Source organism: Sphingomonas sp. NIC1, from assembly GCF_001638925.1.
In the GTDB taxonomy this organism is placed as follows: domain Bacteria; phylum Pseudomonadota; class Alphaproteobacteria; order Sphingomonadales; family Sphingomonadaceae; genus Sphingomonas; species Sphingomonas aquatilis.
In genome coordinates this window covers 229,018-284,065 of sequence record NZ_CP015521.1, presented here as the reverse complement: position 1 = coordinate 284,065, position 55,048 = coordinate 229,018, and the positions used below count along the sequence as shown (strand labels likewise).

56 protein-coding genes and 3 tRNA genes are annotated in these 55,048 nt (G+C 68.1%); 40 read left to right on the top strand and 19 right to left on the bottom strand.

From position 1 onward, the window contains the following. Nucleotides 1–11 precede the first annotated feature (11 nt). The 20 genes from A7E77_RS01485 to A7E77_RS01390 all read left to right on the top strand — a co-directional run bounded on the left by A7E77_RS01485 (nucleotide 12) and on the right by A7E77_RS01390 (nucleotide 17,657). Nucleotides 12–854 (top strand): type II secretion system protein N, encoded by an 843-nt coding sequence (locus A7E77_RS01485; protein WP_063685400.1) that lies wholly within the window; start codon nucleotides 12–14, stop codon nucleotides 852–854. Further along, nucleotides 851–3,058, top strand: coding sequence for a type II secretion system secretin GspD (gene gspD / locus A7E77_RS01480; RefSeq protein WP_078462193.1), 2,208 nt, complete (start codon nucleotides 851–853; stop codon nucleotides 3,056–3,058). The genes A7E77_RS01485 and gspD overlap by 4 nt, the downstream gene beginning before the upstream one ends. A 306-nt stretch (nucleotides 3,059–3,364) precedes the next feature. Then, nucleotides 3,365–4,849, top strand: coding sequence for a GspE/PulE family protein (locus A7E77_RS01475; RefSeq protein ID WP_264177023.1), 1,485 nt, complete (start codon nucleotides 3,365–3,367; stop codon nucleotides 4,847–4,849). Between the two features lie 95 nt (nucleotides 4,850–4,944). Then, nucleotides 4,945–6,168, top strand: a complete 1,224-nt coding sequence (gene gspF, locus A7E77_RS01470) for a type II secretion system inner membrane protein GspF (RefSeq protein ID WP_063685396.1) — start codon at nucleotides 4,945–4,947, stop codon at nucleotides 6,166–6,168. An 8-nt stretch (nucleotides 6,169–6,176) separates the two neighbouring features. Then, a complete protein-coding gene (gene gspG, locus A7E77_RS01465; RefSeq protein ID WP_078462192.1) occupies nucleotides 6,177–6,617 on the top strand; it encodes a type II secretion system major pseudopilin GspG in 441 nt (146 codons plus the stop codon). Between the two features lie 31 nt (nucleotides 6,618–6,648). After that, on the top strand, nucleotides 6,649–7,110 hold the full coding sequence (locus tag A7E77_RS01460; RefSeq protein WP_318842601.1) for a GspH/FimT family pseudopilin: 462 nt from the start codon (nucleotides 6,649–6,651) through the stop codon (nucleotides 7,108–7,110). Further along, nucleotides 7,110–7,490, top strand: coding sequence for a type II secretion system minor pseudopilin GspI (gene gspI / locus A7E77_RS01455; RefSeq protein ID WP_063685394.1), 381 nt, complete (start codon nucleotides 7,110–7,112; stop codon nucleotides 7,488–7,490). Before A7E77_RS01460 ends, gspI begins: the two co-directional genes overlap by 1 nt. Nucleotides 7,491–7,621: 131 nt before the next feature. Next, nucleotides 7,622–8,284 (top strand): type II secretion system minor pseudopilin GspJ, encoded by a 663-nt coding sequence (gspJ, locus tag A7E77_RS01450; RefSeq protein WP_078462190.1) that lies wholly within the window; start codon nucleotides 7,622–7,624, stop codon nucleotides 8,282–8,284. Continuing rightward, nucleotides 8,274–9,254: a type II secretion system minor pseudopilin GspK gene (gene gspK / locus A7E77_RS01445; protein ID WP_063685392.1), complete on the top strand. Its 981-nt coding sequence runs from the start codon at nucleotides 8,274–8,276 to the stop codon at nucleotides 9,252–9,254. Before gspJ ends, gspK begins: the two co-directional genes overlap by 11 nt. After that, nucleotides 9,251–10,333 (top strand): type II secretion system protein GspL, encoded by a 1,083-nt coding sequence (gene gspL, locus A7E77_RS01440; protein ID WP_063685390.1) that lies wholly within the window; start codon nucleotides 9,251–9,253, stop codon nucleotides 10,331–10,333. Before gspK ends, gspL begins: the two co-directional genes overlap by 4 nt. Beyond that, complete coding sequence (gene gspM, locus A7E77_RS01435) at nucleotides 10,330–10,800, top strand: type II secretion system protein GspM (RefSeq protein ID WP_063685388.1); 471 nt, start codon at nucleotides 10,330–10,332, stop codon at nucleotides 10,798–10,800. The genes gspL and gspM overlap by 4 nt, the downstream gene beginning before the upstream one ends. After that, nucleotides 10,797–11,510 carry a type II secretion system protein N gene (gene gspN, locus A7E77_RS01430; RefSeq protein ID WP_063685386.1) on the top strand — a complete coding sequence of 238 codons (714 nt, stop codon included), beginning with the start codon at nucleotides 10,797–10,799 and terminating at the stop codon, nucleotides 11,508–11,510. The genes gspM and gspN overlap by 4 nt, the downstream gene beginning before the upstream one ends. Nucleotides 11,511–11,558: 48 nt before the next feature. Next, a tRNA-His gene (locus A7E77_RS01425) sits at nucleotides 11,559–11,635 on the top strand. Nucleotides 11,636–11,729: 94 nt separating this feature from the next. Continuing rightward, on the top strand, nucleotides 11,730–12,782 hold the full coding sequence (locus tag A7E77_RS01420) for a Glu/Leu/Phe/Val dehydrogenase family protein (protein WP_063689615.1): 1,053 nt from the start codon (nucleotides 11,730–11,732) through the stop codon (nucleotides 12,780–12,782). A gap of 138 nt (nucleotides 12,783–12,920) precedes the next feature. After that, on the top strand, nucleotides 12,921–13,646 hold the full coding sequence (ccmC, locus tag A7E77_RS01415; protein WP_063685383.1) for a heme ABC transporter permease CcmC: 726 nt from the start codon (nucleotides 12,921–12,923) through the stop codon (nucleotides 13,644–13,646). A gap of 97 nt (nucleotides 13,647–13,743) precedes the next feature. Then, a complete protein-coding gene (gene ccmE / locus A7E77_RS01410) occupies nucleotides 13,744–14,190 on the top strand; it encodes a cytochrome c maturation protein CcmE (RefSeq protein ID WP_017979230.1) in 447 nt (148 codons plus the stop codon). Next, complete coding sequence (locus tag A7E77_RS01405; protein ID WP_063685382.1) at nucleotides 14,187–16,103, top strand: heme lyase CcmF/NrfE family subunit; 1,917 nt, start codon at nucleotides 14,187–14,189, stop codon at nucleotides 16,101–16,103. Before ccmE ends, A7E77_RS01405 begins: the two co-directional genes overlap by 4 nt. Beyond that, the gene (locus A7E77_RS01400; RefSeq protein WP_063685380.1) at nucleotides 16,100–16,618 is read left to right on the top strand and encodes a redoxin family protein; all 519 of its coding nucleotides are present in this window, start codon (nucleotides 16,100–16,102) and stop codon (nucleotides 16,616–16,618) included. Before A7E77_RS01405 ends, A7E77_RS01400 begins: the two co-directional genes overlap by 4 nt. After that, entirely contained in the window at nucleotides 16,615–17,025 is a 411-nt protein-coding gene (locus A7E77_RS01395) for a cytochrome c-type biogenesis protein CcmH (protein WP_063685378.1), read from the top strand. The genes A7E77_RS01400 and A7E77_RS01395 overlap by 4 nt, the downstream gene beginning before the upstream one ends. After that, on the top strand, nucleotides 17,025–17,657 hold the full coding sequence (locus tag A7E77_RS01390; RefSeq protein ID WP_063685376.1) for a tetratricopeptide repeat protein: 633 nt from the start codon (nucleotides 17,025–17,027) through the stop codon (nucleotides 17,655–17,657). The genes A7E77_RS01395 and A7E77_RS01390 overlap by 1 nt, the downstream gene beginning before the upstream one ends. Here A7E77_RS01390 and A7E77_RS01385 read toward each other — a convergent pair. After that, complete coding sequence (locus A7E77_RS01385; protein ID WP_063685374.1) at nucleotides 17,654–19,093, bottom strand: phospholipase D-like domain-containing protein; 1,440 nt, start codon at nucleotides 19,091–19,093, stop codon at nucleotides 17,654–17,656. The two genes, A7E77_RS01390 and A7E77_RS01385, sit on opposite strands and share 4 nt — an antisense overlap. Nucleotides 19,094–19,260: 167 nt before the next feature. Between A7E77_RS01385 and A7E77_RS01380 the strand changes: the two genes are divergently transcribed. Next, a complete protein-coding gene (locus A7E77_RS01380; RefSeq protein WP_063685372.1) occupies nucleotides 19,261–20,055 on the top strand; it encodes a Crp/Fnr family transcriptional regulator in 795 nt (264 codons plus the stop codon). Nucleotides 20,056–20,062: 7 nt separating this feature from the next. Here the strand turns inward: A7E77_RS01380 and A7E77_RS01375 are convergent, their stop codons facing one another. The 6 genes from A7E77_RS01375 to A7E77_RS01350 form a co-directional block, all read right to left on the bottom strand. Then, nucleotides 20,063–21,460, bottom strand: coding sequence for a sensor histidine kinase (locus A7E77_RS01375; RefSeq protein WP_063685370.1), 1,398 nt, complete (start codon nucleotides 21,458–21,460; stop codon nucleotides 20,063–20,065). Continuing rightward, entirely contained in the window at nucleotides 21,457–22,176 is a 720-nt protein-coding gene (locus A7E77_RS01370; RefSeq protein WP_020486532.1) for a response regulator, read from the bottom strand. The genes A7E77_RS01375 and A7E77_RS01370 overlap by 4 nt, the downstream gene beginning before the upstream one ends. 85 nt (nucleotides 22,177–22,261) lie before the next feature. Continuing rightward, nucleotides 22,262–22,780, bottom strand: a complete 519-nt coding sequence (locus A7E77_RS01365; protein ID WP_226341800.1) for a hypothetical protein — start codon at nucleotides 22,778–22,780, stop codon at nucleotides 22,262–22,264. Between the two features lie 116 nt (nucleotides 22,781–22,896). Continuing rightward, the gene (locus A7E77_RS01360) at nucleotides 22,897–23,124 is read right to left on the bottom strand and encodes a hypothetical protein (protein ID WP_017979220.1); all 228 of its coding nucleotides are present in this window, start codon (nucleotides 23,122–23,124) and stop codon (nucleotides 22,897–22,899) included. A 205-nt stretch (nucleotides 23,125–23,329) separates the two neighbouring features. Continuing rightward, entirely contained in the window at nucleotides 23,330–24,124 is a 795-nt protein-coding gene (locus tag A7E77_RS01355; protein ID WP_063685366.1) for a thioesterase family protein, read from the bottom strand. A 64-nt stretch (nucleotides 24,125–24,188) separates the two neighbouring features. After that, entirely contained in the window at nucleotides 24,189–25,385 is a 1,197-nt protein-coding gene (locus A7E77_RS01350) for an MFS transporter (RefSeq protein ID WP_192930002.1), read from the bottom strand. A gap of 140 nt (nucleotides 25,386–25,525) precedes the next feature. Here A7E77_RS01350 and A7E77_RS01345 point away from each other — a divergent pair, with 140 nt between their 5' ends. Together A7E77_RS01345 and A7E77_RS01340 are read left to right on the top strand one after the other, a co-directional pair. Beyond that, nucleotides 25,526–26,746, top strand: coding sequence for an acyl-CoA dehydrogenase family protein (locus A7E77_RS01345; RefSeq protein WP_063689610.1), 1,221 nt, complete (start codon nucleotides 25,526–25,528; stop codon nucleotides 26,744–26,746). Nucleotides 26,747–26,801: 55 nt separating this feature from the next. Then, nucleotides 26,802–27,866 carry an acyl-CoA dehydrogenase family protein gene (locus A7E77_RS01340; RefSeq protein WP_063685364.1) on the top strand — a complete coding sequence of 355 codons (1,065 nt, stop codon included), beginning with the start codon at nucleotides 26,802–26,804 and terminating at the stop codon, nucleotides 27,864–27,866. Between the two features lie 99 nt (nucleotides 27,867–27,965). Here the strand turns inward: A7E77_RS01340 and A7E77_RS01335 are convergent, their stop codons facing one another. Next, entirely contained in the window at nucleotides 27,966–29,225 is a 1,260-nt protein-coding gene (locus A7E77_RS01335; protein ID WP_063685362.1) for a TetR/AcrR family transcriptional regulator, read from the bottom strand. Nucleotides 29,226–29,381: 156 nt separating this feature from the next. On the opposite strand from A7E77_RS01335, the gene A7E77_RS01330 reads away from it, so the two are divergent. The 6 genes from A7E77_RS01330 (at nucleotide 29,382) to A7E77_RS01305 (ending at nucleotide 35,968) form a co-directional block, all read left to right on the top strand. Beyond that, nucleotides 29,382–30,644 (top strand): acyl-CoA dehydrogenase family protein, encoded by a 1,263-nt coding sequence (locus A7E77_RS01330; RefSeq protein WP_063685360.1) that lies wholly within the window; start codon nucleotides 29,382–29,384, stop codon nucleotides 30,642–30,644. A gap of 142 nt (nucleotides 30,645–30,786) precedes the next feature. Continuing rightward, the gene (locus tag A7E77_RS01325; protein ID WP_063685358.1) at nucleotides 30,787–31,869 is read left to right on the top strand and encodes a Zn-dependent alcohol dehydrogenase; all 1,083 of its coding nucleotides are present in this window, start codon (nucleotides 30,787–30,789) and stop codon (nucleotides 31,867–31,869) included. Nucleotides 31,870–32,038: 169 nt separating this feature from the next. Beyond that, nucleotides 32,039–33,091 (top strand): phosphotransferase family protein, encoded by a 1,053-nt coding sequence (locus A7E77_RS01320; protein ID WP_063685356.1) that lies wholly within the window; start codon nucleotides 32,039–32,041, stop codon nucleotides 33,089–33,091. 88 nt (nucleotides 33,092–33,179) lie between these two features. Beyond that, a complete protein-coding gene (locus A7E77_RS01315; protein ID WP_063685354.1) occupies nucleotides 33,180–33,944 on the top strand; it encodes an SDR family oxidoreductase in 765 nt (254 codons plus the stop codon). Beyond that, nucleotides 33,944–34,744 (top strand): SDR family NAD(P)-dependent oxidoreductase, encoded by an 801-nt coding sequence (locus tag A7E77_RS01310; protein ID WP_063685352.1) that lies wholly within the window; start codon nucleotides 33,944–33,946, stop codon nucleotides 34,742–34,744. The genes A7E77_RS01315 and A7E77_RS01310 overlap by 1 nt, the downstream gene beginning before the upstream one ends. A gap of 36 nt (nucleotides 34,745–34,780) precedes the next feature. Beyond that, nucleotides 34,781–35,968 (top strand): energy transducer TonB, encoded by a 1,188-nt coding sequence (locus A7E77_RS01305; RefSeq protein ID WP_063685350.1) that lies wholly within the window; start codon nucleotides 34,781–34,783, stop codon nucleotides 35,966–35,968. Here the strand turns inward: A7E77_RS01305 and A7E77_RS01300 are convergent. From A7E77_RS01300 to A7E77_RS01275, 6 genes are all read right to left on the bottom strand, one after another. After that, nucleotides 35,895–36,803, bottom strand: coding sequence for an acyl-CoA thioesterase (locus A7E77_RS01300; protein ID WP_063685348.1), 909 nt, complete (start codon nucleotides 36,801–36,803; stop codon nucleotides 35,895–35,897). The two genes, A7E77_RS01305 and A7E77_RS01300, sit on opposite strands and share 74 nt — an antisense overlap. Continuing rightward, nucleotides 36,803–37,930 carry an acyl-CoA dehydrogenase family protein gene (locus tag A7E77_RS01295; RefSeq protein WP_063685346.1) on the bottom strand — a complete coding sequence of 376 codons (1,128 nt, stop codon included), beginning with the start codon at nucleotides 37,928–37,930 and terminating at the stop codon, nucleotides 36,803–36,805. Before A7E77_RS01295 ends, A7E77_RS01300 begins: the two co-directional genes overlap by 1 nt. Nucleotides 37,931–38,070: 140 nt before the next feature. Next, nucleotides 38,071–39,261: an acyl-CoA dehydrogenase family protein gene (locus A7E77_RS01290; protein WP_063685344.1), complete on the bottom strand. Its 1,191-nt coding sequence runs from the start codon at nucleotides 39,259–39,261 to the stop codon at nucleotides 38,071–38,073. Next, nucleotides 39,258–40,577: an amidase family protein gene (locus tag A7E77_RS01285; protein WP_063685342.1), complete on the bottom strand. Its 1,320-nt coding sequence runs from the start codon at nucleotides 40,575–40,577 to the stop codon at nucleotides 39,258–39,260. The genes A7E77_RS01290 and A7E77_RS01285 overlap by 4 nt, the downstream gene beginning before the upstream one ends. A 151-nt stretch (nucleotides 40,578–40,728) precedes the next feature. Then, nucleotides 40,729–42,756, bottom strand: coding sequence for a 3-hydroxyacyl-CoA dehydrogenase NAD-binding domain-containing protein (locus tag A7E77_RS01280; protein WP_063685340.1), 2,028 nt, complete (start codon nucleotides 42,754–42,756; stop codon nucleotides 40,729–40,731). Between the two features lie 53 nt (nucleotides 42,757–42,809). After that, nucleotides 42,810–44,030: a serine hydrolase domain-containing protein gene (locus tag A7E77_RS01275; RefSeq protein ID WP_063685337.1), complete on the bottom strand. Its 1,221-nt coding sequence runs from the start codon at nucleotides 44,028–44,030 to the stop codon at nucleotides 42,810–42,812. Nucleotides 44,031–44,158: 128 nt separating this feature from the next. On the opposite strand from A7E77_RS01275, the gene A7E77_RS01270 reads away from it, so the two are divergent. The 4 genes from A7E77_RS01270 (at nucleotide 44,159) to A7E77_RS01255 (ending at nucleotide 47,475) form a co-directional block, all read left to right on the top strand. Further along, the gene (locus A7E77_RS01270) at nucleotides 44,159–45,922 is read left to right on the top strand and encodes a class I adenylate-forming enzyme family protein (RefSeq protein WP_063685335.1); all 1,764 of its coding nucleotides are present in this window, start codon (nucleotides 44,159–44,161) and stop codon (nucleotides 45,920–45,922) included. Nucleotides 45,923–45,974: 52 nt separating this feature from the next. Beyond that, entirely contained in the window at nucleotides 45,975–47,213 is a 1,239-nt protein-coding gene (locus A7E77_RS01265; RefSeq protein ID WP_017979201.1) for an AI-2E family transporter, read from the top strand. Nucleotides 47,214–47,257: 44 nt separating this feature from the next. Then, nucleotides 47,258–47,334 (top strand) — tRNA-Asp (locus A7E77_RS01260). A gap of 64 nt (nucleotides 47,335–47,398) precedes the next feature. Beyond that, nucleotides 47,399–47,475, top strand: a tRNA-Asp gene (locus A7E77_RS01255). 147 nt (nucleotides 47,476–47,622) lie between these two features. Here the strand turns inward: A7E77_RS01255 and A7E77_RS01250 are convergent. From A7E77_RS01250 to A7E77_RS01235, 4 genes are all read right to left on the bottom strand, one after another. Next, nucleotides 47,623–47,829: a DUF2842 domain-containing protein gene (locus tag A7E77_RS01250; RefSeq protein ID WP_063685333.1), complete on the bottom strand. Its 207-nt coding sequence runs from the start codon at nucleotides 47,827–47,829 to the stop codon at nucleotides 47,623–47,625. Beyond that, on the bottom strand, nucleotides 47,826–48,362 hold the full coding sequence (locus tag A7E77_RS01245) for a 5-formyltetrahydrofolate cyclo-ligase (protein WP_063685331.1): 537 nt from the start codon (nucleotides 48,360–48,362) through the stop codon (nucleotides 47,826–47,828). Before A7E77_RS01245 ends, A7E77_RS01250 begins: the two co-directional genes overlap by 4 nt. 241 nt (nucleotides 48,363–48,603) lie before the next feature. Further along, nucleotides 48,604–48,912: a cell division protein ZapA gene (locus A7E77_RS01240; protein WP_043059765.1), complete on the bottom strand. Its 309-nt coding sequence runs from the start codon at nucleotides 48,910–48,912 to the stop codon at nucleotides 48,604–48,606. Next, the gene (locus A7E77_RS01235; RefSeq protein WP_017979197.1) at nucleotides 48,912–49,118 is read right to left on the bottom strand and encodes a hypothetical protein; all 207 of its coding nucleotides are present in this window, start codon (nucleotides 49,116–49,118) and stop codon (nucleotides 48,912–48,914) included. Before A7E77_RS01235 ends, A7E77_RS01240 begins: the two co-directional genes overlap by 1 nt. 184 nt (nucleotides 49,119–49,302) lie before the next feature. On the opposite strand from A7E77_RS01235, the gene gap reads away from it, so the two are divergent. The 3 genes from gap to A7E77_RS01220 all read left to right on the top strand — a co-directional run bounded on the left by gap (nucleotide 49,303) and on the right by A7E77_RS01220 (nucleotide 52,103). Further along, nucleotides 49,303–50,313 carry a type I glyceraldehyde-3-phosphate dehydrogenase gene (gene gap, locus A7E77_RS01230; protein ID WP_020486529.1) on the top strand — a complete coding sequence of 337 codons (1,011 nt, stop codon included), beginning with the start codon at nucleotides 49,303–49,305 and terminating at the stop codon, nucleotides 50,311–50,313. A 113-nt stretch (nucleotides 50,314–50,426) separates the two neighbouring features. Next, a complete protein-coding gene (locus tag A7E77_RS01225) occupies nucleotides 50,427–50,894 on the top strand; it encodes an MOSC domain-containing protein (protein ID WP_063685329.1) in 468 nt (155 codons plus the stop codon). Between the two features lie 18 nt (nucleotides 50,895–50,912). Next, nucleotides 50,913–52,103: a phosphoglycerate kinase gene (locus A7E77_RS01220; protein ID WP_063685327.1), complete on the top strand. Its 1,191-nt coding sequence runs from the start codon at nucleotides 50,913–50,915 to the stop codon at nucleotides 52,101–52,103. Between the two features lie 19 nt (nucleotides 52,104–52,122). Here the strand turns inward: A7E77_RS01220 and A7E77_RS01215 are convergent, their stop codons facing one another. Beyond that, complete coding sequence (locus tag A7E77_RS01215; protein ID WP_063685325.1) at nucleotides 52,123–52,632, bottom strand: TlpA family protein disulfide reductase; 510 nt, start codon at nucleotides 52,630–52,632, stop codon at nucleotides 52,123–52,125. Nucleotides 52,633–52,754: 122 nt separating this feature from the next. Here A7E77_RS01215 and A7E77_RS01210 point away from each other — a divergent pair, with 122 nt between their 5' ends. Genes A7E77_RS01210 through thiE form a run of 4 tightly spaced genes read left to right on the top strand, consistent with a single transcriptional unit; the run spans nucleotide 52,755 to nucleotide 54,993 of the window. Further along, entirely contained in the window at nucleotides 52,755–52,979 is a 225-nt protein-coding gene (locus A7E77_RS01210) for a ribbon-helix-helix protein, CopG family (protein WP_183949553.1), read from the top strand. Further along, nucleotides 52,970–53,296 (top strand): type II toxin-antitoxin system PemK/MazF family toxin, encoded by a 327-nt coding sequence (locus tag A7E77_RS01205; RefSeq protein WP_226341799.1) that lies wholly within the window; start codon nucleotides 52,970–52,972, stop codon nucleotides 53,294–53,296. The genes A7E77_RS01210 and A7E77_RS01205 overlap by 10 nt, the downstream gene beginning before the upstream one ends. A gap of 37 nt (nucleotides 53,297–53,333) precedes the next feature. After that, a complete protein-coding gene (locus tag A7E77_RS01200; RefSeq protein WP_063685323.1) occupies nucleotides 53,334–54,254 on the top strand; it encodes a class I fructose-bisphosphate aldolase in 921 nt (306 codons plus the stop codon). A gap of 55 nt (nucleotides 54,255–54,309) precedes the next feature. Further along, the gene (thiE, locus tag A7E77_RS01195) at nucleotides 54,310–54,993 is read left to right on the top strand and encodes a thiamine phosphate synthase (protein ID WP_063685321.1); all 684 of its coding nucleotides are present in this window, start codon (nucleotides 54,310–54,312) and stop codon (nucleotides 54,991–54,993) included. Nucleotides 54,994–55,048 lie beyond the last annotated feature (55 nt).

Sequence of the window (55,048 nt, the reverse complement as noted above, 5' to 3'; positions counted from 1 at the left end):
GGGACGACATCATGCGCTTGAGATTCGACGCGCGCACGCGGCGCATCCTGCGCCGTCTGCCCGTCGTCAACGTCTACTCGCTCGCCGAGCTGGTGCTGATCGGCGGCCTCGCCATTCAGTCGGCACGATTGTTCTGGACGATCGTCACGCCGATCGCGCCGCTGGGCGATTGGCGCCCGGCGGAGGTCGCGGTGCCGGGGCGGCCCTATGACGTGCTGGCCGGCTTCGATCCGTTCTTTCGTCTGGGCACGCGCGCGCCGGCCCAGGCCACCGTCACCTCGCTGCAGCTCAACCTGTTCGGTATTCGCGTCGACGAGGCGTCGGGTCGGGGTTCGGCGATCGTCGCGGGGCCGGACAATGTGCAGAAGAGCGTCGCGGTCGGCGAAGACATCCTGCCCGGCGTCCGGCTGAAGTCGGTGTCGTTCGATCATATCACGATCGATCGCGGCGGCACGGCGGAGGACCTGTATCTGGTCCAGTCGGATGCACCGGGTGCGGGCGCGCCTGCGGCGATGCCTGCCACGCCGACCGGTGCCCCGATCGCCCCGCCCGTCACGGACGCCGCACCGGCGATCAAGGCGAGCCAGATCCGCAACGAGATCGGCTTCATCCCGCGCATCGATGGCGGTCGCATTTCCGGCCTGGTCGTTCGGCCGCAAGGGTCGGGCACGCTGTTCCGCACCGCGGGCCTGCGCGAAGGCGATGTCGTCACCGCGATCGGCGGGCGGCCGGTGAGCGGCCCGCAGGACCTCGATCGCATCGCCGCCGATTTCGCCGGCGGCGGATCGCTTCCCATCACCGTCGAACGCGGCCAGCAGACGCTCGCGCTCGCCCTTACGATCGCTCCGCAATGACCATGAAGACGTTCTACCCCGCGCTGCTGCTGTCGACCGCGGCGCTCGGCCTGCCGATCCAGGCGATGGCGCAGACGACGCTGAACGTGCGCGACGCCGATATCCGCGCATTCATCGCCGATGCCGCGCGGGTGACCGGGCGCACGTTCATCATCGATTCGCGCGTCAACGGCAAGGTGACGGTCGTCACCGACCGGCCGCTGTCGAAATCCGAATATTTTGAGACGTTCCTGTCGACGCTGCGGGCGAACGGGCTGGTCGCGGTGCCGACCGGCAATGGTGCGTTCCGTATCCAGCCGATCGACAATGCCGCGTCCCAGCCGAGCCGCATCGGCCTGGGCGGCGCGGCGCGCAACAGCTTCGTGACCGAGATCGTGCGGCTGCGATCGGTCGATGCGCAGCAGGCGATCGATACGGTACGCCCGCTGGTGAGCGCGCAAGGCTCGGTCAGCGCCAACCGCGGGTCGAACAGCCTCGTCATCGTCGACTTCGCCGACAACATCCGGCGTATCCGCGAAGTGCTGCGCCGGGTGGACAGCGACAATGCCTCGACCCGCGTCGTCGCGCTGAAGAATGCGTCCGCCAAGGAGATTGCGGCGGCGTTGCAGGGTCTCAGCGGCGGGGCGCAGGGCGGTCAGGGCGTTCCGGGCGGCGTCGGGACGAGCGTGACGGCGGTCGACAGCAGCAATTCGGTCATCATCCGCGGCGATCCCTCCAGCGTCGCGCGGCTGGTGTCGGTGGCGCAGGATCTCGACCAGAAGGCAAAGAACGGCACGGAAATCCGCGTCGTGTTCCTGGAGAATGCCGATGCGGCGCAGCTGCTGCCGGTGCTCCAGCAACTGGTCGGGCAGGCCCCCGATGCGGTGCAGGAAACGCCGCTGTCGCGCACGCAGACCGGGTTCGGCACCAACACCGGCAGCGCGGCGGCGGTGCAGCGCCCGCCGGCCGCCAGCGCCCCGGTGCAGCAGAGCAGCGGCGGCGGCGCCACCGGCCAGCCGGCGATCACCACGCAGGGCGGCCGCACCGCCGCGGTCGTCACGCGCTTCCAAGGCGCCAATGCGATCGTCATCGCCGCGCCCGCGGACATCCAGCGCCAGCTGTCCGATGTCGTCCGCCAGCTCGATACGCGGCGCGAGCAGGTGCTCATCGAGGGGATCGTCGCCGAAGTCTCCGACGCGACGGTCAACCGCCTAGGCGCGCAGTTCATCCTCGCCAATCCGTCGGGCGGGGCGTTCGCCGCCTCGACCTTCTCGAACAGCGCGCCCAATATCCTGCAGATCGCCGGCGCGATCGGCGCACGCGAGCTGGGGCGCAACACGACGACGACGATCGCCAATGGCGTGACGACGACCGTGACGACCAACAACGCGTCGGACCAGCTGACGCAGAGCGCGATCAGCTCGATCATCGGATCGTCGGGCGGCTTCGGCGGGTTCGGCGGCAAGGTCGGCGACTTCATCTTCGGCGCGATCATCAATGCGGTGAAGAGCGACACGACGTCGAACCTGTTGCAGGTCCCGCACCTCGTCACGCTCGACAATCAGGAAGCGCACAGCCTGGTCGGGCAGGAAATCCCGATCACCACCGGGCAGGCGCTGTCGAACAATTTCGACAACACCTTCCGCACCACCCAGCGCGAAAACGTCGGCATCGAGCTGACCGCGCGGCCGCAGGTCAATTCCAGCGGCACGGTGAAGCTGAACCTGCGCCTGGAGGTGAGCTCGATCGCCGGGCCCGTCTCGAACGACAATAGCGACCTCATCCTCAACAAGCGCGAGATCGAGACGGTGCTGACCGTCGACGAGGGGCAGATCGCGGTGATGGGCGGGCTGCTGAGCGACGAAGAACGGCGGACGATCGAGAAGATCCCGCTGCTCGGCGATATCCCCGTGCTGGGCAATCTGTTCAAGTCGAAGGCGAAATCGCGCAACAAGACGAACCTGATGATCTTCATCCGGCCGACGATCCTGCGATCCGCGGCGGATGCGCGGAGGATTGCCGAGCAACGCTACGGTTATCTGCGCTTGCAGCAGGGGTTGCAGTCGCCGGGCGAGGAGCCGTCGATCGACCAGCTGGTGCGCGACTATATGGGCGCCGCGCCGCCGATCCCGTCCGCGCCGGTGCCGGGGAATATCGAGGACCCGCGCGTCGCGGTGCCGGTGCAGCACAATACGACCAGGGTCATCCGGCCGAGGGACCGGTGACGGAGCTTTTCGCCTTTCCGTCATCCCGGCGAACGCCGGGATCCATGGTTGCGGTGTCTCCGGCAGTGATGCGCGCCATGAGCGTCGCGCGTCCATGGATCCCGGCGTGCGCCGGGATGACGGAGGAGGGGGCTGAGGGCTTTCCACATCCGTCATTCCCGCGGAGGCGGGAATGACGAGGGAGGGCATGGCATCGTGACGATCATCCGCCCCGGCTCCGAAATCGACGAAGCCGCCGCGCTGGCCGACCCGGACGTTGCGCCCGTCGTCGAGCCGACGCCGCCGTTGCCGCTCGATCCGCTGCCGATGCTCGCCATCCCCTATGCGTTCGCGAGGCGGTTCGGCGTCGTCGTCCAGCATACCGAGGCGGACGCGCACCTGACCGTGGCGCTGCGGACCGGCGCCGACCCGCGTGCCCTGCTGGAGGTCCGCCGCTACCTCGCCCGGCCGTTCGATGTCGTCATCGTCGAGGCGCCCGCGTTCGATCGTTTGCTCTCGGATAGCTACGCCATGGACGGGCAGGCGAATGCGCTTGCCGCGGTCGGCATGGGCGATGAACTCGACAGCCTCGCCGAAGGCCTGCCGACCGCGGAGGACCTGCTCGACACCGCCGACGATGCGCCGGCGATCCGCCTGATCAACGGCATCATCGCCGATGCCGCGCGAAACGGCGTCAGCGACATTCACATCGAGCCATACGAGACCGGGCTGATCGTCCGCATGCGCATCGACGGCGTGCTGCGCGAGACGCTGCGCATGCCGCCGCACGTCGCTCCCGTCGTCGTCAGCCGCGTCAAGGTGATGGCGCGCCTCGATATCGCCGAGCGTCGCGTGCCGCAGGACGGGCGCATGGGGCTGACCTTGGGCGGCAAGCTGCTCGACGTCCGCGTCTCGACATTGCCGAGCCGTGCGGGCGAGCGGGTGGTGCTGCGTATCCTCGATAAGGACAATGCCGGCATCGACCTCGACGCGCTCGGCATGGACGAGCGGATGTATGCGCTGCTCCGCGGGGCGCTCGCCGAGCCCAACGGGATCATCCTCGTCACCGGGCCGACCGGCTCCGGCAAGACGACCTCGCTGTACGGCGCGCTGCGGCTGCTTAACGACGGCAGCCGCAACATCCTGACGGTTGAAGACCCGGTGGAATATGCCGTCGAGGGCGTCGGGCAGACGCAGGTCAATCCGAAGGTCGGGCTGACCTTCGCCGCGGGGCTGCGCGCGATCCTGCGTCAGGATCCGGACGTGGTGATGGTCGGCGAAATCCGCGATCGCGAAACCGCGGAGATCGCGGTGCAAGCCTCGTTGACCGGGCACCTCGTGCTGTCGACCGTCCACACCAATGACGCGATCGGCGCGATTACCCGCATGCGTGACATGAAGGTGGAGCCGTTCCTGCTCGCCTCGACCCTGCGCGCGGTGATCGCGCAGCGGCTGGTGCGGCGGCTGTGCCCGACGTGTCGGCGGCCGGTGCAGGGGAGCAGCGTGGCGGGCCTGCTCGGGATCGAGCCCGAGGCGACGGTGTACGAAGCGGTGGGCTGCCCGGAATGCAACCACAGCGGCTTCAAGGGGCGGATCGGCGTGTTCGAGGCGGTGCGCGTCGACGATACGATCCGCCGCTTCATCAACGACGGCGCGGATGAGACCGCGATCGCCGCGCGTGCCTTTGCACGCAGCCCGACGCTGGCGCAGGCGGCCGAGGCGCTGGTGCGCCGCGGGCTGACGACGCCCGAGGAGGCGATCCGGGTCAGCCGGCGCGATGCGACGGACGTGGTGGATGAGGTGGAGGCGTGACGACCCTCCCCCTTCCGGGGCTGCGCCGCTCCCACCCTCTCCCGCTGGGAGAGGGAAGAGCCGCCGAAGGCGGCGAAGGGTGAGGGCGGCGCGCCATGGCTGACTTCGACTATCTCGCCATCGACACGCGCGGACAGGAGCAGCGCGGGCATGTCGCGGCGGCGGATGCGGACGCGGCGCGGGCGCAGCTCGATCGGCGCAAGCTGTTCGTCGTGCGGCTCGATCCGGGCGCGCCGCCGGTCGCGCAGAGCCGGCCGCTATTCGGCATCCGGCTGGGCGCCAAGAAGATGAGCAACAAGCAGCTGACGCTCTTCACGCGTCAGCTCGCGACCCTGAACCGCGTCTCGCCACTCGAGGAATCGCTGCGTACCATCACGCGCCAGACCGAGCAGGAGAGCGTCCGCGGGATCGTATCGCAGGTCCATGCCGGCGTGGTCGAGGGGCGGCGGCTGGCCGATTCGATGGCGCGCGCGCCCAAAAGCTTTCCGCCGCTGTACCGCGCGATGGTGGCGGCCGGCGAGAGTTCGGGCAGCCTGCCGACGATCCTCGATCGGCTGGCGGCGCTGCTCGAACGGCAGGCGGAAATCCGCGGCAAGCTGATCACCGCACTCGCCTATCCGACGATCCTGGCCGTGGTGGCGCTGGGCGTCGTGACCGCGCTGATGATGTTCGTCGTGCCGCAGGTCGTCGAACAATTCGATACCGTGGGGCAGGAGTTGCCGTTGCTGACGCGCGTCGTCATCGCCCTGTCCGACATACTGGTCGGCTATTGGTGGGTGCTGGCGCTGGTGCTCGGCCTGATCGGGGTCGGCGGCGCCTATGCGTTGCGCGATCCCGCGATTCGGCTGTCGTTCGATACCGGGCTGCTGCGCCTGCCGTTGCTCGGCCGCCTGCTGCGCGACCTGCACGCCGCGCGCATGGCGCGGACGTTGTCGACGATGGTCGCGAGTCGACTGCCGTTGCTGGAGGGGCTGACGCTGACGGCGAGCACGATCCACAACCGCCGTCTGCGCGTCGCGTCGGACGAGATCGTCGAGTCGATCCGCTCGGGCGGCAGCCTGTCGGCGGCGATGCGGCGCGCGAACGTCTTCCCGCCGCTGCTCACCTATCTCGCAGCCAGCGGCGAGGCGGCGGGGCGGCTCGACGAGATGCTGGAGCGCGCCGCCGATTATCTCGAGCGTGAGTTCGATCGCTTCACCGCGACCGCGCTGTCGCTGCTCGAACCCGCGATCATCGTGCTGATGGGCGGCATCGTCGCGACGATCGTGCTATCCATCCTGCTCCCCATCCTTCAGCTCAACACGCTGGCAGGCCAGTAAGGATCATCATGCGTAAACAGCCTCACAAGCGTCACCGTCGGGAGGAGGGCTTCACGCTCGTCGAACTGATGGTCGTCATCGTCATCATCGGCTTGCTCGCCGCGATCGTCACGTTCAACGTCCTGCCCGCGGGCGACAAGGGTAAGATCACCAAGGCGAAGGCCGACATCAGCACGATCGAAGGCGCGCTGGAAATGTATCGCCTGCAGATGAACGGCTATCCGACGACGTCGCAGGGCCTGCAGGCGCTCATCACCGCGCCGAGCGGCGTGAATGCCGCCGAATATCAGAAGGGCGGCTATATCAAGAAGCTGCCCAACGATCCCTGGGGCCGGCCGTATCTCTACGCCTCGCCCGGCCAGCATGGCGAGGCCGACGTCTGGAGCCTGGGTGCGGACGGCAAGGAAGGCGGCGAGGGCGCCAACGCCGACATCACCAGCTGGCAATAACGTGCCGCGCCGTTGCCTCTCGGATAAGGGATTGCGCCTTGCACGGCGTGGCGCCCAACAGGGCTTCACGCTGATCGAGCTGATGGTGGTCGTGACTATCATCGGGCTGGCGGCGGCCGTGGCGGTGTGGAACATGCCCGATCCGCGCGGCCGGGTGGCGGATGAGGCGGCGCGCTTCGCCGTGCGCGCGAGGGCGGCGCATGACGCGGCGATCGTCGAGGCGCGGCCTGTCAGCCTGTGGGTGACGGCGGGTGGCTATGGCTTCGACCGGCGGATCGCGGGGCAATGGGTCGCGGTGGCGGACACGCCGCTGCGGGTCGAGCGCTGGAGCGCGGGCACGGACGCCGCGATCGGCGACGCCAACGGGCGGCTGCGGATCGTCTATGATCCCACCGGCCTTGCCGACCGGCCGGCGCAGGTGACGCTGACCCGCAGCGGGGCGCGCGCGGTGATCGATATGGACGCGGACGGCAGCGTGCGGGTGGCGAGCTGATGCTCGGCCGTGTCGATCACGCAGAGGGGGGCTTCACCCTCATCGAGATCATGGTCGCGCTGGCGGTGTTCAGCCTGGCGGTGCTGGCCTTGCTGCGGCTGGAGACGGCGACGATACGCGGTGCGCGCGTGCTGGACGACAGTCTGGTGGCGGGGATCGTGGCGCGCAACGTCGCCAACGAAGCGGTCAGCGAGGCGCGACCGCCGGTGGTGGGGCGGACGAGCGGTAGCGAGGTGAATGCCGGGCGCACCTGGAATTGGGTGCGGCAGGTCGTGCCGACGGGCAATGCCAGCATCGTGCGGATCGACGTCGCGGTGAGCAATCACGCGGGGCAGGTGGTCGGGCGGACGACGGCGATCCGGCCGCCGGACGTGTCGTGATGCGCTGGCCCGGTCATCTTCGTCACCCCGGACTCGTTCCGGGGTCCACTCCGCGGCGAGGGGGATGGCTGGAGGCGCTTGCCGTCCCCGTGCGGCCCGGTGGACCCCGGACCAAGTCCGGGGTGACGGTGATGGTGGGGCGATGTCACCGTAATCAGCAGGCGGGCTTCACCCTCGTCGAAGTCCTCGTGGCCCTGCTCATCTTCGGCCTGATTGCGGCGGCAGGCGTCGCGATCCTGACGTTCAGTGTCCGCGCGCAGACCGCCACCGGCGCGCGGTTCGACGATATCGCGGCGCTCAACCGCACCGCCGCGCTGATCGCGGGCGATCTGGGTCAGGCGATCGACCGCCCCGCACGCGACGAGGCGGGCACGCCGCGCCCGGCCTTCACCGGCGAGAGCGACGGCCGGCTGGCGTTCGTGCGCGCGGGCTGGACCAATGTCGACGATGCCCCGCGCGCCAGCGCGCAGAAGGTCGCCTATCGCGTCGTCGATGGCACGCTGGAGCGCGTCGCCTATCCGATGATCGATGGCGCGGCGCCGTTGCCTGCGGTTGCGCTGCTCGGCAAGGTCGTCGGGGTCGGCGCGCGCTATCGCTACAAGGGCGCGTGGAGCGATCGCTGGGATGGCACGCAGGGTGCGCCGTTGCCGCAGGCAGCGGAGCTGACGATCCGGCGCACCGACGGCAGTGCGCTGCGGCTGATGCTGCTGGTCGGGTCGGGCTATGCCCCCGCCCAGGCGGGTGCGCACCCCGGGCCCCAGCCAAGTCCGACGGGAACGCCCGGTGCCATCTGAGCGCGAGCGCGGCGCCGCGCTGCTCACTGTCCTGCTGCTCGTCGCGATCATCGCGGTGCTGGCGGGGGCCGCGCTGGAACGGCTGCGGCTGACGACGCGGCTTGCCGGCAATGCGCTGGCGGGCGAGCAGGCGCGCGGCTTTGCGCGCGCGGCCGAGGCGCTGGCGACGTCGCGGATCACGACGATGCTGGGCGATGCGCCCGATCGCGTGACGCTCGCGGGGGGCTGGAGCGGGCGGCCGTTCGGCCTGCCGTTGCCCGGCGGCGGGCTTGCCGTCGCGAGGGTTCGCGATGGCGGCAATTGCTTCAACCTCAATGGTCTGGTCAGCCGGCTTGCGCCCAACCTCTACACCTCGTCGCAGAATTTCGCGCAAAGGTTGCAGTTTGTCCGGCTGATGCAGGCGATCGGCGTGCCCAGTCAGGCCGCCGACCATATCGCCGTCGCCACCGCCGACTGGATCGACAGCGACGGCGACCAGCAGGGCAATGGCGCCGAGGATCCCGTCTATCTCGCCCGCAGCGTGCCCTATCGCACCGCGGGCACGCTGATGGCCGATCCCAGCGAGCTGCGCGCGGTGGATGGCGTGACGCCCGGCATCTACGCGAAGCTTCGGCCCTGGATCTGTACCCTGCCCAAGGCGGAGCCGGCGACGATCAACATCAACACGCTGACCCCCGAACAGGCCCCGCTCATCGCAATGCTCTTCCCCGGCACGCTCTCCGTCGAGGCTGCGCGCGGCATGATTCTGCGCCGGCCGCCGGACGGTTTCCGCGACACCAGCTTGTTCCTGAACCTCGCCGGCAACGGCGCCGGGTTAGAGAATCGGGGCGGGCTGGGGGTGAAAACGACCTGGTTCGCGCTGGCGATCGACGTCAGTACGGGGTCCGCCCGATTGCAGGAAAGGGCGCTGATCGACGCAAGCCGTCTTCCCGCGCGGCTCGTGGCACGGCAATGGGGCGACGAATCATGACGACGCTGCTCTTCCTGCCCGCGGGCGACGCCCCCTATCGCTGGCTGCGCCTGGCCGAAGACGGCGGAATCGCCGAAGGCGAGGGGCTGCCTGCTGTCCCTGAGGAGCGCATCGTCGCGGTCGCACCCGCGCAGGACGTGACGCTGCACTGGGCGGACCTGCCCGCCCGCTCGCCCGCACAAAGCGTCGCTGCCGCACGCCTGCTGGTCGCCGAGGCGAGTGCGACGCCGATCCACGAACTCCACGTCGCGGTCGGCGACGCGGAAGAAGGGAATGGCGAGCGGCCGATCGCCGTGGTGGGCAGCGCGGTGATGGCGGCTTGGCTGGCGGACCTCGCGGCACTCGGGATCGACCCGGCCGCGATGGTGCCGGCGCCGCTGCTATTGCCGCGGCCGGAGGAGGGCTATCTCCGCGCCACGGTCGGCGGGGCGGCGCTCGTGCGCGGCCGCACCTCCGGCTTTGCCGACGAAGCGCGGCTGACCGATCTGGTCGTGGGGGATGCCCCGATCGAGACGCTGCCGCGCAGCGCGCTCGATCCGGTGATCGCCACCGCCGCGGCGGCGACGCCGCTCGACCTGCGGCAGGGGCCGTTCGCGCGCCGGCGCCGGATCGGGATCGACTGGCCGTTGGTGCGGCGCCTAGCCGTCATGGGGGCCGGCATCCTCGCGCTGACGCTGGCGATCGATCTGGTGCGGATCGGCAAATACAGTTTCGGCGCGGATGCGATCGACGCGCGGACCGAGGCGCTGGCGCGAACCGGCCTGCCGCGCGGCGAGACGGTGACCGACGTCGACCGCCAGCTCGCCGAGCGTCTGTCGGCCGTGCGCGGTCCCGGCCTGGGCTTCAGCCGGACGGTGGCCGCGGTCTATGCCGCGGTCCGCGCCACGCCGGGCACGGAGCTGACCAGCCTCGATTTCCAGTCGAACGGCGCCTTGCGCATCGGCGTCGGCGCCGCGCGCGAATCGCTGCCCACCGACCTCAAGCGCGCGCTGGAGGCGGCGGGCTTCACCGTCACCGCCGGCACGTTCCAGTCGGCCAACGGAAGGGTGACGGGCGAGATGACGGTGACGCGGCCATGAGCGGCATCCGCAGCTGGTTCGTCGGCCGATCCTTACGCGAACGTCGGCTGATCCTCGTCATGCTCGCGCTGCTGGTCGTCACCATCCTGTGGGGCGGGATCATCCTGCCCGTCCGTGACGGCCTGTCGAGCGCGCGCGAGCGGTACGCCGATGCGGTCGTACGGCTGGGCAGCACGCAGAATGCGGTCGACCTGATCCGCAGCGCCGGGCGACGCACGCCGATCGAGGGTGGTCTGGCCGACACGGTACGGCGGCGCGCCGAGGCGGCGGGCTTCGCGCTCGCCACCGTCGACGAATCGGGCGCGGGCCGGGTGCATGCGACCATCACCGCGGCCCGGCCGGCGGCGCTGGCCCGCTGGTTCGCAGGGCTGGAGGCGAGTGGCATCCTGATCGAATCGGCGGCGTGGCGCGACAATGCGGATGGCAGCGTCGGCGTCGATTTCGTCGCACGGGCGCGTGCGTCATGAGGCGGCTGAGACTCACCACCGGGCCGGCGGCGCTGTTCGGTGCGATGATGCTGGTGGCGTTGCTCGTCGTCCTCCCGATGCGGCTGGTGCTGGGCGCGGCCGGCGTCGGTGAGCAGGGTTTCAGCGCACGCAGCGTCACCGGCAGCGTGTGGGACGGTCAGCTGATCGATGCACGGTTCGGCGATCTCGCGCTGGGCACGCTGGATGCCAGCCTGTCGCCCTTCGCGCTGCTGATCGGGCGCGCGCGGGTATCGGTCGAGGATCAGGCGGGGACGGTGCATGGCGCCTTCGTGCTGGGCCGCCATCTGCGCGGGATCGAGGGGATGACCGCAACCTTCCCGACCGGCAACGCCTTCGCGCCGCTGCCCGTCACCGCGCTGACGCTGGAAGACGTCAGCATTCGCTTTGCCGACGATGTGTGCGAACAGGCCGAGGGTCGGGTGCGAGCGAGGCTGGTGGGCGAAGCAGCGGGAATCACTTTGCCGACCGAGCTGACGGGCGTCGCTCGCTGCGATGGCAACGCCTTGCTGTTGCCGCTCGCCAGTCAGGCCGGGACCGAGGCGATCGAGCTGCGGCTGACCGGCGACGGCCGTTACTCCGCCGCGCTGCGCCTCGCGCCCAGCGACGACGCCGCGGCACAGCGGCTGGCGGCGACGGGTTTCGTTGCTGGGCCGGGCGGTTACCGACTTTCGGTCGAAGGACGCTTCTGACGGCCTTGACCGCCGCTACAGTGCCCGCTAGGGGCACCCGTCTTCGCGGCGACCGTAGTTCAATTGGTTAGAGCGCCGGCTTGTGATGCCGGAAGTTGCGGGTTCAAGTCCCGTCGGTCGCCCCATTTTCCCGCTCCTTTTCAGGACCGCAGGGACTAGCCAAAACCGCTGGGAAACAATATTGCGGACATTCGCAATATTCGATCCATGGAGCAGGCGATGACCTCGGTGTGGGACCTTCCCGACTTTGACCATCATGAGGGCGTCCACGCCTTCACCGATCGCGAATCGGGCCTGCGCGCGATTATCGCGGTCCATTCGACCCACCTCGGCCCGGCAGCGGGCGGCGCGCGCTTCTGGCATTACGCTTCGGGCGACCTCGCCGTCACCGACGCGCTGCGCCTGTCGCGCGGCATGAGCTTCAAGAACGCCATGGCGGGCCTCGCGCTCGGCGGCGGCAAGGGCGTGATCCTGGCCGACAAGCCCGGTGCGGTCATCCCCGAGGCGCAGCTCAAGGCGTTCGGTCGCGCGGTCGAATCGCTCGGCGGCCGCTACGTCACCGCCGAGGATGTCGGCATGTCCGAAGCGCGCATGAAGGTGATCGCGGGCGAGACCAAGTACGTCAGCGGCCTGCCGGTCGAAAGCGGTGCGGCGGGTGGCGATCCCGGCCCGTACACCGCGCACGGCGTCTACCTGGGCGTGAAGGCGGCGGCGAAGCGCGGCCTCGGCACCGACGACATGAAGGGCGTGCATGTCGCGATCCAGGGCGTTGGCTCGGTCGGTGGCGGCCTTGCCAAGCTGCTGGCGAAGGACGGCGCGCGCCTGACGCTCGCCGACGTCGATGCGGCCCGTGCGGCGGCGCTGGCGGCGGAATTGGGCGGTGAGACGGTCGCCGCCGGCGCGATCCTGGGCGTCGAGGCGGATATCTTCAGCCCGAACGCGCTGGGCGCGATCCTGACCGAAGCGACCATCCCGACGCTGACCGCCAAGGTCGTTGCGGGCGGTGCGAACAATCAGCTTGCGACGCGCGAGGATTACGATCGCCTGCACGATCGCGGCATCCTGTATGCCCCGGATTACGTCATCAACGCCGGCGGCATCATCAACGTCGGCCTCGAATATCTGGGGCAGGGCGACGAAGCCGAAGTGATGGCGCGCATCGCCAAGATCCCGGCACGCCTGAACGAGGTGTGGGACGAAAGCGAACGCACCGGACGCCCCGCTGCCGAGGTCGCCGACACGATCGCCCAGCGCCTGATCGGCCGCGGCTAATCGGCCCCTATTGATCGGCTCGGGCGGTCTGGCCGACACCGGCGGTGCGCTGCCGCCGGTGTTGGTCCAAAGACCGACGGCGCCGCTGCAACCGACGGGATGACGGCGGCTGCAAAGCTGCTATGACGCTGGGCGACCGTGCCGACCCTTCATGCCCTTGCCAATCCCGCCCGCTTCCTGAAGCTCGCCCGCGTGCTGACGCCGGTGCTGCTGTGGGCGGGCGTCGCGCTGATCGCTGTCGGCTGCTGGGCCGGCCTGACGCAGAGCCCGCGCGACTATTTGCAGGGGGACAGCGTCCGCATCCTCTACATCCATGTGCCTGCCGCCTGGCTCGGCATGGGCGGATGGAGCGGCCTCGCGATCAGCAGTATCGCCTTTCTCGTCTGGCGGCATCCGCTGGCCGACGTCGCGGCGCGCGCGATCGCACTGCCGGGGGCGATGTTCGCCGCCGTCTGCCTCGTCACCGGATCGATCTGGGGGCGGCCGACTTGGGGGACGTGGTGGCAATGGGACGGGCGGCTGACGTCGATGCTGCTGCTGTTCTTCGTCTATTGCGGCTATATGGCGCTTGCCCGCGCCGATGCGGAACGCGGCGGCGATGGGCGTATTCCGGCCCTGTACGGCATTGCCGGCACCGTGTTGCTGCCGATCATCCGTTATTCGGTGATCTGGTGGAACACGCTGCACCAGGGGCCGTCGATCGGCCTCACCGGTTCGAGCATTGCGGGCAGCATCCTGTGGCCGCTGGGCTTTACGATGGCAGGCTTCACCGCGCTGTTCGCCGCCATCGTCCTGATGCGGATGCGGACGACGCTTGCGCGAACCAAGGCCGAGGCGCGGATGCGGCGGATGGCACGGGCATGAACCACTGGCCGTTCATCGTCGCGGCGTATGCCGTCACGCTCGGCACGGCGGGTGCGCTGACGCTCGCCAGCTATATCGCGATGAAGCGCGCCGAGAAATGAAGGCGAAGCATCAACGGCTGACGCTCGTGCTGCTGGGCCTTGCCGCAGTGATCGCGGCGGCGCTGCTCGCCATGTCCGCGCTGAAGGATCAGGCGTCGTTCTTCTACGCACCGTCCGACGTCGCGAAGCAGGGGCTGCCGCTCGGCCGGGCGGTGCGCCTCGGCGGTATGGTGCAGGCCGGGTCGATCAAGCGGGCGCCCGACGGGGTCACCATCCACTTCGTCGTCGGCGACGGCATCGCGACCACCCCCGTCACCTTCGCGGGCATCGCGCCTGACCTGTTCCGCGAGCGCTCCGGTGTCGTCGCGGAGGGGCATTTCAACCCCGACGGCAGCTTCACCGCGACCAATTTGCTCGCCAAGCACGACGAAAAGTACATGCCGCCCGAACTCGCCGCAAAGGGCGGCAAGGCGATGCACGAGACGCGGACGCTGGAACCATGATCGCCGAGGTCGGTCTTGCCGCCTTATGGCTCGCGGCCGCGCTGGCGGCGTTGCAGCTGGCCCTGGGCGCGATCGGCCTGTCGCGCGGGGGTGCCGAGACGATCGCTGCGGTCCGCCCCGTCGCGATCGTGCAGGGCGCGCTGGCGCTGCTGGCGATGGCGGCGCTGATCGCGCTGTTCCTCGCGTCCGACATGTCGGTCAAGCTGGTGGTCGAAAACAGCCATTCGGCCAAGCCGTGGATCTACAAATTTGCCGGCGCCTGGGGCAATCACGAAGGGTCGATGCTGCTCTGGGTGACGATCCTGGGCCTCGCCGGTGGCGCGGTCGCGGTGCTGGAGCGGCGCCTGCCCGAACGCACGCTGATCGCGACGCTGGCCGCGCAGGCGGGGATCGCGCTCGGCTTCTACGCCTTCCTGCTGTTCGCCTCCAATCCGTTCGCGCGGCTGCCGATGCCCGCGCGCGACGGCATGGGGCTGAACCCGCTGTTGCAGGACCCCGGTCTCGCCTTCCACCCGCCGACTTTGTACATCGGCTATGTCGGCATTTCGGTCGCTTTCTCCTTCGCGGTCGGCGCGCTGATCACGCGTGACGTCGGGCCGGCGTTCGCGCGGGCGATGCGGCCCTGGGTGCTGGGGGCGTGGGTATTCCTGACGCTCGGCATTACCGCCGGATCCTATTGGGCCTATTACGAGCTGGGCTGGGGCGGCTGGTGGTTCTGGGACCCGGTCGAGAACGCCTCGCTGATGCCGTGGCTGGCGGCGACTGCGTTGCTCCATTCGGTGACGGTGCTGGCGACGCGCGATGGCTTGCGCGCGTGGACGGTGATGCTCGCCGTCGTCGCCTTTTCGATGTCGATGATCGGCACCTTCCTGGTCCGCTCCGGCATCCTGACCAGCGTCCACGCCTTTGCGGTTGATCCGGAGCGCGGCGCCTTCATCCTGGCGTTGCTCGCCATCTACATCGGCGGCGCGCTGGCGCTGTTCGCGGCGCGGATCGGTACGGTGCGTGCAGGCACGACGTTCGAACTGGTCAGCCGCGAAGGGGGATTGGTCCTCAACAATCTGCTGCTGTCGGTCATCCTCGGTATCGTATTGATCGGCACGCTCTACCCGCTCGTCGCCGCCGGCTTCGGCGTCCAGCTGTCGGTGGGGCCGCCGTTCTTCAACAAGGCCGCGGGCCCGGTCGCGTTGGCGCTCGTCGTCGTCATGGCCGCCGGACCGCTGCTGCGCTGGCGGCGGGATAGCGCGAACGCGCTGCTCGAACGGATGATGTGGCCGGTCGCGGCGGCGGGTTTCACCGGCGCCGGGCTGGTCGTGCTGGCACCGCCGGGCCTGCTGCCGCTGTTCGGCCTGTCGCTCGCCGCGGGATTGGCGGTGGCGAGCGTGCTGCCGCTGCTCGGCCGCAATCCGTGGCGCACGCCGCTGTTCACCTGGGGCATGGTCGTCGCGCATCTCGGCATCGCGGTGAGCCTTGCCGGCATGGCATGCGATGCGGCCTATACGTCGGAGACGTTGATCGCGGCGCGGGTCGGCCAGCCCGTCCATGTCGGCCCCTTCACCGTGCGCCTTCAGGGCGTGCGCCCCGTGATCGGCCAGAATTGGTCGGCGCTGGAGGCGCGGCTGAGCGCGACCCGCGACGAGGACACGGTGATCCTGCGTCCGCAATCGCGCTTCTTTTCCGACCCGGTCACCACAACCAGCGAAAGCGCGATCCTGACGCTGTGGGACGGCCAGCTCTATACGGTCCTCGGCCAGCCCGATGCGCAGGGGCGCTGGCAGCTCAGGCTATGGTGGAAGCCGTTCGTGACGCTGATCTGGCTGGGCGGCGCACTGGTCGCCTTGGGTGGTGCCTTGTCGCTGATCGGTCGCTGGCGGCGCGAGCGGCGTAGCGCGCTGCGCGAGGGCGTGGCGTGAAGCGCTGGCTGCTCTGGGCGCCGCTCGCCGCATTCGTCGCGATCGCGGCCGTGGTGGCGTTCGGCCTGTTCCGTCCCGCAGACCGCACCGTCCGCTCGGCGATGATCGGCAAGCCGCTGCCCGACGTCACTTTGCCTGCCATCGTCCCCGGCAAGCCCGGCAGCGGCGCGCTGACGGGCAAGCCACGGCTGATCAACATTTTCGCGAGCTGGTGCATCCCCTGTATCGCAGAGGCACCGCAGCTGATGCGCCTGAAAGCCCTGGGCGTGCCGATCGAAGGCATCGCGATCCGCGACACCGCCCCCGCGCTCGCCACCTTCCTGCGCCAGAACGGCGATCCATATGCCAGTATCGGCGATGACCGGCAGAGCGCGGTGCAGCTGGCGCTCGGCTCGTCCGGCGTGCCGGAAAGCTTCGTGGTCGACGGGCAGGGGCGTATCGTCTTGCAGCATGTCGGCGATATCCGCGCGAGCGATGTGGCGCAGATCGCCGCCGCGGTGAAGGCGGCACGATGAAGGGCTGGGCGATCCTCCTCGCGGCTATGCTCGCCACGCCCGCGCTCGCCGATCCGACGACTCCCCCGGCGGCGCTCGCCGACACGCAACTGCGCGATCCGGCCCAGGAGGCGAAGGCGCGCGCGCTGATGGAGACGCTGCGCTGCGTCGTCTGTCAGGGCCAGTCGATCGCCGACAGCGACGCCAGCATGGCGGGCGACATGCGCGCGCTGGTGCGCGGCCGTATCGCCGCCGGGGAGACGCCGCAGGCGATCCGCGCGTGGCTGATCGAACGCTATGGCGATTACATCAGCTATGATCCGCCGCTGGGCGCGGCGACGGGCCCGTTATGGGCCGCGCCGTTGGTCTTGCTCGCCATCGGCATCGGGATCGCGCGCTCGAGCTTCCGGCGGCGGAGGCGCGACTGATGGGCTGGATCGCGCTTCTGCTGATCGCTGGGGCGAGCTTCGCGGCGCTCGTCGCGCTGCGCGTCGACCGACGGCTATGGTCGATGGTCGGCGCCGCGTTGATGCTCGGCGCGGCAGGCTATGCGTGGCAGGGCAGTCCGATGCGGCCCGGCGCCGCGCCGCGGAGCAATGCGGCGCTGCAAGCCGACGATCCCGAACTCGTCACGCTGCGCGATGCGATGTTCGGCCGCTTCACCGCCGATGGCACCTATCTGATCGCGGCCGATGCGCTCGCCCGCTCCGGCGACCGACGGTCTGCGGTGATCGCGCTTTTGGGCGGGATCAACCGCTATCGCAGCAGCGCGATGCTGTGGACCGCGCTGGGTACGACGATGGCCGCGCATGACCGCGACGTGGTGTCGCCGCCCGCCCTCTTTGCGTTCCAGCAGGCGATGCGCCTCGCGCCCGACCATCCGGGGCCGCGATTCTTCCTGGGGCTCGCCTATATCCGCGCCGGCGAGTTTCAGCTGGCGCGCCGCTATTGGGCGCAGGCGCTCGCCCTGACGCCGGAGCGAGCCTCCTATCGCAAGGACATTGCCGTCCGGCTTGCCTTGATCGACCGCCTGCTCGCCCAGCAGGCCCCCGCGCGCTAGCGTCGTTTCAGCCGTCCGCGGAACAGCCCGCGATGGGTGGTTGCCTCGAACATCTCGCCCGGTCCTTCGGGGTCCAGGATTTCGTTGTCGGCCAGCCATTCCTGTACGCCGTCCAGGTCGGGGACCTCATAAGGCCGCAACGACCGGCCGGGGCCGCGTAACCGCTCGATCGTCTCGATCAGCGACCCCGTTTCGTCGATCGTCGCTGCGACTGTGGCGGGGGATACGCCCAGATGCTCGGCCATCAGGTCGGCGCGCGCGTCCGCGATGGTCTCCTCCAGTCCGCGGCCGGGATGCCGGGTTGCATCCACGACGACGTCGCATTCGGTATCGAGCCGCAACGAGCGGTTGTTGATGTTCGCCGATCCGATCCGCAGCTGCGTGTCGTCGATGATCGTGATCTTGGCATGGCAATAGATCGCCGTGCCGCCTTGCGTGAAGGGATGGTACAGCCGCAGCCGCCCGTGCCGGTCGCGCCGCCGCAGCGTCTCGACCAGCCGGGCGCGCGCGGTGTCCATCGCGATCGGCTCCAGCCAGCCTTGCGCGGTCAGCGGATTGACGATGACGATCTCCGGGCCGTCCTCCTCATCCAGCCGCGCCGCGATCGCCTCCGCAATGCGGCGCGAGGCGAAATACTGGCTCTCGCAATAGATGTGCCGGCGTGCGGCCCGGATCTGGTCGAGGAACAGCGCCTCCACCTCGGTCACCGGCGCCTCGCCCGGCATCTCGGGCTGGCTGCGCGCGATGCCGACATCGACGTCCTCGAACGTCCGCGCGAGCGAATCCGGCCAGCAGGACACCTCGCCCTCGACCGGCGCCAGCCGATGCGTCGTCGCAAGCCGCCAGCGGTTGCGGCACAATTCGGCGAGCGCCGCCGCGGCCGGACCGGTGATCGCGGTCGTCGCATCGTGCCATGGCTTGTAGAGCCCACCGCCCGGCAGCCGCCGTCCGGGGTCGTCGTCGCGATGCGCGCGCGTGTCCCAGCGCTCCGCGGTCATGTCGATCCCGCCGCAAAAGGCAAGGCAGTCGTCGATCGACACGATCTTCTGGTGATGCGACGATCCGGTCGGGTGATGCGCGTCGAGCTTCACATGAATGCGCGGATGCCGTGCCCACTTCCAGACGGTGAACAGCGTCTTGCCGCGAAAGATCGACTTCAGCGCGCCAATGTCCCAGCGCAGCAGATACAGTTCCAGCTCCGGATTGCGCTCGACCAGCCAGTAGAGGAAATCGCCGACCGTCTCCGGCCCGTCGACGTCCACGCCGTCGCCGACCAGCGGGATACGCGCGTCGAAATCCCAGCCGACCAGCATGATGCGCTTCTTCGCCGCGGCGAAGGCTTCGCGGGCGACGCCGAAATAGCGGTCGGCATCGACGATCACCGACAGGCGGTTCGCCCGCTCGATCCGCCAGACATTGCGATCCGGTTCGAGCATTTGGACCTATCCCCCTGTTTTATATGTCACGCACCCCATGCGGCATACGGGCATCGCGGATCAACTGTTCCGCCTTCGCATCGAAACGGGGGGAGGGGGCAAGTGTTCCGAAAACAGCTGCGGTCGATCTGGGAACGTTACGCCCCCGATCCGTGTTTGACAGGGTCATGATCGATGATGCTGTCCGCGCCTTGCCCCGATCTGACGCGCTCGGGCGCTTTCCCCTCACCGGCCGCTTCCTGATGGGGCGGGGGCGCGAGCGCCTGTCGATCGAGGAGCAGCGCATCCTGGAAGATGCCGTCCAGACCGTGAAGGACTTCCCTGCGCGCCAGCATCTGGTGCGCCGGGGCGAGCGGCTCGAACAAAGCATGTTGCTCGTCGACGGCTATATCACCCGCTACATGGACGATCGCGAAGGGTATCGGCAGCTGGTGTCGGTTCACGTGCCCGGTGACTTCGTCGATCTGCACGGCTTCCCGACCGGGCGGCTCGATCACGATATCGGCACACTGGGGCCGGTAAAGGTGGCACTGTACGATCACCAGACGCTGACGGCGATCACCGACCGGCATCCGCACCTCACGCGGGTCCTATGGTTCTCGACGCTGCTCGACGCGGCGATGCACCGGGAATGGATTTTCCGGCTCGGGCGACTGGGGGCCGACGGGCGGCTCGCGCACTTTTTCTGCGAACTGAACGCCCGCCTGACCATGGTGGGGCTGGCACAGGCCGGGCGGTTCGAGCTGCCGCTGACCCAGCCCGATCTGGCGGAGGCGTGCGGCCTGACCGGCGTCCACGTCAACCGCGTGCTGCGTGATCTGCGTGAGCGGAACCTGCTGGTCTTCCGCAACGGTCACGTCGAAATCCTTGACCTGACCGGCCTTGCCGCCGTCGCCGAATTCGAAAGCGATTACCTCTATTCCGACATGGGGAATTGGGCGACCGCCGTGCCGCAGGTCTGACGGCGGATCAGCGCGGCAGCTCGATCGTCGCGCACAGGCCGCCGCCCGCGCGGTTCGTAAGCCGTATCTCGCCGCCGGCTTCTCGCACGATCGTCTGGGCGAGCGCGAGGCCCAGCCCGATGCCGCCGGTATCGCGGTTGCGCGAGCTTTCCAGGCGCGTGAAGGGCGCGAAGACGTCGCCCAGCCGCGCCTCGGGGATGCCCGGTCCGCGGTCGCCCACCTCGATCGCGACGCGCTGCGGCTCGGCGATCAGCCTCACCTCGGCGCCACCCCCATATTTCACCGCATTTTCGATGAGGTTGCGGATCGCGCGGCGAATCAGCGACGGGCGCAGCCGCATGCGCAGCCGCTCGGCCTCGTCGAACGATACGTCCTGACCCAGATCGCGAAAATCCTCGACTACCGCATCGACCAATGCGGCAAGATCGACCTCTGTGACGGGTTCGCTGGGCCGGCCCATGCGTGCCAGCGACAGGATATCGTCGAGCGTCCGGTTCATTTCGGCGATCGTGTCGCTCATCCGGGCGCGATCGGTGTCGTCCTCGACCGATTCGACCCGGACGCGCAGCGCGGCGAGGGGGGTGCGCAGATCGTGGCCGATCGCGCCGAGCATCCGGTCTTTCTCGTCAAGCATCGCGGTTACGCGCGTCTGCAACTGGTTGAACGACTGGACCAGGCCGGTGATGTCGGCCGGCCCGCGCACAGGCACCGGCACCACGCCTTCGCCACTGCGCCCGAACCGCTCGGCCGCGGCGGTCAGCTCGCGCAGCGGCCGCGATATCCGCCGCGCGATCCACAGCACCGGCAACAGCACGACCGCGTACAGGATCAGCGTCTGCGCGAACAGGCGCCAGAACAGTCGGATGCCGCCATTGTCACCCCAGGCGACCGTCAGCGCCAACCAGCCGTGGCCCGGCTGCTCGATCGCGACCAGCAGCGCAGCCTCCGGCCGCTCGACGTGGCGGCGATAGCGGCCCGGCCGCATCGGATTGCGCGCCTGCCATGCATCGTCGATTCCGGCCCAGGGACGCACGCCGGTATCGATTCGCCCGACCTCCATCCCCTGTTCACGCAACTGGTCGCGCAACTCGTCGGCAAAGGCGGGCAGGCGCGGCAGGTCGGTCGGGATCGCGTCGGCATCGGCGCGGCGCACGCGCCCCCGGTCGCGCAGGATCGGCCGCAGGCCTTGCGCCTCGCGTTCGACCGCATCGGCGATGCGGATCGCGACCGGCCGTGCCGCCTGCGCCAACCGGAATTGCGCGCGGTCGCGCAGCGCCAGCCCGAAATTCACCGCCTGTGCCACGAACAGCGCCAGCGCGATCAGCACGGCCATCTGCCCGGCAAGACTGCGCGGCCACAGCCGCCGTTTGGCGCGCGGCGCCGCCGCCGCGGCGTTCTGCGTCACAGCCGCGTCACTTCCGCGGCCAGCGTATAGCCACCGCCCCAGACGGTCTTGATGATATCGGGAGTCTTGGCGTCCGCTTCGATCTTGCGGCGCAGGCGGCTGACCTGATTGTCGATGGCGCGATCGAACGCCGCGGCCTCACGGCCCTGCGTCAGGTCGAGCAGCTGGTCGCGGGTCAGCACCTGCCGCGGCCGCGTCACCAGCGCCAACAGTAGATTATATTCTCCGGTCGACAACGGCACGCTGACGCCTTCGCGATCGACCAGCGAACGCTCGCCCGTCTTCAGCACCCAGCCGGCAAAGGCGTAGGACCCGCTTTCGGGTGCATGCTGCCGCGCGCCGCCCGCGGTCAGCCGGCGCAGCACCACCTTCACCCGCGTCGCGAGTTCGCGGGGCGAGAAGGGCTTGGTGACATAATCGTCCGCGCCCATTTCCAGCCCGACGATACGGTCTGTCTCCTCGGCCTTGGCGGTCAGCAGGATGACGGGCGTGTCGCTGGTCGCGGCGATATGCCGGCACAGCGACAGGCCATCCTCGCCCGGCATCATCACGTCGAGAATGACGAGATCGATCGCATAGGCCGCCAGCCGCATCCGCGCACTTTCCGCATCGGCGGCCTGGGTTACGCGAAAGCCCTGTTTGGTAAGATATTGCGCCAGCGGCTCGCGGATCGAACGCTCGTCATCGACGAGCAGCAGGTGCTGCATGTCTCCCATAAGGTCCGGCTCTGCCACGCGAATCGTCTCCTGCAAAGCCGGACGGTCCGATCGGGACCGCCCGGCGCTTGCCGTCAGAATACGCTTATTGCGCGTCGGGCGTGCCGGCGGGCTGGCTCGCGTCGGGCGCAGCGCCGCCACGCCGACCGTGATGCATCGCAGAGCGGGCCGCCGCCATTTCGGTCGCGTCGAGCTTGCCGTCGTGGTTCGTGTCCATCCGGTCGAAGCGCGCGCCCGCGCGGGCCGTGGCGTCGGCGCGGGTCAGGGTGCGACCACCACCGTTGCCACCGCGGTTCATCGCCGGAGCGTCGCCGGTGCCGCCACCGCGCTTGGCCCGCATCGCAGCGCGCGCCGCGGCGCGTTCGTCGGGCGTGACGGTGCCGTCATGGTTGGTGTCCATGGCGTCGAAGCGCGCCTGCGCCTGCGCGATCACTTCCGCGCGCGTGACGGTGCCGTCACCATTGGTATCGGCGCGCATCATGCCGCCATGCGGACGCGCAGCGGCATTGGGGGCGGGAGCGGGGGCCTGTGGCGCGGTCTGCGCCGTCGCAGCCGTTGCCAGCAGGCCGCCCACCGCCATCATCGAAATCAGAGCTGTACGCATCGTCCTGGTCTCCAGGGGGCGGGGCCAGCCCCCACCCGACGATGCACTTTGTCGATCAGCTCTGTCGCGCGGTCATGTCGGCCGCGCGGATTTGTGTCGCAAACTGTCGCAGCGGCTCAGTGCTGCGCGGCCGCCTTGGCCTGCGCCTTTTGCGCGCGTGCCTGCTTGGCATAATGGTGGTGCATCGCGGCACAGCCCGCCGCGGCGCCAAGCATGGCGTGACCCTTGCCGACGAAATGACCGGCCGCCGCGCCAGCGGCGGCACCGCGCAGGCACCCCTTGGCCAGAGCGGGCTGGGCAGAGGCCATCATCAGCGGAATGGCGATAAAGGCAAGCTTACGCATCGTGCATTCTCCACATCGAAGAGCTGCAATATAGGGGAGCCGCCAAGCCCTGTCCCGTGAACAATAGTTCACCTTTCCGTCAGATAACCGACGCTTAAGACAAGGGGCGTCACCTGCGTCGAACGCTGGGATACGGTAGGTTTAGTAGTAATAGTGGAAACCTACCGGGTGCAGGGCAGGATTGCTTCATCGGCGCAGAGGGCGATCAGGCAAAGACCGCCACGCTCTGCATCTGATCCGCGATCGCCGTGCCGTCGGCGGACCATATCCCCATCCGCTGGCTGGAACTGCCGTCGCGCGCATGGCCCGCCACCGCCTGCAGCAGCCACCAGCCATCCTGCGTCACCGGCGCGTCGGCGAGCAGATTCAGTTGCCATGTCATGGAGCTCACCGGCGCCGGCCCGCCGAGCAGCTTCATCGCGGCGGGCGGCAGGCAATCGGCGACCGCCATCAGCTCGACCATCGGGTGCAGTCCCTCGCGGTCCTTCAGCCGGACCCAGCGCAGCCACTCCGCAGGGCCGGCGTCGGGCGCATCGACCAGCTCAAAATTGCCGGTGAAGGGCACGGCGGGATGGCCGCGCAGGATCCGGTCGTCGGGTCCGGGCGGCGACACCGCCGGGCCGGCCGGCGCGCGCTGATCGAGCCGCGACGGCACCGGCCCCATGAAGACGAAGGTCGCACGCAAGCCCAGGCCCGCCTCGCTCGTCACGTCTGCCTGGACGAAGGCGGCGTTGCGTCCGCGCCGCAGACGCTCGGCACGGATCGTGATGGCGCCGCTCAGTGGGCCGATGAACGCGACCAGCGCCGAGCGCAGCGGGGGCAGATCGCTGTCCGACGCCATGGCGGCATGCAAGGCGAGCGCCGACGACAGGCCGCCGTACGCCGTGCGGCCCTGCAACCAGCTGTCCGGCACGACGCCCGTCCAGCCGCCCGCGCCCGGCTGCAAACCGGCGATGACGTCGCGCAGGGGGACGAGGGCGGGGTCGGTGGTCGGGCTCATCGGCGAAGGCTAGGGCAAGGTCCGCGCCGACGCCATACGCAATGTTCGAAATCGTCTGGCATCATCATCCGGCCGCCCGCACCCGCGTCATCACGATGGCGCCCGCCGCCAGCGCCAGCACGCCCGCGATGACGAAGGATGCGCCGGGAAACCCATGGGCCAGGCCCCAGGCGAGCACCTGCGTCAGCAGCAGCGGCGCGACGATCGCCGACACGCTGCCCATCGCACCCAGTCCGCCCTGCAACTGCCCCTGCCGCGATGCGTCGACCATGCGTGACACCATGGCCTGCATCGCCGGCATGGCGAATCCATCGAAGGCGCTGACGACGAACAGCACATAGACCTGCCACCCCTGGGTCACGCCGCCGAACGCCAGGAACGACGGGCCGGCCGCGGTCAGCCCGATCAGCAGCGCGCGCCGCTCTCCCAGCCGCGCGATGGCCGGCCCGGTCAGTCCGCCCTGCACGATCGTCGCCACCACGCCGACAAAGGCGAGGCTCCAGCCGATCGCCTTGGCATCCCAGCCAAGCTGCGCGGTGGCCCAGAAGCTCCAGGTCGCCGGATAGACCATGTGCGCCAATTGCCACAGGAACATCGCGATCAGCAGCGGCGCGGCATTGCCGGCGTGGAACAGCGGCCGGAACGCGCCGATGACATGTGCGTCGCGCAGGCGGAACGGCCGCCGGTTCTCGGGCGCCAGCGTCTCCGGCATCGCCACCAGCATCACGACCGCATTGAGCAGCGCCAGCAGCGCCGCTGCGACGAACGGCGCCCTTGGGCCCCATAGCGAAAACAGCCCGCCCAGCGCCGGGCCGATGATGAAGCCCAGGCCGAATGCCGCGCCGATCAGCGCAAAGGTGCCGCCGCGTTTTTCGGGCGGCGTCACGTCGGCGATCACCGATCCGGCAGGGCCATAGACCGCGCCTGCGATCCCGGCGATCGCGCGTCCGGCGAACAGCCAGCCGACGCTCGGCGCGATCGCCATCACCGCATAATCCAGCCCGAAACTCACCATCGATGCGATCAGCACCGGCCGCCGCCCGAACCGATCGGACAGATTGCCGAGCACCGGCCCCGCAAAGAATTGCGCGCCGGCATAGACGACGAGCATCCACCCGGCGATCCGCGTCGCCTGTTCGATATCCGTCTCGCCCAGGCTGCGCAGCAGCGCCGGGAAGACGGGCACGACGATGCCGAAGCCGATCGTGTCGATCAGGACGGCCGCCAGCGCGATCGGCACCGCCTTATGCTCGAACCGCATGCCCCACTCCCCACACGTGTCGGCGCTCTTGTGCCGTAAGCCGCGCGCCAAGCCAATGCGGGGCTTTGCACGCCCGATCATTCATGGCATGGCTGTCCCCAGCATACCCGATCTTCAGATTCGGGATCAGGAGAGACATGATGGCGACCGCCCTCACCGCCGACGCCCCCACCGATTCGCTCGACGCCTTCCGCACGGAGGCCCGCGATTGGCTGGCTGCGCATTTCCCCAAGGCCCTGGCGCATAAGGATGGCGGCATGTCCGCCGTCGAAGGCCCGCACGATCCCACGCCGGATGAAGCCGCCTGGACGAAGGCGATGGGCGAGAAGGGGTGGGGCGTCCCCACCTGGCCTGCGCAATATGGCGGCGGTGGCCTCAGCCGGGCCGAGGCGCGCGTGCTGCAAGAGGAAATGGCGCGGATCGGCGCCTGGAATCCGATCGGCGGCATGGGCGTGATGATGTTCGGCCCGACGCTGCTCGAATATGGCACAGAGGCGCAGAAGCAGGAGCATATCCCCGCCATCGCGCGCGGCGAAGTCCGCTGGTGCCAGGGCTATTCCGAACCCGGCGCCGGCTCCGATCTGGCGTCCTTGCAGACCTTCGCCGAGGACAAGGGCGACCATTATGTCGTCAACGGGCAGAAGACCTGGACGTCCGGCGGGCAATGGGCCGACAAATGCTTCGCGCTCGTGCGCACCGACAAGACGAAGAAGCATGAAGGCATCAGCTTCCTGCTGATCGACATGGATGCCCCCGGCGTCGAAGTGAAGCCGATCCGCCTGATCTCAGGTTCGTCGCCCTTCTGCGAAACCTTCTTCACCGACGTGAAGGTGCCGAAGGAAAACCTCGTCGGCCGCGAAGGCGAAGGCTGGACGATCGGCAAGCGCTTGCTCCAGCACGAACGCTCCAGCCTGTCGGGTGGCGGCGGTTCGGCCGGGCGCCTCCTCGCCGGCAAGCCGCTCAGCGAGATCGCCAAGGCCTATCGCGGCACCGACGAACAGGGCCGCATCGCCGATCCCGACCTGCGCACCCGCATCATCCGCCACGAGATGGACGTGCGCGCCTTCGTCCTCACGCTGCGTCGCGCCGCGGCCGAGGCGAAATCGAACCAGGGACCGTCCGCCGCGACCTCGATCATGAAAAACGTCGGCGCGCGGATCACGCAGGACCGCGCCGAACTCGCGATCGAGATCATGGGGATGAATGGCCTCGGCTGGGAAGGCGAGGGGTTCACCGACGACGAACTGGCGCAGACCCGCACCTGGCTGTGGGGCAAGGCGGTGTCGATCTACGGCGGCAGCTCCGAAATCCAGAACAACATCGTCGCCAAGCGCATCCTCGGGATGCTGGATCACCAGTAACTGGCACCAATAACCGCCACCAACACCCGCGCACCCAAACTCAGGAGCTCACGGCATGGCCGTCCTCACCGAAGAACAGACGATGTTGCGCGACATGGCGCGCGAATGGGGCGACAACGAATCCCCGGTCACCGCCTTCCGACGCCTGCGCAATGCCGCGCCCGCGGAGGGGTTCGACGTCAACGCCTGGGGCGACATGGGCCAGATGGGCTGGGGCGGTATCGTCGTGCCCGAAGCGCATGGCGGCTCCGAACTCGGCTATCTGTCGCTCGGCATGGTGATCGAACAGCTCGGCCGCACGCTCGTCGCGCATCCACTCGCTTCCACAGGCCCGGCGGCAACGGCGATCGTGCTCGGCGACAGTGACGCCGCCAAATCCGAATGGCTGCCGCGCATCGCGAGTGGCGAGGCGGTGGCGACGCTCGCCATCGACGAAGGCCCGCTTCACGGCGGCGCCATCGACACCCGCGTCGAGGATGGTCGCCTCAGCGGCACCAAGGCGTTCGTCGCGGAGGGGGACAGCGCCGCGGCCTTCGTCGTCGCCGCCGCCGATGGCCTGTATCTCGTGGCCGGCGACGAGGGCGTCACCCGCTCCACCCGTCGCATGGCCGATGCACGCAGCCATGCCGAGGTCCGCTTCGACAAGGCTCCCGCGACCCGGCTCGGCGGCACGGACCTCACGGCCAAGATCGTCGACCACGCCACTGCTTTGGTCACCGCCGAAATGCTCGGCCTCGCCGAACAGGCGTTCGCCACCACCAACGATTACCTCAAGACGCGCGTCCAGTTCGGCCAGCAGCTCAGCACCTTCCAGGCGCTCCAGCACCGCATGGCCAAGATGCTGACCGAGCTCGAACTCATGCGATCGGTGGTGGAGGGGGCGCTGGAGGCGATCGACGCGCGCCGCGGCGACCTTTCGCAGAGCGTCAGCCTCGCCAAGGCGGTGGCGGGCGATACGTTGCGCCTCGTCAGCCGCGAAATGATCCAGCTGCATGGCGGCATCGGCATGACCGACGAACATGACGCCGGCTTCTACATGAAGCGCGCAGCGGTGCTGGAGGCGATGTGGGGCAATGCCGCCTTCCACCGCGAACGCTTCGCGCAGCTCGCCGGCTATTGACGGATACGGGGCGGCCGATGCGCCGCCCCGCCCGATATCTACGCCTTCGTCTTCCGCGCGTCCGTGCTTGGGTCGTGTAGGCCGCTGCGGGGCTAACGTTCACGCGTCGCGCAGCGCCCGATCGTCGAACAGGCCGAAGAACAAGGTCGAGGCATACATCGCCACCGCGCGTTCGCGCGGCATCGTTCCCGCCCATTTCCGCATATCGAATGCCGCATTCTGCAGGGCCATCAGTGCCTGCGCCGCCACCAGCGCATCGACCGGGCGGATCGATCCTTCGGCGATCCCGTCCATCATCGTGCCGGCGAAGCGCCGCGCGATCCGGTTGGAGCGGTCGACCATCGCGGTCCGCACGATCGCCGGCAGGCCCGACAGCGCCGTCGTCCGCAGCAGCGGTGCGCGCTCGGCGAATTGCACGTCCAGCAGCGTCGCGATCGTGCTGGACAGCCGCTGCCAGTGGCTGCCGCCGGTCTCATCCGCCAGTCGTTGCGCATCGCTGATCGTGTCGAAGCTGCGCCGATAGCAGGCGATGACCAGATCGTCCTTGGCGTCGAGGTGATGGTAGAAGCTGCCCTTGGTGACGTTCAGCTCCGCCGCGATCCGCTGCACCGATGCGCCGCGATAGCCCAGTTCGTTGATCAGCCGCGTCGCCGCCAGCAGAAAGGCCGCGCGCCCCGGCTCTGTCTCTTCATGGCTCAGATCGATCGGCTGCGGCGCCCAGCGCGCGTGCGGCGCAGCGATGCCATGTTCGAACACGTCCATCAGCCGTGCTTCGATCCGATCGTACTGATCCGGTTCGTAGCGCAACACCCAGATCGGCAGCCAGAAGGTGTTTTCCAGCAGCACGTGCGCCCGCGCCCCGAACAGGTCCGTCTCCGCGCGGCTGGCGGCGGGGCCCCATAAGGAGCGCGTGCGCCGGAACACCTCGCGCCAGCGATTCAGCAATCGGGTACGGTTGGGCTCTTCGCTCGCGCGCAGGTCGGACAGGACCGCCATCGCGCGATCCTCGCCGCGCTGCACGCGCGCCAGCCGGTCCATGATAAGGCCGAGGTAGCGGCGCACGCGTGCCTGCGGTGTCGGCTGGGCGAGTGCGTCGTCCAGCATGGCGAGCAGCTGGTCGAGCGTATGTTCGAACGCCGCCGCCGCCAGGTCTTCCTTGCGCTTGAAATAATAGGTGACGCTGGTCGTGTTCAGCCCTACGCGGCGCGCCACGTCGGCGAAGGTCATGCCCTTCGCGCTCTGTTCGTTGATCGCCTCCGCTGCGGCGGACAGGATCGCATCGCGCTTCGCCCGGAAGCGCTTGGTGCCCTGTTCCTCCGCCCCGACGGTTTCGCCGGCATCCGCCCCCGTTTGTTCCATCCGGCCAGTCTATCAATGCCGCTTTCGAAGAAACAGTGTTTTCTTGGGGTGTCCGGCGTCAGGCGTGAAAAAGCCATCGGAAGCGGGCGGATGGGACTTTACCGAATGTACGGTACGGCCTAGACCTCTGCCAAACATACGTTGGAGAGACGCCCCATGGACTTCACCCTGAGCGAGCGGGAAACCTATTTCCGCGACCGCGTCCGCCAGTTCATCGATTCGGAAATCCGCCCCCGCCAGGCCGAACATGACGCGCAGGAACATGAGGGCGATCGCTGGAAGGTGATCCCCGTCATCGAAGAGTGCAAGGCGAAGGCGAAGGCGGCCGGCCTGTGGAATTTCTTCATGCCGCCCAACTCGGGCCAGACCCATGTCGATGACACGTTCGCGTTCGAAGGCACGCAGCTCACCAACCTCGAATATGCCTTGTGCGCCGAGGAAATGGGCAAGATCGGCTGGGCGTCCGAAGTGTTTAACTGCTCGGCGCCCGACACCGGCAACATGGAGGTCTTCCACCGCTACGGCACGCGCGAGCAGAAGGAGCAATGGCTGCGGCCGCTGATGAACGGCGACATCCGCTCCGCTTTCCTGATGACCGAGCCCGCCGTCGCCTCGTCCGACGCGACCAACATCGAAACCTCGATGGTCCGCGACGGCGATCACTACGTCATCAACGGCCGGAAATGGTGGTCGTCGGGCGTCGGCGATCCGCGCTGCAAGGTCGCGATCGTGATGGGCAAGACCGACACCTCTGCCAAGCGGCACCAGCAGCAGAGTATGATCCTGATGCCGATGGACGCGCCCGGCGTCACGATCGAGCGCATGCTCACCGTCTATGGCTACGACCATGCGCCGCACGGCCATGGCGAGGTGGTGATGAAGGACGTGCGCGTGCCGGTCGAGAATGTGCTGCTGGGCGAAGGCCGCGGCTTCGAGATCGCGCAGGGCCGGCTTGGGCCGGGCCGCATCCACCATTGCATGCGCACCATCGGCGTCGCAGAAACGGGGATCGAGGCGATGGCCAAGCGCCTGCTCAGCCGCGTCGCCTTCGGCAAGCGCATCGCCGATCATTCGGTATGGGAACAGCGCATCGCCAAGGCGCGCATCGACATCGAAATGACGCGACTCCTGTGCCTGAAGGCCGCCGACATGATGGACAAGGCGGGCAACAAGGCCGCGCAGCTCGAGATCGCGATGATCAAGGTTGCGGCACCGACGATGGCGCTCCAGATCCTCGACGACGCGATCCAGGCGCATGGCGGCGGCGGCGTCAGCCAAGACTTCCACCTCGCGCATGCCTGGGCGGCGCTGCGCACGCTCCGCTTCGCCGACGGGCCGGACGAGGTTCACAACCGCGCCATCGCCCGCGCCGAATTCGGCAAATACGGCGACCATGCCGCGGAACGCCCGGCGCGCTGATCTGCCCCCGTATCGTCATCCCGGCGAAAGCCGGGATCCATGGACGCGAGGACCTGACGAGGGCGTGCTCCACCAGCGACGCCGAAACCATGGATCCCGGCGTCCGCCGGGATGACGAAGACGAAACAGGAAAGGCCATCCCATGAAAGCCGCCGTCCTCTTCGAACCCAAGACCCCGCTCCGCATCGAGGACGTCGCCGTCGCCGATCCGGCCCCGCACGAAGTCCTGATCCGCACGGTCGCGGTCGGCGTCTGCCGGTCCGACCTGCACTTCGTCGACGGCATCTATCCGCATGCGCTCCCCACCATCCCGGGGCACGAGGCCGCCGGCGTGGTGGAGGCGGTGGGCAGCGAAGTGCGTACCGTGAAGGTCGGCGATCATGTCGTCACCTGCCTCAGCGCCTTCTGCGGCCATTGCGAATTCTGCGTCACGGGGCGCATGTTCCTATGCGTCGACGCGGGCGTCCGCCGCCCTAAGGGCGCCGCGCCGCGCCTCTCCCTCGACGGCCAGCCGGTCGCCCAGATGCTTAACCTGTCGGCTTATGCCGAGATGATGCTCGTCCACGAACATGCCTGCGTCGCGATCGATCCGGAGATGCCGATGGACCGCGCCGCGCTGATCGGCTGCGCGGTGACGACGGGGGCCGGGGCGGTGTTCAACACCACCGATGTCACGCCGGGCGAAACGGTGTGCGTCGTCGGCTGCGGCGGTATCGGCCTCGCCGCGGTGAACGCCGCCAAGATCGCCGGCGCGGGCAAGATCATCGCGCTGGACCCCGTCCCGGAAAAGCGCGCGCTCGCCGAGAAGCTCGGTGCGACGCACAGCATCGACGCGCTGTCCGACACGGCGGCGGACGAGGTGGTCGAGATCACGCGTGGCGGCGTCCACCATGCGATCGAAGCGGTCGGCCGTCCCCAAAGCGCTGCCACCGCGGTCAAGGTGCTCCGCCGCGGCGGCACCGCGACCATCCTCGGCATGCTACCGCCGTCGGAGAAGGTCGGTCTGTCCGCGATCGACCTGCTGTCGGGCAAGAAATTGCAGGGCGGCCTGATGGGCAGCAACCGCTTCCCCGTCGATATCCCGCGCCTGGTGGATTTCTACATGCGCGGGAGCCTCGACCTCGACACGATCATCGCCGAACGCATGCCGCTGGATCGGATCAACGACGCGTTCGACGAACTCCGCAAGGGTGACGCCACCCGCAGCGTGATTACCTTCGCGTGACGATTGCCCACAGTCCTTCGTCACCCCGGACTTGGTCCGGGGTCCACTCCGCGGCGAGGGGGGCGGTTCGAGCCTCCTGCCGTGCCCTTGCGGCCCGGTGGACCCTGGAACGAGTCCGGGGTGACGGAGGAGGCGGGGCAGACCATCGCGCAATCCAAAAGGCAGCCGCATGACCACACCCCCCGGCACCATCGCCGTCACCGACAAGGACCGGCTCGACGAGGCGAACCTCACCCGCTGGATGGAGGCGAACGTCGCCCGCTTCAGCGGCCCGCTGACCTACGCCAAATTCGCCGGCGGCCAGTCCAACCCGACCTATCGCATCGACAGCCCGTCGGGCGCCTACGTCTTGCGCCGCAAGCCGTTCGGGCCGTTGCTCCCCTCCGCCCATGCGGTCGATCGCGAATATCGCCTCATCGCCGGCCTGTACCCGACCGGCTTTCCGGTCGCGAAGCCCTATGGCCTGTGTACCGACGACAGCGTCATCGGCGCGATGTTCTATGTCATGGGCCTCGCCGACGGGCGCAACCTGTGGGACGGCACGTTGCCGGATTATACGCCCGACCAGCGCACCGGCATCTACAACGCAATGGTCGACACGCTCGCCGACCTACACAACACCGATCACGTCGCCGCGGGCCTTGGCGATTACGGCAAGCCCGGCAATTACTTCGCCCGCCAGGTTGAACGCTGGACCAAGCAATATCGCGCCAGCGAAACCGAACACATGCCGGAGGTGGAGAAGCTCATCGACTTCCTGCCGCGCACGGTGCCGGACCAGACGCGCACGTCGATCGTCCACGGTGATTACCGCATCGACAACATGATCTTCCACGCCACTGAGCCGCGCGTCATCGCGGTGCTCGACTGGGAACTGTCGACGCTCGGCGATCCCCTCGCCGATTTCAGCTATTTCCTGATGAGCTGGGTCACCGAGCCCGAAGGCCGATCGGGCGTGAAGGGGCAGACCGGCCCCGACACCGGCATTCCGACGATCGAGCAGATGGTGGCCCGCTATTGCGCCCGAACGGGCCGCGACGGCGTGCCCGACCTCAACTGGTATTTCGCCTACAACCTGTTCCGCCTGACCGGCATCGTTCAGGGCATCAAGAAGCGGATCGTCGATGGCACCGCGTCCAGCGCGCAGGCCGAACGCTCGGCGGCGCAGGTCCACCGCCTCGCCGCGGCAAGCTGGCACTTCGCACAAGCGGCTGGCGCCTAATCAATGGCTTGGGCGGTATAGCTCGCATGAAGTGCGAGGCGAAAAAGATGGTTTCGCGTGACTTTTAGTGACTTTTGAAAGGGCCTCCATGTCGCTGTTCGACCTTACCGGCAAAGTCGCCATCGTCACCGGCTCCAGCCGCGGGATCGGCAAGGCGAGCGCGATCGAACTCGCCCGCGCCGGTGCCCGCGTCGTCATCTCCAGCCGCAAGCAGGACGCCTGCGACGCCGTCGCTGCCGAGATCAACGCCGCGTTCGGGGAGGGTCGGGCGATCGCCATTGCCGCCAGCATCTCCGACAAAGCCGCCTTGCAAGCACTGGTGGATCAGACGCGCGCGGCTTGGGGCCAGATCGACGTGCTGGTCTGCAACGCCGCGTCCAACCCCTATTACGGCCCGCTCGCCGGCATCGCCGACGACCAGTTCCGCAAGATCCTCGACAACAACATCCTGTCGAACCACTGGCTGATCCAGATGGTCGCGCCCGAAATGCGCGAACGGCGCGATGGCTCGATCGTCATCGTCTCGTCGATCGGTGGCCTGAAGGGCTCGGACGTCATCGGCGCGTATAACGTGTCCAAGGCCGCGGACTTCCAGCTCGCCCGCAATTATGCGGTCGAATACGGCCCGGACAATGTCCGCGTGAACTGTATCGCGCCCGGCCTGATCAAGACCGACTTCGCCCGCGCCTTGTGGGACACGCCGGAGGCGGAGACGCGCTCCAGCCGCCACACGCCCTTGCGACGGTTGGGCGATCCCATCGATATCGCCGGCGCGGTCGTCTATCTCGCGTCCGACGCCAGCCGCTACATGACCGGCCAGGCGATGGTCGTCGATGGCGGGGTGACGATCTGATGGCGCGCTTCACCGACAAATCGATCATCGTGACCGGCGCCGGCAGCGGCATCGGTCGTGCCGCCGCCATGGCCTTCGCCGCAGAGGGTGGGCGCGTGCTGGCCGCCGACCTCACCGACGGGGCCGACGCCACGGCAGACGCGATCCGTCAGGCCGGCGGCACGGCCGAAGCGCTGCGCATCGATGCCGGCAGTGAAGCCGATGTCGTCCGCGCGATCGACCTCGCCTGCGAACGCTTCGGCGGCCTCGACATCATGTTCGCCAACGCCGGCATTTCGGGCGGCATGGCCAACATCTTCGACACCGACGTCGCGCTGATCACCGACGTGTTGCGCGTCAATCTGATCGGCCCGTTCCTGGCGATCAAGCATGCGGCGCCGCGGATTGCCGAGCGGGGAGGCGGGGCGATCGTGCTGACCGCCAGCGTCGCCGGCATCCGCTCCGGCGCGGGCTCGCCCGCCTATTCGGCGTCGAAGGCGGGCGTCATCAACCTTGCCGCGGTCGCCGCGCAGCAGCTGTCGGGCAGCAACGTGCGGGTCAACGCCATCTGCCCCGGCCTCACCGAAACCGGCATGACCAAGCCGACGTTCGATTATGCGCGAGAGGCGGGCAAGATGGACCGCGTCGGCCGCCTCAACCCCCTGCGGCGCGGCGCCCAGCCGGAAGAGCTGGCCAAGGTCGCCCTGTTCCTCGCCTCCGACGATGCCAGCTACGTCAACGGGCAGGCGCTGGCGGTCGACGGGGGACTGTCCTCCAGCCATCCCGTCACGCGCCAGGAATATGGCAAGACCGCCGTCTGACTTGATGCCGTCACGCAGCGCGCGCAGGATGCGGCCATGCTGCTGATCCTCGCCGCCGCTCTCGCCGCCCCGCAGGCCGCTCCCCTGCCGATCATTTCGGTGCCCTCCGTCCCGCGCGCGCCGGAGTCGGGGCAATGGCTGCTCCACTGGACGATGAGCCCGGTGCTGTGCCGCGACGGGGGCAGCCAGCCGCCGGTGGTGGCCGCCGAACCGCGCCGCACGGTCCTCTATTGGACCGGCAACGGCCGCGGCTCCGCGACGTTCGACTTCCGGATCGATGCCAGCGGCCGGCCGCTGTCGATCGCGCGCCGCGGCAGTGCCTATCTGCAGGACGGCGAGGATATCGCCCCGGCGCTCGCCGCGACCCGCTTCGCTCCGGGTGCTGCGCGAACGGGGTGCGTCGTCACCTTCACACCCGATGTCAGCTCGGTCGCTGGTGCGCCGCTGCACGATGTCATCGCGACCTTCATGACGCCGCGGACCACGCCGCCGCGCAGCATCTGGGATCGCATCCATGCCGGCGGCGATTGCGGCGATCCGGCCCCGCAAGCGCTGCTACGTGCCTTTCCGGATTTCAAGGCGTTGCCCGATCAGCCGGGCTATGTCAGCTGGACGCTCATCGGCTTCGACCTGTCGGGCGATGGCAAGCCCAAGGCGATCCACACGCTCGACAGCAGCGGCGCAGCGCCGCTCGACCGGGCGGGGCGCGAGGCGGTGGCGCGCTCGCGCTTCGAGAAGGGCGCCCGCAAGGCCTGCACCTTCGGCTATTTCAAGGCGCCGACCCTGCTGCCCGCGCCGCCTGCGCCCGAAGAAGATGCCTGGCGCCCTGCCGCGACAACCTGCCCGCGCGAGCATGTCTGGAACCGGCAACCGCAGCTCGTCTACCCGACCAACTATAATGCGCGCAGCATCGAAGGCTGGGCGATGGTGACGTTCGACGTCGCGCCCTGGGGCGAAATCGGCAACGTCCATGCGCAGGCCGCCGAACCGACCGCCGATTTCGGCGCGGCCGCCGAAAACATGCTGCGCAGCGCGACGTTCAGGCCCGGCCCGGGCTATGTCGGCTGCATCGAACGCGTACGCTACGTGATCCGCAAGCCAGGCGAAAAGCCGGCATACGTGCCGCCGCCCGTCGTCACGCTGACGCCGATCAGCCGCGCGGAGCCCGCTTCCGGATCAACCCCTCCTGCGCGACGCTCGCCACCAGCCGACCCTCCTGCGTGAAGATACTGCCGCGGTTCATACCGCGCGCATGACCCGCCCAGGGACTGTCGGTGACGTACAGCAGCCAGTCGTCCGCGCGGAACGGCTCGTGGATCCACAAAGCATGGTCCAGGCTGGCGGTCTGCATTTCGGGCATCAGCCAGTTCACGCCGTGCGGCATCATGCTTGTCGCCATCAACGCCATATCGGAGGCATAGGCCAGGGCCGCGCGATGCAGGGCCGGATCGTCGCCGATCGGCGCGGCGGTGCGGAACCAGGCGGCGTTGTTCGGTGCGCGCTTCTCCGGCAGGAACCAGCTGCGCGGGTATAGCGGCCGCATCTCGATCGCATTCTGCCGCCGGGTGAAGAAGTCCCGGAACTTCTCCGGCACCTTATCCGCGACGGCGAGGCGCAGCTCGCGCTCCGACTTCAGCGTCTCCGGCGCCGGCACCTCGGGCATCGTGTCCTGATGGTGCAGGCCGTCCTCGGGCGCCTGGAACGAGGCGGTCATCGTCAGGATCGGCTGGCCCTGCTGCATCGCCACCACCCGGCGCGTTGCGAAGCTCTTGCCGTCGAAGTCGCGCGTCACCTGATACACGATCGGGAAATTCTCGTCGCCCGGCCGCATGAAATAGGCGTGGAGCGAATGCGCATCCTTGCCCTCGACCGACCTCTGCGCCGCCTGCAACGCCTGCGCGATCACCTGTCCGCCGAACACCCGACCGCGGCCACCCGGTTGGCGGGGGCCGCGGTACAGATCGGTATCGAGCGTCTCGACGTCGAGCAGCGTGACGAGCATCGCCGCCAGCTCTTCGGGCGTGCGCTCGCGATGCTCGATTACGGCCTCGTCCCCCATCAATAGCCTGCCGCGCGCGCCAGCCGGTCAGCGTGGAAGCCGGTATCGCCGAACATTTCGGCCAGTACCCGGGCGCGCTTCATGAAGAAGCCGATGTCGTATTCGTCGGTCATGCCGATGCCGCCATGCATCTGAACGCCTTCCTGAACGCTGAGCGTCGTCGCCATGCCGGTCATCGCCTTGGCAACCGACACCGCCTCGTCCGCGTCATCCGATCCGGCGTCAAGCAGTTGCTGCGCCTTCAGCACCGCGGCGCGTGCGACCTCCAGCTCGCTGTACAGGTGCGCGGCGCGATGTTGCAGCGCCTGGAAGCTGCCGATCAGCGTGCCGAACTGCTTGCGTTCCTTCAGATAACCGACGGTCATGTCCATCGCGCCACCGGCGACGCCCAGCATCTCGGCCGACGCACCCGTCCGGCCGGCCCGCAGCAGCCGGTCGAGCCCGCCGCGTCCGCCATCGACCTCGCCGATCACCGCGTCGGCATCGACCGTCACGCCGTCGAAGGTCATCCGCGCGGCGAGGCTCGAATCGGCCAGCCGCTCCGGCGACGCCTCGAGACCCGCGGCATCGCGCGGCACTGCGAACAGCGTCACGCCGTCCGCATCCTCCGCCGACCCGGCGGTGCGCGCGGCGACGATCAGCAGGTCTGCGACATGGCCATGCGTGACGAACTGCTTGGCACCGTTCAGGCGAAATCCGTTGCCCGCACGTTCGGCGGTCATCGCGATCCGGTCGCGATGCTTGGGGCCTTCGTCGATCGCTAGCGCGGCGATCGTGTCGCCCGAGACGATGCCGGGGAACCAGCGTTCCGCCTGCGCGCTGCCCTTCAGCGCCTCGACCGCTGCGACCGCGGTGGCGAGGAAGGGGGAGGGGGACAGGTTGCGCCCGATCTCTTCCAGCACCACGCCCGCTTCGACATGGCCGAGGCCCAGGCCGCCCTGCGCTTCGGGCACCAGCACGCCGTTCAGGCCCATCTCGGCAAACTGCTTCCACAGGTCGCGCGAAAAGCCGGTGGGGTCGTTCGCGTCGCGAAGCGCGCGCAGGTGGCTGACGGGCGCATGTTCGGCGACGAAGTCCTTCGCCGTATCGCGCAGCATCGTCTGTTCGTCGTTAAGGTAGAGGGGCATTCGAATGTCTCCAAAGCCCTCTCCCTGTGGGAGAGGGTTGGGTGAGGGTGGGGGAGCCTTTACGCTTCCTTCCGACCCTCACCCTTCCGCCGTGCTGCGCACGGCTCCCTCCCTCTCCCGGTGGGAGAGGGACATGTTGCCTACGCTCCGGGCAGTTCCAGGATGCGCTTGGCGATGATGTTGAGCTGGATTTCACTGGTCCCGCCCTCGATCGAATTGGCCTTGGTGCGCAGCCAGGCGCGGGGCGCAGCGCCGGTGTTCGACCGCTCGCTTTCCCATTCCAGCGCGTCCGAACCGCCCGCCGCCATCATCAGCTCGTGGCGATCCTTGTTCAGCTCGGTGCCGACGTACTTCATCATGCTTGGCTGGGCGGGATGCGCGCGCCCGGCCTTCAGCTCGTCGATGAAGCGCTCGCTCATCGCCGCGAAGGCCTTGGCACGGACCTCGAACAGCGCGATCTGCGTGCGCAGCACCGGGTCGGCGAGACGACCGTCATGGTCCAGCCCGATCGTCGCGATCGCGCCCGCCACCAGCGGGCTTTCGCCCTGACCGCCCAGGCCCATGCCGGAGATCATCTCCCGCTCGTGGCCGAGCAGATATTTGGCGACGTCCCAGCCCTTGTTTTCCTCGTGAATGCGGTTCGCCTTGGGCACCTTCACATTGTCCATGAAAGTTTCGCAGAAGGGCGAATAGCCGCTGATCAGCAGGATCGGCTTGGTCGAGACGCCCGGGCTTTCCATGTCGAACAGCACGAAGCTGATGCCGCCCTGCTTGGACGCCTTGCTGGTGCGGACGAGGCAGAAGATCCAGTCGGCCTTGTCGGCGTAGCTGGTCCACACCTTCTGTCCGTTGACGATGTAGTGATCGCCCGCATCCTCTGCGCTGGTCGCGAGGCCGGCGAGGTCGGACCCGGCATTGGGTTCGGAATAGCCCTGGCACCAGCGGATTTCGCCGCGCGCGATCTTGGGCAGATGGTCCAGCTTCTGCTCCTCGCTGCCGTATTTCAGCAGCGCAGGCCCGAGCATCGAAATGCCGAAGCTGTTCAGCGGGTTGCGCGCCCGCATCGCGCGCATTTCCTCGCGCAGCACCTTGGTTTCCGCCGGCGACAGCCCGCCACCGCCATATTCCTTCGGCCAATCAGGGACGGTCCAGCCGCGTTCGCCCATCACCTTCAGCCATTGCGCCTGCGCCGGATTGGCATTGGGATCATAGTGGCGTCCACCCCAGCAGACGTCCTGATCGCCACGGATCGGCTCGCGCATGTCTGGCGGGCAGTTCGCCTCCAGCCAGGCACGGGTGTCGGCTCTGAATTGATCGAGATCGGTCATCATTGGCTCCAGGCAAGCGCATGCGCCGCGCGGGCGGCGGCAAGCGCGGTGCGGTCTTGATACAAATCGGCGATCACCTGCACGCCGATCGGCAGGCCGTCGCCATCGCGGCCGATCGGCACACTGGTCGCAGGCAGCATCGGCAGCGTGGCGAGGCCGGGAAAGGCGAACTGGTGGAGGAACGGCGTATCCTCGCCGTCGATGTCCAGCCGTCGGTGGGGCAGGGGGGTATCGTCGTGTGGAAAGGCGGTCATGCCGACGGTCGGCGCGATCACGACATCGTACGTCTCGAACAGGCGGCGCCACCGGCGCTGCATCCGCGCCTGCTCGTCATGCAGGTGCAGCCAGGTCGCCAGTGTCGGCGGCTCATGCCCGGGCGGTTGCGGCCCGCGCACCGACATCGCGATGTTGAGCATCTGTTCGTAGGCGGCGTTCTGCCGCTCGAGGTCGGGCAGCAGGTCGCTCGCCGTATCGACCGTCGCACCTTGCGCGCGGAAGCGCTCGGCAAGATCGTCGATCGCATCCCGGATCGCGCGCTGCACCTTCGCCTTGGGCGCATCGACCAGCAGCAGGATGCGCCACTCCTCGCCATGGCGCTTGGCGGGTGCAAGCGGGTGGTCGGCAACGATCTGCAGCGCCGCCTCCAGATCGTCCGCATCGCGGGCCAGGGGCCCGATCACCGACAAGACCGACTTGGCGAAGTCGGTGCCGGGAAAGAAATGCCCGTCGGTCGGCAATACGCCATAGGTCGGCTTGTGCCCCCAGACGCCGTTGAACGCCGCCGGCACGCGGATCGAGCCGCCAATGTCGGACCCGAACTCCAGCGGCACCATGCCGCTCGCCAGCGCGACCGCGGACCCGCCCGACGATCCACCCGCCACGCGCGCCGGATCGAACGCATTGCGGGTGCGGCCATAGATCGGGTTGTTCGATTGGATATCGGCGAGCCGCGGCGGCACGTTGGTCTTGCCGAGCACGATCGCGCCCGCGGCCTTCAGTCGCTGCACGGCCACCGCATCCTCCGCGGCGACGAAGTCGCGGAACTGCTCGACGCCGAACGTCGTCGGCAGGCCGGCGACGTTGAAGCTTTCCTTGATCGTCATCGGCACGCCGAGCAGCGGCGCGTCGAACCCTTCCGCTATTCGTGCATCGAGCGCGCGTGCCGCAGCGCGGGCACGGTCATAGTCTTTCACCACGACCGCGTTGAGGTCAGGATTCGCCGCCTCGATCCGCGCGATCGCGGCTTCGGTTTCGGCGAGGGCGGTGGTGTCACCGGCACGGACGGCCGCGGCAGTGGCGAGGGCGGAGGGCGGGGTCATATGCCCGTCGCTTCGGCAAAAGGCTTGTACCCCCACACTCCGTCATTCCCGCGAAGGCGGGAATCCATAACCGCTACCGTATCGAGAGAGTCGTGACGTCTGCGCGTCTGGATCCCCGCCTGCGCGGGGATGACGAAGAGGGGGAGGGCCCTCACTTTAACCGCCCACCGCTGGCCGCGGCATCCTTCAGGCTCTTCGCCGCGGTGAAGCCGTGCTTCTCCAGCCCCGCCACGATCTTCCCCAGTCCCTCGCTCTGCGCCCAGAACATCGGGCCGCCGCGATAGACCGGCCAGCCATAGCCGTAGATCCACACCACATCGACATCGCTTGCCCGCTGCGCCTTGCCTTCCTCCAGGATCAGCGCGCCTTCGTTGACCATCGTGTACAGCGTCCGCTCGACGATCTCCTCGTCGGTCACCTCGTGCTGCGGCGTGCCGGTCTTGTCGCGCCATTCCTGGATGATCTCGGCGACCCGCGGGGACGGGGTGGGGTTCCGCTTCTCGTCGTAATCGTAGAAGCCCGCCTGCTTCTTCTGCCCCCAGCGCCCTTCGGCGGCGAGCGCGTCGCGGACGTTCTCGATACGGTTGGGGTCGCGATGCCAGCCGATGTCGACGCCGGCGAGGTCGGCCATCTGGAACGGCCCCATCGGCATGCCGAAGGCGACATGGACGCGGTCGATCTGTTCCGGCGTCGCGCCTTCCAGCAGCAGCTTGTTCGCCTCGACCTGCCGCGGCATCAGCATGCGGTTGCCGATGAAGCCATAGGTGACGCCCGCCACCACGGCGACCTTCTTGATCTTCTTGGCAAGGTCCATGACCGTCGCCAGCACGTCCGGCGCCGTCTTCGCGCCGCGCACCACTTCCAGCAGCTTCATGACGTTGGCCGGCGAGAAGAAGTGCATGCCGACGACGTCCTGCGGTCGCTTGGTGACGGCGGCGATTTCGTCGATGTCGAGGTAGGAGGTGTTGCTGGCGAGGATCGCGCCGGGCTTGGCAATGCTGTCGAGCCGCGTGAAGATCTCCTTCTTCACGTCCATATTCTCATACACTGCCTCGATGATGAGGTCGCATTCGCCCAGCGCGTCGAAGTCGAGCGTGGGGGTGAGGGCGCCCATCGCCGCTTCGACCTGTTCGGGCTTCATCCGGCCCTTGGCGGCGGTCGCCTCGTAATTCTTGCGGATCACGCCGGTGCCGCGATCCAGCGCCTCCTGCGCCATCTCGACGATCGTCACCGGGATGCCCGCCGACAGGAAGTTCATCGCGATGCCGCCACCCATCGTGCCGGCGCCGATCACGCCGACGCGTTTGATCGGGCGCTTGACGGTGTCGGCGGGGACGTCGTCGATCTTGGCCGCCTGACGTTCGGCGAAGAAGATGTGGCGCTGCGCGGCGGATTGGTTGCCCATCATCAGCTTCATGAATTCCTGCCGTTCGAAGGCGATGCCGTCCGCGAACGACGTCTCGGTCGCCTTCACAACGCAGGCGATGTTGGCGGCGGGCGCGTCGAAGCCGCGGAAGCGGCGGCCGTTGGCCTTTTCGAACGCGGCAACCGCATCCGGGTCGGGCTGCACCGTCCGCTCCGACGCACGCGGGATCGGCCGCTTCGCCTTTACCTCGTTCGCAAAGGCGATCGCATCCGCCTCCAGGCTGTCCTCTCCGACGATCTTGTCGATCAGGCCGGCCTCCTGCGCCTTCTTCGCGCTGATCGGATCACCCTTGGCGGTCATCTCCAGCGCCATCGCGACGCCGGCGATCCGCGGCAGCCGCTGCGTGCCGCCCGCACCGGGCAGCAGGCCGAGCTTCACTTCGGGCGTGCCGAGCTTCGCCGAGGGGACCGCGACGCGATAATGACAGCCCAGCGCCACCTCGCACCCGCCACCCAGCGCCGTGCCGTGGATCGCCGCGACGATCGGCTTGGTCGATGCCTCGATCATGTCGACGACGGTGGGCAGGCCCGGCTCGACCATCGGTTTGCCGAACTCGGTGATGTCGGCGCCGGCGAAGAAGGTACGGCCATCGCAGCGGATCACCATCGCCGCGATCGAGGCATCGGCGACGCCTTCCTTGATCGCGGCCTCCAGCCCCTGCCGCACGGCTGCGCCCAGCGCATTGACCGGCGGGTTGTCGGAAATGATGACGAGTACGTCGTCGTGGCGTTCGGTGCGGATCGGCGAAGTCATCGGGTCAGTCCTTCCTAAGGCGTCCCCCGGTCGGCGCCGGGGTCACGAAATGGTCAATTGAGCGCGGCGTAGATCATCGTCTTCAGCTCGCGCCGGATCGGGTAGAGGCCCGACGGGCTCAGCTGCGTCATGAACACCATGTGCAGCCGCTCGACGGGGTCGATGAAGAAGGCGGTCGAGAACATCCCGCCCCAATAATATTCGCCCTTCGATCCGGGCATCATCGTGCGGGCAACGTCCTGCGTCACGGCAAAGCCCAGGCCGAAGCCGGTGCCGGCATTCTGCGTCTCGCTGAACAGCGACCGCGACAGGCTGCTGAGGTCCTTGCCGCCGGGTAGGTGGTTCATCGTCATCAGCTCGAGCGTCTTGCGCCCGACGATCCGCGCGCCGTCCAGCGATCCGCCATTTTCGCACATCCGGCAGAAGCGGTGATAATCGAGCGCCGTCGACACCAGGCCACCGCCGCCGGACAGCAGCTTGGGCTGTCGGCTCCACGCGCTCACCTCGCCGCGATCGTAGATCACCCGGCCCTTACCCTCGACCAATGTATAGCAGTCGGTCAGCCGGTCGGTCTTGTCCTCGGGCACCGCAAAGAAAGTGTCGTGCATGCCCAGCGGGCCGAAGATGCGCGTGGCGAAGAACTGGTCGAGCGGCATCCCCGACACGCGCTGCACCACTGCGCCGAGCACGTCGGTCGCGACGGAATAATTCCACGCCGTTCCCGGCGAAAACTCCAGCGGCAGCTTGCCCAGCGCCGCGACGAAACCGTCGAGGTCATGGTTGCCGTGCCAGCTCTCCAGCTTCGATTCGCGATGCGCGGCGTCGATATTCGACCGGTTTTGGAAACCATAGGTCAGCCCGGCGGTATGGCGCAGCAGGTCGAGCATACGCATCGGCTCGGTAGTCGCTTTGGTGACGAACGGAACGCCGCCGCCGCCGCCGTCATAGACGCCGACGCCTTTGAACTCCGGCAAGACGTGGTGGACAGGCGTATCGACCGCGACCTTGCCCTCCTCGACCAGCATCATGAAGGCGAGGCTGGTGATCGGCTTCGTCATCGACGCGATGCGGAAGAGCGAACGTTCGTCGATATTTGGCCCGCCTTCGCGCGCCGCCCCCTGATGCGAGAAATGGGCGATCTCGCCATCGCGCGCGATTAGCAGCTGTGCATTCGGCAGGCGTCCGGTGTCGAGGTAGCGCGCCTTCAGAAACGCGTCGATCGCCGCCAGCCGATCGGGGGCGAAGCCCAGCGCGCGTGCATCGGTGTCGGCCATGCGGTGACATACCCCAGTTTCGAACTTATCTGCTCTATTGCCTTGAGCGGCGGCGGAATCAACAGTAACCTTTCATCGAAACACCGTAACCGCAAGCGCGGGCGGGACGATATGGAGAGGATGCCGACATGGCCAGCGCGCCCGCTAGCGAGCCGATCGTACCCCTGCCGCCGACATGGCCGGCGATGCCGCTGCCCCAGGTGGATGCGCTGCTGACCGCGCCCGGCGCGAAGTTCGAGATGGACGAGGTCGTGATCCGCGGCGTGCCGACTCGGGTGTGGAAGAACGCACCGCCGTCGATGCGATTCCTGATCGAGGCGAGTCGCGGCCACGGCGACCGGTTGTTCGTCATCTACGAGGACGAGCGCGTGTCGTATGAGGCGCATTACCGCGCCGTCGCCACGCTTGCGGCGCATTTGGTTTCCCTGGGTGTCGGGAAGGGGGATCGCGTTGCGCTCGCGATGCGCAACCTGCCCGAATGGCCCGTCGCCTTCTTTGCGGCCGTATCGATCGGCGCGATCATGGTGCCGCTCAACGCCTGGTGGACGGGTGCCGAGCTGGATTACGGGCTGCGCGATTCGGGTTCGCGCGTGCTGATCGTCGATGACGAACGTCACGCGCGGTTGCACGATGTCTATGGCAGCCTGCCGCAGTTGGAGCGGGTGGTCGTCGCGCGCGCGTCGATGCCGCTGGCGGAGGGCGTGGAGCGGCTCGAAGATATCATCGGGACGCCGCACGACTGGCCGAACCTGCCCGTCACGCCGCTGCCGCCCGCCGACATCGCCCCGGATGACGAGGCGACGATCTTCTACACCAGCGGCACGACCGGCGCGCCCAAGGGTGCGCTGGGCACGCACCGCAATTTCATGACCAACATCCTGTCGAGTGGGTTCACCGCGGCGCGCAGCTATCTGCGCCGCGGCGAAACGCCGCCCGATCCCACACCGCGCGTTAGCCTCACCGTCATTCCGATGTTCCACGTCACCGCCTGTTCGGCGGGGATGATGGGAACGATCGCGACCGGATCGACGACGATCTACATGCGCCGCTGGGACACGGCGCGTGCGCTGGAGATCATCGAGCGTGAGCGCGTCAACATGACCGGCGGCGTGCCGACGATCGCCTGGCAGCTGCTCGAGCACCCAGATCGGGCGAAATACGATCTCTCGTCGCTGGAAACGATTGCTTATGGCGGCGCACCCTCGGCGCCCGAACTGGTGCGGCGCATCTATCAGGAATTCGGCGCGCTGCCAGGCAATGGCTGGGGGATGACGGAGACGACCGCGACCGTCACGCAGCATGGCGCCGAGGATTATCTCAACCGACCGGCGAGCGCGGGCGCGCCCGTCGCCGCGGCGGATATCGAAATCCGTGCCGACGACGGCGTCACCGTTCTGCCCCGTGGCGAGATCGGCGAGCTTTGGGCGCGCGGGCCGATGATCGTGAAGGGCTATTGGAATAAGCCCGAAGCGACCGCCGCGACCTTCGTGGATGGCTGGGTGCGCACCGGCGACCTCGCGCGGATCGATGACGACGGCTTCCTGTTCATCGCCGATCGCGCCAAGGACATCGTGATTCGCGGCGGCGAGAACATCTATTCGATCGAGGTGGAGAACGTGCTCTACGCCCACCCCTCGGTCACCGACGCCGCGCTGGTCGGCATCCCACACCGGACGCTGGGCGAGGAGCCGGCGGCGATCGTCCACCTGTGCCCCGGCTGCACCGCGACCGAGGCGGAATTGCAGGGGTTCGTGCGGGAGCGGCTGGCGGCGTTCAAGGTGCCCGTCGCGATCCGCTTCCTGCCCGAACCGCTGCCGCGCAACGCCAATGGCAAGATCCTGAAACGCGAGCTGAAAGCGCTGTTCGAGGATCATTCCGCCGCCGCCGCTTAGGCGGGTGCAAACAGAAGGGTGGCGGCGCGCGAAAATGCGCTAGAGCAGGGGGATGGCCGACGATCCCGATCCTGCTCCCCCGTCACCCCCCATCACGCCCGAGGAGCAGATCGCGCTCGGCGCGCCGCTGATGCCCGGCACCCGCAGCGAGATCGGCCGCATCGCGCAGCGCCGCGATCGTCTGCTCGCCGCCTTCACGCTGATCGCCGGTATCGGCCTTGCGCTCGGCACGCCCTTCGCGCTGAAATCGGGCGCGGAATTCTTCCTGCCGCTGACGACGGCGCTGGTGATCGCCATCGCGCTGGTGCCGGTGCTCGAATGGCTCGAACGGCGCGGCATCCCCTCCGCGATCGCAGCGCTGTTCTGCATCCTGGTGTTCCTGATCATCGCCAACATCGCGATCGCGGCGATCGTGGTGCCGGCGACGGACTTCTTCCAGCTGCTGCCCAGCCGGATCACGCGCATCCAGCATAATCTGTCGCCGTTGCTCGACCTCTATTCGACGCTCGAAAAATCGGTGAACAAGATGTTCCGGCAGATCGCGTCGACGCCGGTGCGTCAGCCGCAGACCGCCGCGGTCGCACCGCCCAGCTCGATCCTGGAACTGGCCGCGACGTCGGCACCGACGGTCATCGTCCAATTCTTCTTCGGTATCCTGATCGTCTTCTTCTTCCTGTCGGGCTGGACCGGACTGCGCAAGAAGACGATCACCGGGCGCACCAGCTTCGACGGCGCGATGGCGACCGCCCGGGTGATCCAGGACGTCGTCGATGACGTGTCCGCCTATCTGGGCACGATCACGCTGATCAACCTCACTCTGGGCGGTATCGTCGCGGGCGCGCTGTATTTCCTCGGCATGCCGTCGCCGCTGATGTGGGGCGGTATCGTCGCACTGCTCAACTATATCCCCTATTTCGGCCCGATCCTGGCGGCATTCCTGCTCGCGATCGGGGGGTTGATGACCTTCACCGACATCTGGCTGGCACTGATTCCGCCGGGCGTGATGATCGGCTGTCACCTCGTGGAGGCGAATGCGATCACGCCGCTGATCGTCGGCCATCGGCTGACGATCAGTCCGCTGATGATCCTGGTGTCGATCAGCTTCTGGGGCTGGGTATGGGGCACGACGGGCGCCGTTCTGGCGGTGCCGCTGCTGATCATCATCCAGACCGTGCTGGGCGCGGCGGGCAAGCCCGACATCGCCGGATTTCTGTTCGAACACGGCACATTGGTGCATCAGGAACGTGCCCGGCGACGCCGGAGTGAGGGGGAGGGCGAAGAAGGTCGTTGACACCCCCCGCGCCCTCGCTTAGTGGGCGCGCCTCAACGCTTTCAGCGGGTGTAGCTCAGTTGGTTAGAGCGCCGGCCTGTCACGCCGGAGGTCGCGGGTTCGAGCCCCGTCACTCGCGCCATTCCTCCCTGGAATGGTATGATTTGCCGAGACAAGCATAGCGCATTGCGCCGCGTGCCTAACACGCGGGTGTAGCTCAGTTGGTTAGAGCGCCGGCCTGTCACGCCGGAGGTCGCGGGTTCGAGCCCCGTCACTCGCGCCACCGGTCAGCACCGGTGGCATCCGCCCCAAGGGCGTCGATCCTCTCCTCATATGTCATGGCTCGCGTCAGCCGATCGGGCGGCGTCCATCGGCTATCCAAACACGGGCTTACCGTGCTTCTCGACACGCGCAGGGCGCGCAGACTGCGTTACCGCCAGCGCCCGGTCTCCATCCACAGCAGCAGCGGCTTGAGCGGCAGGATCCAGACGATCCCGGCGACGAGATAGAAGGGTGCCTGCAGCCACCACGGCCATGTGCCGACGACGCCCGACAGGCTGACGATCCCGACGCACCAGATCGCGATCAGGCTCAGGATGATGAGCATGCCGGCGGGTTTGCGCCACGTGGGGGTCATAAGGCGATCCAGTCTGATTCGGTGGCGATGGCGTGGAGCGGCACATCCCACGGATCGGCCGGCAGCGCAGCGACTCGCTGCACCGACCATGCAATCCCCACCCGCCACGCATCAGGATGCGCGGCAAAGGCGCGATCGTAATGTCCGGCCCCTTGGCCCAGGCGATTTCCCGCGTCGTCGAAGCCCACGAGTGGCGTCAGGATGATGTCGGGCGACACCTCGGGCGCATCGGCTGAGGGTTGTAGCAGGCCGAAGGCGCCGCGTTCCAGCGGGTGCGATGCGTCCCACGACAGGAAGCGAAGCGGCGCGGCCCGCGTCGTGACGTGGGGCAGTGCGAGCGCGCATCCCGCCGCACGCGCCGCGTCGGTGAGCGGTGCTGGATCGGCCTCGCTGCCCAGCGGCCTATAGCTCGCGACGATCAATCCCGGCCGCAAACGTTCAACGAACGCCGCGGCCAGCTTGATCGGTGCCTGCGGCGCGAAGCCGTCACGAACAGCGCGCAGGTAGGCGCGGAGGGCGAGCTTGTCGGTCATCGCTCCACGCGGTCACGAGAGGAGAGGGGCGGGTGGCGGGACCGCCATGGCCGTGTGCCAAAATATCCACTGACGCCCTGTAACGTCAGGTGGGGACCATGTGCGTCGGACCAGGATCCGGGCAGGGACAGCCCCCATGGATGATGAATAGCCTCAGGGATAAAGTAAGGCTCGTACCGGGCAGAACCCGCCGCCAACCAATTTAGGATGGGCGGAGCGCACTGGCAATGGGGCAGGGGCCTTATCCTGCCGCCGGATCGTGCTCCAGTGCGTCGGCCAGCGCTTCCAGCCGATCGGCGATGCGTTGCAATGCTGGTTCGCTCACCGCCGCGCCCTCGGGCGGGCGCTGGCGGACGTCTTCCAGGGCGTCGGCGAGCATCAGGGCGACGAACAGCATCGCCCGCTCGCCCGGTACGCCGCCCGCGGCGCGCAGGGCCGCCGGCCAGCGCTCGTCGAGCATCTTGCCCAGCTCCACGAGATGCGCTTCCTCACCGTCGCGGCAGGCGACGGTGTGCGGACGACCGCCGATCGGTAGCGAGACGTTCGCCATCAGGCCGGCGTCCCACGGGCGATCACGTCGTCCAGCGCGCTCACCGCTTCGGCCATGCGCGCCTTCAGCGCCGCATGGCGGCGCGCCAGCGCATCGCCTGCCGCGGCGCGGGCCGCGATCGCGGTTTCGATTCGGGCGATCGCCGCGTCGATGCGATCGACGGCGCTCGGCGTATCGGGGGGCGTGTCGGGGAGCGGTTCGGCCATACCTCCTGACCTAGGCTCGCGCCGGGGCAGCGGCAAGTCGTCAAACCGCTTCGCGCAAACACGATCCGCGCATGGCCCGCGGTTGACAGACGGGCGTTCCCCCTCGCAAAGGCGGGGCCGCTTTAACACGTTTAACGCGGCCCCGAATCCGATGCGCCGCGACCCATTGCGAGGAGTGAAGCAGATGACGGTGAAGGTTGCGATCAACGGCTTCGGCCGCATCGGCCGACTGGTGGCGCGCGCGATCATCGAACGCGGTGCCGGCGACCTCGAACTGGTCGCGATCAACGACCTCGCCGATGCCAAGTCAAACGCCTGGCTATTCAGCCGTGACAGCGTTCACGGCAAATACCCCGGCACCGTCACCGCCGAAGGCAACGACCTCGTCATCGACGGCAAGCGTATCCGCGTCACCGCCGAGCGCGATCCCGCCAACCTGCCGCACAAGGAACTGGGCGTCGATCTGGTGCTCGAATGCACCGGTTTCTTTACCGACAACGTCTCGTGCCAGAAGCATATTGATGCGGGCGCGAAGAAGGTGCTGATCTCGGCCCCGGGCAAGGGTGTCGACCTGACCGTCGTTTACGGTGTCAACCACGACAAGCTGACCGCCGAGCACACGATCGTGTCGAACGCGTCCTGCACCACCAACTGCCTGGCGCCGGTCGCCAAGGTACTGAACGACACGGTCGGCATCGAACGCGGTCTGATGACCACCGTCCACGCCTATACCAACGATCAGAAGATTCTCGACCAGATCCACCCGGACCTGCGTCGTGCGCGCGCTGCCGCGATGAGCATGATTCCGACCACCACCGGCGCGGCCCGTGCGGTGGGCGAGGTGCTGCCCGAGCTGAAGGGCAAGCTGGACGGTTCGGCGATCCGCGTGCCGGTGCCCGACGTCAGCCTGATCGACCTGACCTTCACGCCGAAGCGCGACACGACGAAGGACGAGGTCAACGCGATCCTGAAGGCCGCGTCGGAAGACGGCCCGCTGAAGGGCGTGCTCGTCTATTCGGACGAACCGCTCGTCTCGATCGACCTGATGCATTCGCCGCAGTCGTCGACCGTCGACAGCCTGGAAACCGCGGTGCTCGACGGCAAGCTCGTCCGCGTCGTCAGCTGGTACGACAACGAATGGGGCTTCTCGAACCGCATGGTCGACACCGCGACCGCCATGGCGAAGTTCCTCTAAGGCATCGCCAATGACCCATTCCGTCATTGCGAGCGGAGCGAAGCGATCCAGAGCGTCACGCACGACGCTCTGGATCGCCGCGCCGCTGCGCTCCTCGCGATGACGGGGCGGGTATGACGACCGCCGGCACGCTCGTCGGGATCGCCCGGCACGCCTTTCCGAAGGCGCCGATGGAACTGGTCGAAGCCATCGACGTGACGGTCGAACGTGGCCTGCACGGCGATTTTCGCGGCGCGGTGAAGCCCGGCGGGCGCGGCAAGCGGCAGGTGACGCTGATGGAGCGCGGCGACTGGGATGCCGCCATGGCGGACCTCGGACATACGATCCCGTGGCAGGAACGGCGCGTAAACCTGCTGGTCGACGGCTTCGACATCCCGCATGTGCCCGGCACGCGGCTGCGCATCGGCGCGGTCGAGTTGGAGATCACGGTCGAGTGCGACCCGTGCAGCCGCATGGAGACGATCGCGACCGGGCTGAAGGCGGCGCTGACCCCCGACTGGCGGGGCGGGGCCTGTACGCGCGTGAAGGTGCCCGGCCGGATCGCGATCGGCGATCCCGTGTCGGTCGTCTCTTTTTCTTAAGATCTGAAGGACGATATCATGGCTAAGGCCTTCAAGACGCTCGACGATATGGGCGAAGTTCGCGGTAAGCGCGTGCTGGTGCGCGAAGATCTGAACGTCCCGATGGCGGACGGTGCGGTGACCGACGACACGCGGCTGCGCGCGACGCTGCCGACCGTTACCGAACTCGCCGATCGTGGTGCGATCGTGCTGATCCTGGCCCATTTCGGCCGTCCGAAGGGCACGCCGAATCCTGAGATGTCGCTCAGCCGCATCGTCCGCCCCTATTCCGCCGTGCTGGGTCGCGAGGTCCGCTATATCGATTGGGAGGGCGACGAGGCGGCCGTCGCGACGCTGCAACCCGGCGATATCGCGGTTCTGGAGAATACGCGCTTCTTCGGTGGCGAAGAGAAGAACGATCCGCAAGTCGTTGCACGCTTTGCCAAATTGGGCGACCTCTACGTCAACGATGCCTTTTCCGCGGCACACCGCGCGCATGCCTCGACCGAGGGGCTGGCCAAGGTGCTTCCCGCCTTCGCCGGTCGTGCGATGGAGGCCGAACTCGACGCGCTCGAAAAGGCACTGGGCAACCCCGACCACCCCGTCGCCGCCGTGGTCGGTGGCGCCAAGGTGTCGACCAAGCTCGACGTGCTCAAGCACCTCGTCACCCGCGTCGATCATTTGATCATCGGCGGTGGTATGGCGAATACCTTCCTCGCGGCGCGTGGCGTCGACGTCGGCAAGTCGCTGTGCGAGCATGACCTGACCGGCACCGCGGAGGAAATCCTCGAGGCCGCGGACCGTGCCAACTGCACCGTTCACCTGCCGTATGACGTCGTGGTGGCGAAGGAATTCCGCGCCAACCCGCCCGTCCGCACCGTCAATGTCCACGAAGTCGCGGCGGACGAGATGATCCTCGACGTCGGCCCGAGCGCGGTCGAGGCGCTGGGCGATGTGCTGAAGAACTGCCGCACGCTCGTGTGGAACGGCCCGATGGGCGCATTCGAAACACCGCCCTTCGACGTCGCCACCGTCAGCCTGGCGCGCACCGCCGCGGCGCTGACGCAGGACGGCAGCCTCGTCTCGGTTGCGGGCGGTGGCGATACCGTCGCCGCGCTCAATCAGGCGGGCGTAGCGGATCGCTTCACCTTCGTGTCCACTGCCGGTGGCGCCTTCCTCGAATGGATGGAAGGCAAGGCGCTGCCCGGCGTCGCCGCGCTGACCGCCTGATCCGAACCGGAGACGCCGCTCAGGTCGGCGGCGTCTCCTTCAACAGCGGCACGACGATCGTGTTGAGATCGTTGAGGTCGAGCGATGCCGCCTTGGCGTAGCGGACGACGCCTGCGCGATCGATGACGTAATTGGTCGGCACCCCATTGCCGATCAGCGGATATTTGCCCTTCACCCGCCGCGTCGGCGTGATCGCCATCGCCGCAAACAGCGGCTTCATCCGAAAGACCGGCACCGAATCCTCGGTCGCCACCGCGAACACGCGCAGGCCGTGCTTCTGCTGCGTGCGATAATAGGCATCCAGCAGCGGCAGTTCGGCGCGGCAGGGCACGCACCACGTCGCCCAGAAATTCAGGATTACCACCTGCCCGCGCAGATCGGCGAGCCGCACCTTGCTGCCGTCGATCAGCGTCAACTCCGCGTCCGGCGCGGGCTTGCCGACCAGCGGCGACGCATAACGGTCCGCCGCCGCGCCCGCGCCGCTCGCGGTCAATAGCGCAGCGACGATCGCCAGCCGGATTGGTGTCATGATCGTTCCCCCTTGAACCGCATCAAGCGTCCTTTGGCGCGTGCCGTCAAGGCTGCACTCGCCCCTTGCGCAAGGTCCTGCCACGCCGTAGGTTAAACGCGTTAAACAGGCAGGGAGCCGGCATGCTCGGAGTGCGACTCGACACCGAATTGGAAGAGCGGCTCGCCGCGGTCGCGCGCACCCAGGGTCGCAGCAAAAGCGACATCGCGCGCGAGGCGGTGCGTCGCTACGTCGACCTGCACGATGACGCCTATCGCCGCGAGGCCCGCCGCCAGTCGACCCGCGCATCGCAACGCGTATCGAGCGATGATGTGATCTTCTGGCAGGATGCGCGCGCGTGGAAATAAGGCATGGCGGCATCGTGTTGGTCGATGGACCCGACGGCGCGCCGGCGCGGCCGTGCGTCGTCGTCCAGTCCGACCTGTTCAACGCGACGCATGCGACGATCACCGTCTGCCCGCTCACCTCGGTGATCGGTGGCGAGGCGCTGTTCCGCGTGGTCATGTCGCCGCGCGAACACAATGGCCTGACCGCCGAATGCGAGGTGGAGGTCGATCGGATCACCAGCGTCGCACGCGACCGCATCACCGCGGTGATCGGCGATGCCAGCCCCACCCGCATGGAGCAGATCGACCAGGCGCTGCGGCGCTGGCTGATGCTCTGACGACCCCATTTCACGACGTGCCCCCAAGGAGCTACTCATGACCACGAACGTCACGCCCGCCGTCAAGGCGATCCTGGACAAATATGAAGCCACCAGCCCCGCGGTGAAGGCGAACCTCGCCCGCATCCTGATGCAGGGCAAGCTGGGCGGCACCGGCAAGCTCATCATCCTGCCCGTTGATCAGGGCTTCGAACATGGCCCGGCGCGCTCGTTCGCCGTGAACCCGCCGGCCTACGACCCGCATTATCACTATCAGATGGCGGTGGACGCCGGCCTTTCGGCCTATGCCGCGCCGCTCGGCCCGCTCGAGGCGGGTGCCGACACCTTCGCCGGCCAGATCCCGACGATCCTGAAGGTCAACAGCTCGAACAGTTGGGCGACCAGCATCGACCAGGCGGTGACGGCGAGCGTCGGCGATGCGGTGCGCCTCGGCTGCGCGGCGATCGGCTTCACCATCTACCCTGGCTCAGACCAGATTTTCGAGCAGATGGAAGAGATTCGCGAACTGTCCGAAGAGGCGAAGGCCGTCGGCATCGCGACCGTCATCTGGAGCTATCCGCGCGGCGGCAAGCTCAGCAAGGACGGCGAACTGGCGCTCGACGTCGGCGCCTATGCCGCGCACATGGCGGCGCTGCTCGGCGCGCACATCATCAAGGTGAAGCTGCCGTCCGCGCATATCGAGCAGCAGGAAGCCAAGAAGGCGTATGAGGGCACCGACTGGTCGAACCAGGCGGACCGCGTCCGCCACGTCGTCCAGTCGAGCTTCGCCGGTCGCCGTATCGTCGTCTTCTCCGGCGGCGCGGCGAAGGGCGCCGATGCGGTCTATCAGGACGCGCGCGACATCCTGGCGGGTGGTGGCAACGGCTCGATCATCGGCCGCAACACGTTTCAGCGCAGCCGCGAAGACGCGTTAGAGATGCTCGCTAAGCTCGTCGCGATCTACAAGGGCGAGGCATAAGCCGATCCTGCCGCCGCGGCTTTCGTCGCGGCGGCAATCGGGGTAGGGGCCGGGCATGACCGAAGACGATCCGCTTGGCCCCCTCGATCCTGAGTTTGCGGCGCAGTTCCGCCGTGACGACCGCCGGCCGCCGTGCCAGCTCTATCTGATCTCGCCGCTCGACGTAGCGGGTGGCTTCGCCGACCGATTGGCGCGCGCACTCGACGCCGGCCCCGTCGCGGCCTTCCAGTTCCGCGTGAAGGATATCGACCAGCACGCCGCAGCGAAGCTGGCGGAACCGCTTCAGCGCCTGTGCGCGGACCGCGAGGTCGCGTTCATCGTCAACGACAGCATCTCGCTCGCCAAGCGGCTGGGCGCCGACGGCGTGCATCTGGGTCAGGACGATGGCGATCCACGGGAAGCACGTGATGCGCTGGGGCCCAATGTCCAGATCGGCGTGACCTGCCACGACAGCCGACACCTCGCCATGGAAGCGGGCGAGGGCGGCGCGGACTATGTCGCCTTCGGCGCCTTCTATCCGACGACGACCAAGGCGGTGAAGCACGTGCCGGAGCCGTCGATTCTGTCCTGGTGGGCGTCGATGTTCGAACTGCCCAGCGTCGCGATCGGCGGCATCACGCCGGACAACGCAGCGCCGCTGGTGGCCGCCGGCGCGGACTTCCTCGCCGTGTCCGGCGCGGTGTGGAACGGCGACGAAGCCGCCGCCGTGTCCGCATTCACGAAGGTGGTGAACGGCTGAGCCGCTGACTCCCGTCGCCCCGGGGCCCGTCCGGGGCGACGAAGGCGGGCGGCGA

Bases quoted from the DNA above. Each gene is read 5' to 3' on its own strand.
- A7E77_RS01245 (WP_063685331.1), bottom strand. From the start codon at position 48,362: ATGACCGACAAGCTCGCCCTCCGCGCCTACCTGCGCGCTGTTCGTGAC.
- A7E77_RS01210 (WP_183949553.1), top strand. From the start codon at position 52,755: ATGCTCGGAGTGCGACTCGACACCGAATTGGAAGAGCGGCTCGCCGCG.
- A7E77_RS01405 (WP_063685382.1), top strand. From the start codon at position 14,187: ATGATCGCCGAGGTCGGTCTTGCCGCCTTATGGCTCGCGGCCGCGCTG.
- A7E77_RS01270 (WP_063685335.1), top strand. From the start codon at position 44,159: ATGGCCAGCGCGCCCGCTAGCGAGCCGATCGTACCCCTGCCGCCGACA.
- A7E77_RS01485 (WP_063685400.1), top strand. From the start codon at position 12: ATGCGCTTGAGATTCGACGCGCGCACGCGGCGCATCCTGCGCCGTCTG.
- A7E77_RS01395 (WP_063685378.1), top strand. From the start codon at position 16,615: ATGAAGGGCTGGGCGATCCTCCTCGCGGCTATGCTCGCCACGCCCGCG.
- A7E77_RS01315 (WP_063685354.1), top strand. From the start codon at position 33,180: ATGTCGCTGTTCGACCTTACCGGCAAAGTCGCCATCGTCACCGGCTCC.
- gap (WP_020486529.1), top strand. From the start codon at position 49,303: ATGACGGTGAAGGTTGCGATCAACGGCTTCGGCCGCATCGGCCGACTG.
- A7E77_RS01250 (WP_063685333.1), bottom strand. From the start codon at position 47,829: ATGACCCCCACGTGGCGCAAACCCGCCGGCATGCTCATCATCCTGAGC.
- A7E77_RS01215 (WP_063685325.1), bottom strand. From the start codon at position 52,632: ATGACACCAATCCGGCTGGCGATCGTCGCTGCGCTATTGACCGCGAGC.
- A7E77_RS01335 (WP_063685362.1), bottom strand. From the start codon at position 29,225: ATGGAACAAACGGGGGCGGATGCCGGCGAAACCGTCGGGGCGGAGGAA.
- A7E77_RS01295 (WP_063685346.1), bottom strand. From the start codon at position 37,930: ATGCCCCTCTACCTTAACGACGAACAGACGATGCTGCGCGATACGGCG.
- A7E77_RS01325 (WP_063685358.1), top strand. From the start codon at position 30,787: ATGAAAGCCGCCGTCCTCTTCGAACCCAAGACCCCGCTCCGCATCGAG.
- gspF (WP_063685396.1), top strand. From the start codon at position 4,945: ATGGCTGACTTCGACTATCTCGCCATCGACACGCGCGGACAGGAGCAG.
- A7E77_RS01290 (WP_063685344.1), bottom strand. From the start codon at position 39,261: ATGATGACCGATCTCGATCAATTCAGAGCCGACACCCGTGCCTGGCTG.
- A7E77_RS01235 (WP_017979197.1), bottom strand. From the start codon at position 49,118: ATGGCCGAACCGCTCCCCGACACGCCCCCCGATACGCCGAGCGCCGTC.
- A7E77_RS01330 (WP_063685360.1), top strand. From the start codon at position 29,382: ATGGACTTCACCCTGAGCGAGCGGGAAACCTATTTCCGCGACCGCGTC.
- A7E77_RS01345 (WP_063689610.1), top strand. From the start codon at position 25,526: ATGGCGACCGCCCTCACCGCCGACGCCCCCACCGATTCGCTCGACGCC.
- A7E77_RS01390 (WP_063685376.1), top strand. From the start codon at position 17,025: ATGGGCTGGATCGCGCTTCTGCTGATCGCTGGGGCGAGCTTCGCGGCG.
- gspG (WP_078462192.1), top strand. From the start codon at position 6,177: ATGCGTAAACAGCCTCACAAGCGTCACCGTCGGGAGGAGGGCTTCACG.
- A7E77_RS01285 (WP_063685342.1), bottom strand. From the start codon at position 40,577: ATGACCCCGCCCTCCGCCCTCGCCACTGCCGCGGCCGTCCGTGCCGGT.
- A7E77_RS01350 (WP_192930002.1), bottom strand. From the start codon at position 25,385: ATGCGGTTCGAGCATAAGGCGGTGCCGATCGCGCTGGCGGCCGTCCTG.
- gspL (WP_063685390.1), top strand. From the start codon at position 9,251: ATGACGACGCTGCTCTTCCTGCCCGCGGGCGACGCCCCCTATCGCTGG.
- A7E77_RS01340 (WP_063685364.1), top strand. From the start codon at position 26,802: ATGGCCGTCCTCACCGAAGAACAGACGATGTTGCGCGACATGGCGCGC.
- A7E77_RS01280 (WP_063685340.1), bottom strand. From the start codon at position 42,756: ATGACTTCGCCGATCCGCACCGAACGCCACGACGACGTACTCGTCATC.
- A7E77_RS01370 (WP_020486532.1), bottom strand. From the start codon at position 22,176: ATGGGAGACATGCAGCACCTGCTGCTCGTCGATGACGAGCGTTCGATC.
- A7E77_RS01305 (WP_063685350.1), top strand. From the start codon at position 34,781: ATGCTGCTGATCCTCGCCGCCGCTCTCGCCGCCCCGCAGGCCGCTCCC.
- A7E77_RS01275 (WP_063685337.1), bottom strand. From the start codon at position 44,030: ATGGCCGACACCGATGCACGCGCGCTGGGCTTCGCCCCCGATCGGCTG.
- A7E77_RS01420 (WP_063689615.1), top strand. From the start codon at position 11,730: ATGACCTCGGTGTGGGACCTTCCCGACTTTGACCATCATGAGGGCGTC.
- A7E77_RS01355 (WP_063685366.1), bottom strand. From the start codon at position 24,124: ATGAGCCCGACCACCGACCCCGCCCTCGTCCCCCTGCGCGACGTCATC.
- A7E77_RS01225 (WP_063685329.1), top strand. From the start codon at position 50,427: ATGACGACCGCCGGCACGCTCGTCGGGATCGCCCGGCACGCCTTTCCG.
- A7E77_RS01300 (WP_063685348.1), bottom strand. From the start codon at position 36,803: ATGGGGGACGAGGCCGTAATCGAGCATCGCGAGCGCACGCCCGAAGAG.
- A7E77_RS01475 (WP_264177023.1), top strand. From the start codon at position 3,365: ATGCTCGCCATCCCCTATGCGTTCGCGAGGCGGTTCGGCGTCGTCGTC.
- thiE (WP_063685321.1), top strand. From the start codon at position 54,310: ATGACCGAAGACGATCCGCTTGGCCCCCTCGATCCTGAGTTTGCGGCG.
- gspD (WP_078462193.1), top strand. From the start codon at position 851: ATGACCATGAAGACGTTCTACCCCGCGCTGCTGCTGTCGACCGCGGCG.
- A7E77_RS01310 (WP_063685352.1), top strand. From the start codon at position 33,944: ATGGCGCGCTTCACCGACAAATCGATCATCGTGACCGGCGCCGGCAGC.
- A7E77_RS01200 (WP_063685323.1), top strand. From the start codon at position 53,334: ATGACCACGAACGTCACGCCCGCCGTCAAGGCGATCCTGGACAAATAT.
- A7E77_RS01320 (WP_063685356.1), top strand. From the start codon at position 32,039: ATGACCACACCCCCCGGCACCATCGCCGTCACCGACAAGGACCGGCTC.
- ccmE (WP_017979230.1), top strand. From the start codon at position 13,744: ATGAAGGCGAAGCATCAACGGCTGACGCTCGTGCTGCTGGGCCTTGCC.
- gspJ (WP_078462190.1), top strand. From the start codon at position 7,622: ATGGTGGGGCGATGTCACCGTAATCAGCAGGCGGGCTTCACCCTCGTC.
- gspN (WP_063685386.1), top strand. From the start codon at position 10,797: ATGAGGCGGCTGAGACTCACCACCGGGCCGGCGGCGCTGTTCGGTGCG.
- A7E77_RS01380 (WP_063685372.1), top strand. From the start codon at position 19,261: ATGATCGATGATGCTGTCCGCGCCTTGCCCCGATCTGACGCGCTCGGG.
- A7E77_RS01265 (WP_017979201.1), top strand. From the start codon at position 45,975: ATGGCCGACGATCCCGATCCTGCTCCCCCGTCACCCCCCATCACGCCC.
- gspM (WP_063685388.1), top strand. From the start codon at position 10,330: ATGAGCGGCATCCGCAGCTGGTTCGTCGGCCGATCCTTACGCGAACGT.
- A7E77_RS01220 (WP_063685327.1), top strand. From the start codon at position 50,913: ATGGCTAAGGCCTTCAAGACGCTCGACGATATGGGCGAAGTTCGCGGT.
- A7E77_RS01240 (WP_043059765.1), bottom strand. From the start codon at position 48,912: ATGGCGAACGTCTCGCTACCGATCGGCGGTCGTCCGCACACCGTCGCC.
- A7E77_RS01365 (WP_226341800.1), bottom strand. From the start codon at position 22,780: ATGCGTACAGCTCTGATTTCGATGATGGCGGTGGGCGGCCTGCTGGCA.
- gspI (WP_063685394.1), top strand. From the start codon at position 7,110: ATGCTCGGCCGTGTCGATCACGCAGAGGGGGGCTTCACCCTCATCGAG.
- A7E77_RS01360 (WP_017979220.1), bottom strand. From the start codon at position 23,124: ATGCGTAAGCTTGCCTTTATCGCCATTCCGCTGATGATGGCCTCTGCC.
- A7E77_RS01385 (WP_063685374.1), bottom strand. From the start codon at position 19,093: ATGCTCGAACCGGATCGCAATGTCTGGCGGATCGAGCGGGCGAACCGC.